Source organism: Micromonospora narathiwatensis, from assembly GCF_900089605.1.
Taxonomy (GTDB): Bacteria; Actinomycetota; Actinomycetes; order Mycobacteriales; family Micromonosporaceae; genus Micromonospora; species Micromonospora narathiwatensis.
Map to the genome: position 1 here is coordinate 1199344 of NZ_LT594324.1, position 57671 is coordinate 1257014.

Consider the following 57671-nt stretch of genomic DNA (forward strand, 5'->3'; position numbering starts at 1 on the left):
ACTCGGCGACGGGACGACTACCGCCCTCTACCCCCACTTTCTGAATCTACGGGACCTGCTCGACACAGCCGAACTGCCGGGCTCACGGGAACCACAGCCACTGAGTCTCGGCGACACGTTCGACCACCTGCAGATGAGCCTGGAGACTACTGACGAGGACACGATCTTTGTTCTCGCCACACGCCAAGGGTGGGGTGACCCACCGCCGTGGGCGCCGCAGGCCGGCAGGAGGATGCGATTGATGGTGCGGCGCTCGGAGGTGGTCAACGCGTGGCACGAGACAGAATCAGGGTTTCGCCAGTTGCTAACCTGGCGGTAGCGCTGCTGACGGCGATCGCCCGGCGGCGCGGCCGTTAATGGAAAGCTCGATCTCGTCGGCGTCCGTGTAGACGTTGAGGTCGCGGCCAGTCGATACCATGCAGGCTTCCTGGCCATCACCGACGGCGCCGCCTGACCCGGGCCCCGGTGGACGAGCCGCCGGTCAGGCTGGCACCATCGCGGGGTGATCGGGTCACCGGCGGTGCCTGGGATGGACATCAGGTTCGTCCGGGTTCGCGAGCTCGTCCCAGACGATCAGGAGATCCTTGACGTCCTGGTGGGAACGCCGGTCGCCGATGCTTTGCGCCTGATGCGCTCGCACAATGTGGACCAGTTGCCCGTCCGGACCTCGCACGGTCACGTGGTCGGGGTGTTCAGCCATCGGTCACTAGCCCGGGGCCTCCCGTATGTCCCGGGGCAGAACCCGCTGGTGGCGCCGGTGGACGATCTGGTTGAGGATCTGCCCTTCGTGGCGTCGTCGGAGCGGATGGAAAAAGTGCTCGAGCCGCTGGCCACCGACAACGCGGTCCTTATCGGCGATGAGGAGCGGCTGCTCGCCGTCGTGACACCCGCCGATCTCAACCGGTTCCTGTGGCGGCGTACCCAGCCGTTCCTGCTGCTGCGGGACATCGAGCTTGGCGTACGCGACCTGATGAGCTCTTGCTGTGCCGCTGACGACCTGGCAGCGTCGATCACCGCAGCGCTGCCCGCGGATGTCGAGGTTGCGAAGCCCCGCCTGGAGAACCTGACCTGGTCCCAGCTCACCACAGTGCTGCTACACGACGCCAACTTTGGCCGGTTCTTTCGGCACCGCTTCGGGCGGAACCGGGGGATCGTGAAGGTCACCCTGGAACCAGTCCGCGAGATCAGGAACAAGGTGTTCCACTTCCGTGGCGAGATCCTGCCCGAGGAGGTGCAGAGCTTGTCCGAGGCCGTGACCTGGGTCCGGCGCCGCGCCATCATGAGCGGTGGCGGCCGGTGAGGTACCTGTACGTGCATCAGCGAGACCTGTTGGAAAAGCTCCGGGACCCGTCGTGCCCGCGGGCCGGTGTGGTCCTCGCACCCCCCGGCGCTGGCATCCGCACCGCTGTCCTCCAGCACGCGGCCGCCGTCGCCCCGACGTCGCTTGTGATGGTGGTGACGCGGACCGTCGTAGAGGCCCGCCAGTGGGCCGTCCGGCTCGCGGACCGGGGCGTGGTGGTGCGACTGCTCGCCGGCGCCCCCGACGCGCTGGAACTGCTGGAGAGCCTCGACCACCCGCGGGATGGCGTTATCGTGACGACCTTCAGCCGGCTGCAGAGCGGACCGAGCCGGCGGGCGCTGGCAAGCGTGCGCCCCGACCTGCTGATATGGGACGACCCGGCCGCCTCGCTGCCGGTCCAGCTCGGTGACCAGGCTCGACAGGTGGTGGTCTTGGCCTCCCCTGGCGACGGGCAGCGTTGGGCACAGTGGCCGGTGCTGCTGGCCGTCGGCACCGAGGTCTTGCCCGATCGCGGCCACCCGACCGTGCGTGAGGTGCCGTTCGAGGTGAGCCGCGAGGAACTGGAACTCCGCACGGAGGCTCGGGCGCTGCTCCGGAGCCTCGGCGTCAAGCCCCCGCAGCCGTGGAGCGACAGCTTGCCGTCGTTGCACGCCTGGTTGCTGGCGCGTGCTACGGAGGCAGGCGAGCACCTGTCCACCCGAGTATGGGCGGTCCTCGACCGGATCGAGAATGTGCCGCCCGACGACGATCGACGGGACGTCCTGCGCCGCACGCTCGCCGGAGTCGCATCGCTGTCCCGGCCCTGCCTCGTCGTCGCTCCCACGCCCGCCGACGCCGTCTATACCGCCGACCAGCTCGCCGGGTCGGCGTTAGCGCCGGTTCCCGTCATCGACGCGACGCTATCCGCAGCGGACAGGCGAGGCGTGCTGGCTGGCCTCGCGCTGGGGCAATGCGTGGTCGCCACTCCTGTCCTGGACGACGTGTGGCACGAGCTGCCGATCGGCTGCGTCCTCGTACTGCTGCCCTTCCCAGATGGGAGCGGCCTGCCGGGCCGGATCGTGGACGCCGTGGAGGACATCCCGGGGCTCGACATCATCCGGCTGCGGGAGGTCCCGTCCCCCGCCGCCGGATGAGGCCCTGCGCGACCCGGCCTGCCGGTCACAGAGCGCATCCACCGGCTAAGGTCGGCACGTGTCGATGCGCTGGCGCCTGCTCGACGAGGAAACCGCTGCCATCCTCATCGCCTGCACGGACGTCGATGGGCTTTTCGTTGACCGCGTGTTCCCGCACGAGCCGCTGTACGAGCGCTACACCCTGTTGGCCTGCGCGCCGTCCGGACTGCTTCTCGGCGCGATCGACGGCACGGGGCCGGCCTGGTTCGGCAACTTCGTCGTCGAGGGCACACACATCCCTGGCCGGGCGGCGAGCGAAAGGTGCGGGGACTCCTGCTGGGAGTGCTACGAGAGCATGAAGGAACTGCTCGACGTCCGGGTCGTCGGCCACCGGCCCGTCGCGGACGGGTCCGGTCTGCTTGACATCGAACTCGAAGGCCATCGTCGCGACGACGACAGCAATGGTGGCGGCAGCGTCGCGCCCGCTGTCTTCGGTTACCGGCTGTTCGTGTGGTCGACGGCGAACGGATCCAGCGAGGAAACACAAGTTGCAGCATCGCCACCAGAACACGGCGGCGCTGCTCCACCATCGCAGAACCTATGACGCGGACCGACGGCTCGGTGCACCTGGTCTCCGCGTTCGCCGACTGGTCCGAGCGCACTACTTTCGGCATGTCCGGGAGCTGGCGGCCCAACTCGCTCTGACGCTCTGTAGCGCGTTGATCGCGGCTGAAAAAGTGAAACGTCGACGCGAGTAGGCCGCTGGCGTACCGACCTGTGCTCGGGAGCGGGGCCGCCGGGATCGGCTTTATCATTCGGGGCGTGCCGACTTACGAGGAACTGACAGAACTGAGCCGTCTGCCGGACCCGTCTACCCTGCTGTTCAGCGCACGGTTGGGCGCGCCAGCGGAGGGCGAGCCGGGCCGCCGCGAAGCGGTCGAGCACTGGTCCTTCCTCGCGGGCCGTGACGGCTACACCGTCACGCCGCTGGACACGCGTTCCGGGCATGGCAGTGCCACGTACTGCGGTGACGTGGATATCGACGGGCTGGTCTACCAGGTGCACCGCGGCCCACGCCGACGGATCGTGCAGGCATGGATGGACAGCGAGGGCGCTTGGCAGGGCAGGTTCGTGCTCGACGACGCGATCTGGGCGGTACCCGTACCGCCGGAGCCGGAAGCGATCGACTGCCCGTGGTGCGCGGACGGCCCGCCGGACACGCTTAGGTTGGCTGGTTCGGGGCCGGTCGACGGCATCTTCTCGGTCTGGGTGGCCGAGCACGCTGATGGCACCGGGCGCGGGATCGTCATCCAGCACGACCCCCATAAGGACGAGCCCGACACCGTGTGCTTCGAGCCCGTCCACAGTGTGGTGGAGGCTGGCCTCCGCAAGTGGGCGCTGTCCGACGACGAGCTGGCCCTGCAGTTCACCGAGGATGCTGCCAGCGAGCTGGAGATCCCCGACGTCGATGGCTGGCTGCGGTTTCGGCTCGCGGTGAAGCCGGCGGCGCGGCGTAAGCTGCGGGCCGGGCTGGGGAGGATACTCCAGCTGTCCAGTTGACGGCCCGCGCGTATGGGTGCGTCCTCTGCGGCATGTCCGTGAAATCGGCGCAAGATGGCGCCACTGGCACCCGGTCCTGCTCCCGCCGTTGCCGATGCGCCAGCGGTTCAGGCGAAGTCGGGATGGTCGAGATCGACCGTCACCGAGTTGCCCAAGTTGTTGGTGAACGTGGCGAGCCTGCCGCGCACCTCCGCCTTCTCGAACGGGTTGGAGTCGGTCAGCGCCGCGATCCAGATCAGGTTCCGGTCCTTGTCCAGCCGGGCGAAGAAGCCTTCGGAGCCGTGAGCTCCTTCGCCGCCGCAGAACCGTCCGGTATGGGGACGTCCGCGCCGTGGTGGATGTCGACGTGGGTCATATTGTCGGGGTCTTCACCCAGCATGGCATCCAGGTCGAGCGGCGGGCCGAGATCGAACCAGTCCAGCCTCGCTCCGCCGCCCAGCTCGACAGCGCGTGCAGAGCCATCCGCCCGGAAGAGGCTGTCCCACCCAGGCGCGAGCCCCTCGGCCCACAGTTGAACGACCTTGGTGACCACCCCTCGCCTCCTCTGTCTTCCACCCAACTGCTCGAACCAGCCCTGCCAGTATGGGCAGCCCTTCTCGTCGCGTTCGCGCTTGCTCGGCATTCGTCTCTCTGCGGCGCACGCCTCGTGGCAGTTGCGGACGCGTGGCTCGCTGGCTCGGATTCAACCCGAAGGCCAGCGACCGTTGCCGACGCGAGCGGTGGTTGGAGATCCTGTTGGCTTACGGGCACGGTTGGAAGGAGATCCGATGGCGATCGGGAGTGAGCAGCGCCGCCAGGAACGCAAACCTCGTATTGAGGTGCTGTTCGCTTCCCGGGAGGTCGAGGCCGCGCTCGATTTGCTGCACCTCACGGACATGGCGTGGCACGACTGCTACGGCCTGCGTGAACTTGAGATACCCCCGCAGGTCCTCGACGACGTGCTGCTGCTAGCGCATGGGAATCTTGCGATGCTCATTCGCGTCGCTCGGGAGGCCGTCCTGGACTTTCGCGACGTCCGGGTAGCCGCCGATCACGAGCGTGCGAAAGCCAGTAACAGTCTCTGAGTTGGGTTCCGCTCCGCCTGGGTGTGCGCAGATTTGGAACCGAGGCGCCCTATCATCGGCATGTGCGGGCGTCTGGGCCAGCCGGGGGAGGCCCTGCGGCCTGTCTCGGATGTTCACGAAGGCGTCGGCCTGACAGTGGCGGCGGCGGCCGGAAGCGTGCGCTCACATCGGCTGCTCGTGACCGTCATATAGGCGTGTTAGCGAGGAGTTCCGCCACCAGGTTGGCCCCGGGTGGCAGCCCGGGGCCGATCCAGTCCAGGTAGGTTGGCTGTCAGCTGAGCGGAATGGTGCCGCGCAAATGCAGCTCGGGTTGGGTATCGGGCTGTGTCGATCCCGACACACACCCAAAGCCAACGCTCCAGGTCAAGCTCGATTTCGAGGTGTTGATCTTCGAGGCGACTCAAACCCCAACGCTGCACACATCGTCGCCATTGCGAGGAGCCAAGGGGGCGGGTGGGCAGGCGCGGAGCCGTCGGGAAGGGCGGGGACCCCGGCGGTTGCTGGGGATGGGCAGAATGCCAAGGGTGGATCTACGGCGAGCACTCGACATCGTTGCCCAGCCTTGGACGTACTCCGACGTAAGCGATGCCCAACTCTGCGCCGACGTGCAGGCGTACGCCGATGACGACCTCGGTGTGCGGCACGTTCCCGCACTCGGCGGCGGGGCGGCGGTGCGGCCGATGGATGTTCTGCTGCGGCTGGCAGCGGCGACGAATCCGCAGTACCAGACAGATCTGTACAAGCCCGCATTGGTACCGGCCGGAATGAGACGACAGTGAACGAAGTGCCTAGTGCTGATGAAGCCGCCGAGGCGGAGGCTGTCGAGCGTTTCCGGAAGGCGTCGACGGAAGGTCACTCGCTGCAGGCGAGGTACTTGAATGACGTATATGCCGTATCTATCGACTCGTACCTTCGCACCGGGGAGCGGGCGCTGCTGGACCAGGCCCTGCAGGCAGCGCGGGCGGGGCTTTTGGCCGCCGAGTGCGATCTGCTGGACCGGTCGTTGGCGCTGTGCAACCTGGCCAACGCGCTAAAACAGTCATATGAACTCACCGATGACCTGACGGACCTTGATCGTGCGGTCAACGCGCTGACCGCCGCTGCGGAAGCCTCACCACGGCAACACTTCGACCACGCGATGATCCAGTCCAGCCTGGGTGATGCCCTACTGTCGCGGTTCGACCGCTTGGGCAACCGCGATGATCTGGATCGTGCCATCGAAGCCGCAGCGGCGGCCACCCGTACAGCTTGGGAGGGCGATCTACTTAGAACGATGTACTTCGAGCGCCTCAGCGCGGCTCACTGCCGACGATGGGCGCGCACCGGTAACGGATCCGGCCTAGACGCTGCGGTGTCAGCGGCCCGGGATAGCGTTCGAACCGCAGCCCGGGGAAGCCACGAGGCCGCGGTGGCTACGTCGAGGCTGAGCATCGCACTGCTGGAGCGATTCAAGCACCGCACGAATCGGTTGGATCTCGACGCTGCGATCAACGCGGCCCGGGAGGCGGTCAGGATGACCGCCGACAGCGAACACCCAGATGCCGTCGTCCTCCAACAGGCCAGTTTCGCGCTGACTGCGCGCCATGCATTGACTGGCGCGAAGGAAGACATCGACGAGGCGATCGAAGCCGCAGCCGCAGCAGTCGATGCAACCCCGGAGGACAGCCGCATACGGACGGAGTGCCAGTCCATCCTTGGTTCGCTGTATCACGAGCGCTTCTCCAGGCATGGCACACGCGCGGATCTCGACCGTGCGGTGGAGTTTCAACAGTTGGTCGTGCAGGCCGTGCCTGCCGACCACGCCACACGCGCTGCCTACCTGTCCAACCTCGGCCTGGCGCTCAAGGACCGCTACCAGTGGCGCGGCGACCTAGCCGACCTCGACTCGGCAATCGTGTTCTTGGCCGAGGCGGTCGATAGGACCCCCCTCGACGATCCCGACCGGGCCGCCTCCCTTACCAACTTGGCATTGGCCCTAGAAGGTCGGTACGAAGCTGCCCATCGCGACGAGGACGCCCGAAATGCGGTCGCGGCGGCGCGGGAGGCCGTTTCGGTAACTCCGCTGGGGCATCCGGCGGCACCGGGCCGGCTGTCCAACCTCAGCGGGGCACTAAACGCCCTTCACCAGGTCACTGGATCGGCCGACACGCTGCGGCAGGCGGTCCAGGTCTGCCAGGAGGCCGTCGACGCGACGCCGGATCCGCATGCGGATTTGCCAGGCCGGCTGTCCAACCTCGGGATGCTGCTGCAACAACTCGCCGACGTGACAGCCGACCCGGAGCTACTGAGACGTTCGTTGGCGGCCAACCTGCGCGCCGTGGAGGCGACCCCGGACAACCATCCCGACGCGGTGGGGCGCCAGCTCAACCTGGCCAGCGCCGAACGGTCCCGCTTCCTACGCACCCGCGACCCGGCTGCGGCGGAAGTCGCGATGCGGCGCTTTGCGGCGGCGGCGCAAAGTCGGTCCGGCCCGCCGTCGGCTCGCATCGATGCCGCCGTTGCATGGGGTGAGCTGGCCGTCGACGGCGCAGCGCCGGAGACGGCGGCCGAAGCACACCGGCTCGCGTTGGCACTTCAGTCCGACCTTGTCTCGTACGGCCTCGCCCGCGACGCCAGGGAGCGGCACCTGGCCGAGCGCGTGGGTCTGGGCTCCGACGGCGGCGCGTGCGAGATTATGGCTGGGCACCCTGGTAGGGCAGTCGAACTGATCGAGCAAGGGCGGGCCGTGCTGTGGTCCCAGCAGCTCGACCTGCGGCAGGATCTGACCGCTCTGCGGGCTGTCGCCCCGGATCTTGCTGACGGCCTAGAAAAGGTAAATGTGGAGCTGCGCGAGCTTGAGCTGGCGTACCGGCACGGGCAGCAGGGCTATGAGGCGATCGTGTCCGGCCAGGCTGCGACGAACAGCGGACCGTCGATGCACAGGGAACGGCCGGTCGACCACGTCCGCTGGACCCGGGACGCGACAAACCTTGCCGCTGACCGGCGGGAGGCGCTTGCCCGCGAGCGGGACGAGATCGTTGGCAAGATCCGCGCAAATCCGGGCTTCGAGGACTTCCAACGGCCACCGCGCCTTGAGACGCTGCTGCCAGCCGCCGATCGCGGGCCCGTCGTGATCGTGAACGTGAGCCGATGGCGGTGCGATGCCCTCCTCGTACACAAAAGTGGCGTAACCGCACGGAAGCTGGACGGTCTCACCCTGAACGAGGCCGCTTCGCGAGCCAACGCCTATCTGGGCGTGCTACAAGCCGCCGAACTCGCCGATCAGGCGTATCTAGCCGTACGCGAGCCAGCCGGCGACGAGTCGCCGCGCGAGGCGGCAAAGCGACACCGCGCGGCGGCGAAGGCTGTCGAGGCCGCCTACCAGAAAGTCGACGAAACCCTCGCCGATCTGCAGGCCTGGATGTGGGACGCCATCGCCGGACCGGTGCTCGACCAGCTCGGCCTGACCGGAACGCCCGACGGCCCGGCGGAATCCTGGCCGCGCGTCTGGTGGTGCCTGACCGGGCCCCTGACCGTCCTTCCCGTGCACACCGCTGGCTACCACGGCCGACCCGGTGGGCGCACCGTGCTCGACCGGGTCGTCTCCTCCTACACACCGACGTTGCGAGCCCTCGCCGACGCCCGATGCGACGACGGCCAACGTGACGATGACACCCACGACCGCCTCCTGCTCGTCGACGTTCCCGACCTGCCGGGGCTGGTGCCCATCGACAACGCCGACGAGCAGAAGGCACTGCTCACCGCCTTTCCCGAGCAACGGCGCACAGTCCTCGACACCTCGATAGCCACGCCAGTTGCTGTGCGAGCCGAGCTGTCCGGGCACCGATGGGTGCACTTCAGCTGCCATGGCGACCAGCACCTCAACGACCCGTCCCGCGGCGGGCTACTGCTGCGCGACGGCATGCTGACCGTAGCCGACATAACCGCAGGCGAGTTCCGCGGCGACTTCGCCGGCCTGTCCGCCTGCAAGACCGCGGTCGGCGGCGTCAACCTGCCCGACGAGGCGATTACCCTGGCGGCGGCGCTGCACTACACGGGCTACCGGCACGTCATCGCGGCCCTGTGGTCGGTGGACAACCAGGCATCCGCCGAGGTGTTCCGCGCGCTCTACCGGACTATCGCCACCGAAGGGAGACTCGATCCGGACATGGCGCCGGCAGCGCTACACGAAGCGCTGCGGTTCGCACGTGACCGGCGGCCCGAGTGGCCGCATCGCTGGACCCCGTTCATCCACACCGGACCGTGACTCACGGAGATGCCTTGATGCCCGTCCCGTTCGCCGAAACCACCGACGACTCGTACGCCGAAAAGTTCGCGGCCAACTGCAAGACACGCGACACCCGACGCGGCGTCGAGCTGATCGGCACCTGCCCGCGCTGCGACCACGAGATCGGCCTCCCGCTGCCCGACCGGGTGTTCCTGAATAGCGGCACCCCATCCGCGTCGAAGTACACGCCGGTGCTCTGCAACTGCAACGGCGACCACGCCGACCGTCCCGTTGGCGAAGAGGGCTGCGGCGCGTACTGGAACCTCAATCTCGCGGAGGAGAAGGCATGACCGTGACGGTCAGCGCCGGACCGCCGGCCCAACCCGCGGACCGGGCCCGGGCCAAGGCCCTACAGGATCTGCAAGCGGACGAGCTGGACCGTATCCGAGCCGGCGCCGTCGCCTGGCGCAACGGCCTCGGCGCCCTGCTGGCCAGCCTCCTCGGCTTCAGCCTGGTCAAGGGCCGCGAGGACGTCACCCAGCTACGCCCGTCCTACGCGATCGCGGTCGGTTCGTTGCTGCTGGCCGCCCTGATCGTCGGCGCGGCCGCCGCCGTGCTCGTCATGCGCGCCGCACACGGGCGGCCGTACTCGGCGGCCCTGCCCGGTAACGACGTGCCCGATCCGGCGGCCGCCGCCCGGCGGATCGAGGCCGACCGCTCGGAGCGTGCCCTCGGCTGGGGCGTGCGGCTGGTGTTCGGCTGCGTCGCCCTGCTGACCTCTGCGGTTGCAGTGACCTGGTACGGCCCGGAGAAGGACAAGCCTCGTATCGAGGTGCAGATGCTCGATAACTCGCGCTGGTGTGGAGAAGTTGTTTTGGTACGGACGGGATGGTTGACCATCAAGACCGCCAAGGGGCAAGTTGCGGTCGACCTCAGCAAGACCGCGACCGTCGCCGCCACCGATGCCTGCCCGAACTGACCATCTGCCGGAGGACCGCCGTTGGAGCGACTGCGGAACGCGTTGCGGATGTGGCTGGGCAGCGGGATTCACCGCGCGGCAGGTGCCAACCGCTGCTCCCAGCGGGCAACCAGTCTGGCTACAGGGCCTATGAGTTCCAGCGGAGGGGTTGTCGTCGACAAGCCATTATTTGTCGCTGACAAGAGTTGCCTACGCCCAGGCCCTCAATCCCACGAGGTTTGTTCACCCGAGTCGCACTCGCTGTGCGCCGTCCCAGCGCACGCATCGTGAAAATGAACGCGGCGCCCGAGATCAGCCCTCGGGCGCCGCAATGCTCCCTACACACCCACACTGCCAGGAGCCACTGTGAAGCCTAGCGGCTTTGAACAGCATCCGGAAGACCTCTGGAGCAGCCTCAACATGAGGCCACGTCGCTCGATAACTGTTAGACACTTCGTGATAGCGGTTGCGGTAACCGGCACGGCTTATCTGGTTCGCCAACGCACGGGAGACGAAATACTTACCCTACTCAGCATGCCCATGGCGCAGGGGTTCTTCTCCTACTGGATCACCGACTGAGCGGAGATCCGACGGGCCAAACACCGAGGACTCTCATGACCGATTGGATAGTTCGGATTGTTTTTGCCAGCACCCCACCTGTGATCAAGGCCTCCAAGACACGAAGGAGCCCGGCAGTACTGGAATGGAAGGTGGTCGATCAACGGACTGACGCGATGTTGGTGGCAACCCAGGTGATTCGTCGCAGAACGGCCGGGTCTGCGCTGTCAAGCGCTGCACAGACACTGGAGTGGATCCGGTCGGCCGCAGACGAAGCAGTCGATCCCGTATCGATCTCAGTCCGACCTGAAGGTGCACCGGAAGAGGTGCCGGAACTTGTGACCATCGCCGAAATAGCCGCACATCTCGGCGTTTCACGGCAACGAGCCCAGCAGTTATCAAAGCAGTCCTGGTTCCCGCGCCCTGTAGCTCGAACGAGGAGTGGGCCGATTTACACCCTTGCCGAAGTGCAGCAGGTGCAGCGCATGCGCGAGACCGTAAAGGGCAGAAACTATGCATTTTTTGCACCAGGCCGTACCGATGATAGCGCTTGACAGAAACATGCGGGGGTCCGCGCGGCGACGTGCGCGGCGACCGTTTCCGGGCCGGGCCGGGCGTGGCGCTCCAGGGAGCGGACGCAGGCGCGCCGGGAGCGGGAGAGCAGAGTGGCGGCCGGAGAATACCTTGATGCCTCTGGGTACCTCTTCGTACGGTGAGCCTCCGCCCGCGATGAGCCGGGCCATCCCGTCCGTCGCTGCGGAAAACTCTCCCAGCGTCGGCTTGGCGTTGCAGGACAGAGGGGCGTGAATGCAGATCGCGGGGAGCGTCGATGTCGATGCGGCGATGAAGGAACTCCGCGAGGCGCGGGCGGTCTTCCACTCGGAGGCGGACTTTCAGCACGCCTTTGCCTGGGCGGTGCACCGCCTCGACAGCACTGTCCAGGTCCGACTTGAGGTGAGGCAGGACGCGCGCGAGTACCTCGACCTGCTCTGTTTCGGTCCCCAGGGCCGGCGGACGGCCATCGAGTTCAAGTACTTTACAGCCCGCTGGGAGGGCGTCGACCCCGACACCGGGGAGGAGTTCCGCCTGCGCACTCATGCCGCCTCCGACGTGGCACGCCGTGACTTCGTATTCGACATTGTCCGGCTGGAGCAGTTCTGTCGCGCCAGCAAGGTGCCGATGGATGGCCTGGCGCTGATGCTCACCAACTATCGCGGTCTGTGGGAGCCGCCGGTCCGGAGCCGACGGACTCGGGACCACGAGTTCCGCATCCACGAGGGCCGACGGCTGACGGGCACGCTTCGCTGGGGCATGGAGGACGACCACCACCTGCCGAACCAGCGCGAGCTGGCCGGCCACTACCCCCTGATCTGGCGGGACTTCGCCCGGCTCGACGGCCGCAACGGCTCCCTTCGCTGGCTGCCCGTGCCCGTAGATGCACCCGGAACCTGACTTATGACCACGGCACGACAGGAAGCGGCCCCAATGCCCCACCGGAAACCGTTCACGGCCAGGTGTCACACCCATCAGTTTCCCGCCGGAGTGATTTCGCCGCGCGCGGTATTGACGTTCACCACCGACGACCTCGTACACGCGCTGTTCACCACCGGCCGCGCACCCGGTGACCGGTTCTCCCACGGCCTGGCCTCGGTTTGGGAGCTGATCCACCGGGCATCGCTCATCCCTGCGTACGTCCGCCGTAGCGATGGGGGAGGGCTGGTTAGGTCCGCCCTGGCGCGGGAGCTGGACCGGTCGGAGAAGGGATCGCTGTCGTACGCCCTTGGACAGGCGATGACCGGCATCTTCTGCCGACACAAGCTGGACGTCGTCTACCTGCTGCACACCGACCGGTACGCCAGCCGGTACGGCGTGACATTCGGTGTCACCAGGAAGCGTCCCGATCTCTTCGGCTGGAGTCACCAGGGGTGGGTGGTCGCCGAGGCCAAAGGACGCTCCAACACGATGGAAGCGAGCCTGGCCACCGACCTGGCGGCGCAGAAGCGCGCTATCAAATCCATTGAGGGGCAACGACCGTGGCTTGCCCTGGGCTGCGTCGCCTCCTTCCCACCCCACCGACACGAACTGGCCGTTGACGCGGTCGACCCGTCCGAGGATGGAGCGGCGTCCGTCGACGTCGACCTTGACCTCGACCGATACCTGCTGGCGTACTATGAGCCGTTCGTGGCGGCCATCGACGCCGGGACACCCGACATCCAGGACCAGCGCTACCTCGCCGCCCGCTTCGACCTCCTCGACCTGCGGATCGGCCTGCGCCGCGACATCGCCGCCCGGGTCCGGGCAGCTGTGCAAGGAAACGTGGCGGGCCTTCACGCATCGATGCTCGATCTGCTGGGCGCAGACTTTCAGACGAACGAGGCGGCGACGGTGTTCTCCGACGGCACGCTGGTTGGCACAAACTGGGAAGAGGCTCTCACCCTCAACGACTGGTACTTCTGACCGGCGCCGGTGGCAGACGGCCCTGCTCCCGCGGCGGCCCGACCAATCGCCGGGACGGAGCTGAGGCGGAGGCCGGCGAGCTGGGCGTAGATCTCGCGCTTGGCGGTGGCTTGTGGCCGACCTCTTATTAGATGCAGTCCGGCGTGCCGCCACGGATGGCGTCCGTCGCCGACGACCGTGTCACGAGACTGAACAGGCTTCGTTGCAGCAGGGTTGGTGGCAGTTGGCAGGGGCTGCCTTTGGCGATGATGTCGTTGGCGATGTGCTCCACTTTCGGCGGGTATCCGCTGGCGATGACCGTGGCGTAGTCATCGGTGCTGCCCACTAGCATGACGCTGCGTCGCCTGCCGCCGTCGTCGATGTTGAGGCGGACAAGCCCGTCGAGCAGTCGGCCCACGGTGATGCGTTGGAAATAGTCGCGGGCCGGGGACGAGGCGAAGCGCTGGTCCCTGCTGGTGAGGACGATTGAGGTAGCGGTGATTGTCAGCAGAGCGATGAGCGCTAACGCCAGGGCTCGGAAGCGCCGTCGCCTGATGGCGACCACGGCGAACGCGAGACTCAGCACGCCTAGCTGCGGTGCGACGTAGTTGAGCGGGACGAAGATCGAGAGCATCGAACCGACTGCGATTGCGGTCCAGCCCGCTCGACGAGCGGTCCAGGAGGACCACCGACGCAAGCCGAAGTAGGTAAACACTGCGCCGAGGAGCGGCAGGATGAGGGGGATGAGCGCGACGGCCAGGACGACCGGGCTGCCCTGCTGGAGCAGCGCGCGCAGGATCGCCGGCTGATCCAGCATGCCGAACGTGAGCACGATGATCAGCGGCGGGGTGAGGGCGCCGATCGTGGGCAGTATGTCGCCCGGCCACGTGGGCTCCACCGGCGTGCTGACGTGGGAGGCCTGCCAGGTATCGCCGGTGCGGGCGAGGACGAGGTGCTCGACGTGGATCCGGTGGTCGCTGCCTGGCACAGCGGTGCCGTACCGGGCGCGCATCTGTTGGCTGAGTCTGCGGGGCACGTGGGGCACGGGGCCACCGTAGGGGGTTGGGGCAAGGTCGATGCCGCTGACAACCAGTTCAGCGGGCCGCGGGTAGCCCGTCGTCCTGCAGTTGGATTCCAGGAGCGGGGCCCCAGATGGCATCCGGGGCCCCGCTCGGTCCAGGTAGAGTGGCTGTCAGCTGAGCGGAATGGTGCCGTGCAAGCGCAGCTCGGGTTGGGTATCGGGCTGTGTCGATCCCGACACACACCCAAAGCCAACACTCCAGGTCAAGCTCGATTTCGAGGTGTTGATCTTCGAGGCGACTCGAACCCCAACGCGTGCTTGTCAGTGCACGTCCTCTCCTCGATATGTCCGCGCGACGGTCGGGTTGCCGAGGCCCCAGCGCGAACGGCCCGCGGCCATGACAGGATGCGCGCTTGGTCGACAGGGCGGCAGAATCCCGGGTGGAACCCGAGGTGTTGCACCAGGCAGCCCGCCGATACCTTATGCGGAGGTACGACGAGCTGGCCAACGTGTACGCGGAGCTGCCCAACCAGGGCCGGGCGATAGACGACTACCACTACACGCCGGAGGCTCGGCGCATCTTCCCTAGATACAACATCGTCGAGGCGATGCTTGGACAGGTCGAACGGCTCGACCCAGACCGGCTACCCAACTTTGCCGACCTCTCGGCCGCGTTGCTTCGCGCGGCCAACGACGCCCAGTCGCTGGTCAAACCACAAGGCAAGGCCGAGGCTGAGGTAATCCGCGACGAGCGCCAGATGTTCGCCGCCGCCATCCGCGGCTGGACTTCGGAATCCGACATCGACATCGAGCCGCTGGGATATCGCCGCGTGTTGACGGCCGAGGAGTCGTCGGACTGGCGGCAACGCCTGCAGGAGCGATGGGGGCTGAACGTCCTTGCCTGGCACCCGATGCTGGCAACTCCTGTGCCAGCCGAGGTTCTGGTGCTGCAGGAGGCGTACATGTGGGATGAGCAGGGTGCCGCCCGAGTTCGCCAGGTGCTACAGGACGCGGGCGGCCGACGGGTCGCTGAGCTGCGTGAATACGGCGCTGACTACCTGGTCGACCTCGATCTGTTCGCGCCTCGATATACCGGTGCCGAGGGCGTATGGAGCGATAACAGCCTTGCCTGGATCGCCTACGCCTCACATGAAGGAACCGTAGCGTTCGGTGGGCTGCTGGCCACCGCCCTTACCGCCCGATGGCCCGATGTCCGCCGATGGCACTGGTCCGGCTGGTAGCCCGACCTCCTGACCTCAACTCCGGGCCAGCCGAAGGAACGTCCTCATCTCCGCACGTCCGGACGCCGACGACCGTCAACGAAGTCACCTTCGGTGACGAGCGCTTCGCGGCAGAAGAGGATGCTGCGCCAGGCAGGCCGATAGCCTGGCGGACATGATGGAGGGGTGGCGTCTGCAGGGTCACCATGATCCCTTAGCCGGCGACCAGGGACAGCTGTTGGCTGTCGTGACCAACGGGACCCGTGCCCTGGTTATGGTCCTTGACGAGCCCGGCGATGCCGGCGAGCACGCGATCGACCCGACGGCGACCGGCAAGCAGGGCGGATATGTGTTGAGCAACGGACAGCACGAGACCTACGACGCCCAGGATACAGTTCCGCTGGAACAAGCCCTCGTGATCGTCGAACACCTCATCGATCACGGTCGGCCGCCTACCGGAGTTGGCTGGCACGTCGACCGGTAAGAACCGCACCCCGCCCGATCAGCGGCATGTCCGTGCGTTTCCCGCTCGTCGTTGCGTCGCGGGGTGGGGCCTGAGTAGTCCCCTCGCGTTGCGTGGCCGTCGGATACTCACTCGATCTAGGGTGCGTATCGAGTTGCGATCAATCTATGGGATTGGCCCCTGGGGTCGAGGCTTGATGCTGTAGATCGTCTTGCATGACGCGGGTGCAACTGTCCGATTCGGAGTGGGAGTTCATCGAGCCTTACCTGCCGATCGGCAGGTTCGGCCCGTACCCCGAGCGGTTGAGACAGCAGTTCGAGGGCGTGATCTGGCGGTTCAGGACGGGCGGGCAGTGGCGGGAGATGCCGAGGGAGTTCGGCGCTTGGTCGACCGTCCACAACCGCTTCCGGCAGTGGAGGGACACGGGTGTCTTCGAGGCCCTGCTGGAGGGCTTGATCGCGGAAGCGGCGAAGCGCGGCGAGGTGGACTTGTCCCTGGTCAGCGTGGACTCCACCACCGCCCGGGCCCATCACGACGCTGCTGGGATGCACCTCGGCCAGGATGTCGCCGCCGCCTTGGAGAAGGCTGCCGCTGAGGAGGAGAAGGCCCGACAAAAGGGGACGATCTGGAAGGGCGAGACGGGCAGAATGGTGGAAACGAACCTGAGCGGGAAGAACGGCGACGTATCCGGCGTCGGCACAAGCTCAGGCTGAAGGCTGCCCTGCTCGGGCGCTCAAGGGGCGGGCAGACCAGCAAGGTCCACCTCGCCGCCGACCGAAAGTGCCGCCCGCTGGTGTTCGTCCTGACCGCGGGGCAGGCCGCGGACAGCCCACAGTTCGTCCCCGTGCTCAAGAAAATACGGGTTCGGGGGCCGGTCGGCCGCCCCCGCACCCGGCCCGACGCGGTCGCCGGGGACAAGGCCTACTCGTCCCGCGGCAACCGCGCCTACCTACGGACACACCACATCATGGCAGTCATCCCGGAGAAGAGGGACCAGGCCGCGAACCGGAAGAAGAAGGGCAGCCAGGGCGGCCGACCCGTCAGCCACGACGCCGACCTCTACAAGGAGCGGAACACCGTTGAGCGCCTGATCAACAAGCTGAAGGACTGGCGAGGCATCGCCACCCGGTACGACAAGACCCCCGAAAGCTACCTCGCCGGTCTCCACCTCCGCGCCTCCATGATCTGGATCAAGGACCTCACGCAGACCACTCCTTGATCACAACCAAATACGCGCCCTAGCGCGACGCGGCTGGCACGATCGCGGGGTGAGCGACGGACTAGCACGTGCGCGCGCCGATCTAGCTGCCGGTCGTCCCTGGAAGGCGCTTGACCGGCTGAACGGCGTCCTTGCGCATCGTCAGGATCACGAGGTGCTCGACCTTCTGGCCACGGTTCACTACGAGATGCGAGACCTGCCCGCCTCAGGTGCTCTTTGGTTCGTCCTTGGCCGCGACGATGAGGCAGCACAACGCTCGATCTCGGCCTGGTCGGAGCAGCACCGGAGTGACATCGCACGTTGGCACAGCATCCCCGGCCCGGTCCGGCGCAAAGTCAGCACCGAGCAGCTAGAAGGCCTGAGGCGAGCGGCCCGGCAAGCGGACAAGGGCGGAACGCGGGACATTGCCCCGGTTGGCGAACCCAGCGCACGGTGGGAGGGGATCGTGTTCGGGGGATGCGCCATCACTGCCGTTGTCTGGTTCCTAGCGATGGTGGGCATCGGGATGTGGACGGTCTTCCGTTGGATATGGGATTGACTGTCTTCGAGGTGCCGCAACATATCCCGAGCCGCTGCCCCTGACACCTGCCGCGTAACGGCACCACTGCTCGCCGTACTCGTCACGTGACGTCGCTCCGGAAGCCAGAGGTGCGCGATCATCGGCAGATCAGGAAGCCGCTAGGAACAGCCCGCCGTCACCCAACGTAACGATTGACTCGTTCGCATCCCGACGTCGTCTGGCTCACTCGCGCTCTCGGACGCCGATCATCGCTATCCGAGGTGCAGTTGCGGTACGTCGTACAGGTCGGTGTTGGGTAGCCGGCGCATGGTGGGCGAGTTGATCTCGATGATCAGCATTTCGGTGAGAAATTGGACGGTGGCGTCCAGTAGGTGACTGGTGTGTGCGGTGGCGCTGTGTTCCTTGAGTCCGGCGGTGAGGTGGATGTGGGGGAGGATCTTCTGGTTGGTGTCGTCCCAGGCGATGGTGCCGCCGCCGAGCGCTTCGACGTTGGTTAGGTCGACGTGCGTCCAGATGGGGGCGTCGGGATTATCGAGACGTTGGCACGTGCCGACGATCTTGGCCGTGGAGAGCCCCGCGATGAACATGGGGATATAGCCCTGTTTGATGTCGTGGGCGCGGCAGGCGTCGGCGAGGGCGGTGAAGAAATCGTCACCATGGTCGAAGACGACACCGATCGTCCGCCCTGGGGTCAGGTCGTGGCTACGCATGTGCCGCGGTTTCCTCCGTCCGATCGCCGGTCAGGGTTGATGTTGGCCAGGGCCAAGAGGCGGGTTCATCGAGGTTGCCCGCGACGGCGAATGCTGGGGCGATGTCCTGTGGCTTGGCCTGGGCGGCCAGGAGCGTGCGAAGCAGGATGCGGGCTTTGTAGGGGTGCAGCCAGCCCGCGGGGATGAGTCCGCGGGTGAGGAGGTCGCGCTCGGAGCCGGGGAAGCCGTAGGTGCGGGTGAGGGTCGGGCCGGCCGGGGTGCGGGAGGTGAGGACGACGGGGATCCGTGCGGCGAGGGTGGTGAGGGGCTGGACGAGGGGTTCGGGTACGTGGCCGACTCCGAATCCTGCGACGACGAAGCCGTCGCAGTGCTGGCCGATGGCGTCGAGGAGGGTGGGGTCGTCGTCGAGGCTGACGGTGTAGAGGCCGACACGGGCGCGTTCGGCCTGGCTCGGGATAGGGGTGGCGAGCCGGTACGGCACGCGGGCCAGCAGCCTTACGTCACCTTCCATCACGTATCCGATAGGGCCGGTGTCCGGCGAGCGAAAGGTGGCACCGTTGGTGGAGTGGGTCTTGGCGACCCAGCGGGCGGCATGAATCTCGTCGGCGAGGACGACGAGGCAACCTTGGTCCAGGGCGGCTGGGGAGGCAGCGGTCTGGATGGCGGCGAGGAGGTTGGCGGGTCCGTCGGCGCCGGCCATGGTGGGGTTACGCATCGCGCCGGTGACGACCACGGGTTCGGGCCGCTTGTGTAGCAGGTCGAGTAGGTACGCGGTCTCCTCGATCGTGTCGGTGCCCTGGGTGACAACGATTCCGGCCGCGCCTGCGGCGAGTTCGCGGGCCGCTGCGGTGGCGAGCGCGGTGATGTCCGTCAGCGTGAGGGATGCCCCGGGGCGGCGGCGGAAGTCCACCACCTTGATGTCGATTCCAGTCGAGGCCAGCCCTGGTACGGCGTTAACCAGGTCGTGTGCGGACAGGGTGGGACTGACGCCTTCGCCGGTGCCGCTGGTCATGGCGATCGTGCCGCCGAGGCCGAACACCACTACCTTCGGCCTCGGTGTTGTCGGGGTCGAGGACACGACAGTTCCTTTCGGCGATCGCGGCGTGGTGCGCAGGAGCCTATTACGGCAGGGTGCCGATGAAGCGGCATGCTTGGTCGACGCCGTCGAGGGAGAGTAGACGGCTGCGGGGCTCGGCGAGGCCGGCGAAGCCATATTGGCCGAGGTCGGCGCAGCGGTTTTGCAGCCAGTGCCAGTCGAGGTTCAGGTAGTCGGCCAGGTGGCGTAGCCGTCCGCCGGGCGTGTCGTTGGCGGTCACGGAGTGAGCCTGCACGTGGCCGAGAGCGTCGCGGTAGGCGGCGATGGTGTTGCGGTGCTCGGTGGCGTCAACATGCCAGACGTCGTCGGCGCGAATCCAGGTGGCCATAATTGCACGCTGCTTGTCCATCACGAGTCCGGGCAGCGTGGTGTACTCCGGGTCGTCCGTTACTGCGGTGTGGATCCCGAAGGATTCCATCAACGCCACGGCGAGCAGCAGCAAAATCCGTTCGGACATCGACGAGGCGGCCACCGCGTGCGAGGGAAGGCAGAACATCCTGATCATCGGTTGAGAAGCGCTTCGGAACTGCATGGCGGTGTCGCGTAGATAGCTCAGCTTGTGGCGGAACAGCAGCCATGTGCTGGCCTCCTCCCCGCGTTGCTCCCGCGTCCAGTAGACGGGCACGTCGGACAGGAGATGGTAGTGGCGGCGGATGTGGTCGGCGCAGAACGCCGATCCGATCCACAGCCGCGACACCGGATCCAAGTCTTCTGCGATGTCGTGGCTGGCAGCCGACGCCGCCATGTCCTTGTAGGACGATGCGGCAGCCTGAGCGGCGTCCAAGCGGGCGTCGTCCAGCAGCAGCGATAGGTCGAGGTTCGCCACCGCCCACAGGACCCCGGCGGTGATCGCGTCGAGCTGGTACACGCGAGGGATGAGCAGCCGGGCGTCCCGCTCAGCTCCGACTAGGTGCCGGTATGCCCGCCGAGAGTCGAGCGCGAAGACACCGACGCGATCCGGCGTGTCGTCGACACGCCCCAGGATGAGCCGCCGCTGAACAGACCGGCGCCATCTCTGCTCTGTGTCCGCGTGGGTGATCGTCGCGAGGACGCGACCGTCGTCGACGGCTGGGTACAACTCGACATCGATCGCCGCGCCAGGAAAGTGCTGTCCTCCCGGCGCCATAACCACTCGACCCCACCTTGTTTCACCGGCAGGTAGCAGACCCCGTCCAAGGGGTGCCGCGAGTTGCAGCAGGTCGCCAGCAGGAGGCAGGTCTGATCGTGGAACGGGCCGGGCAGGCGGCATCCGGGGGCCAAGGGCTCTCACCTGATTGCTGCTGGTGCGCCGCGGGATGAAGAGGTCAAGGTCGATGTCGGTGGCGACTCCGAGGGCGTGCCGAAGGGCGGCCCGCCGTTCGTCGCTGGGCCAGCGATGCTCCCCACGTTCCAGCTTGCCCACCCAGCGATTGTCGACGTAATGGGCGGAGATATCTCGATCCGGGTAAAGCTGGTGCAAGGCGCTGTTGACCGCATCGGCCAACTCGCCGCGGGACATGCACTGCCTAGGCCGGCGAGGTGACGGCAGGCGCTCGCGTGCCGCCGCGAGGCACCTGTTCGGCGTGATCTCTGTCTCGGGATGGCGAGGCACAGCACCTCCTGAGGTACGCGCGGCGAGTGCCGCATCTCACAAGCGGTGTGTGCGCCATCTTGCCACCCACGGTTGGTGGGCCGTGCGCGTGCCGCAGCCCGCCGTAGTCCTTAACTCACTCGGGCGTGTCCGGACGCTGGAATCCGCCGTCGCAAATGTCTTCGACGAAGGATCGCCACCGATGCGGGTCGAACCGCAGCATCAGCCCGTCAGGCTCTTTCGAGTCGCGCGTCAGGACCGCGTCGTCAGCTAAGGCGACCTCGACACAGTTGCCGTCGTCGCTGTGGCTGGACTTGCGCCAGGTGCGCTCTGGCGTAGTCATGCCGGTACTCCTTCCGTAGGTGCCAGATGATCCGCCGCGGCGCGGAGGAGGCGGATGCTCGCGCCGGGTGACAGTGCGGCGGCCTTGAGCCTGCCGTGCAGGCTTAGGTATGGGTCGATCTCGCCCGGGTCGGTGTGGATTAGGTCTTTGGTGAGGGTGTCCACCGCGATCGCGTGCGAGCTTTGCGGATCGCGGTAGCGGTAGATCGAGTAGGCGGATCGAGGAGCACTGTGTCCTCGGATCGACGCGTCGACAGGTAGCACCTGGACAGATACGGATGGATGGTTCGCGCAGACGGCGAGGACGTGCCGAAGTTGATCGGCGACGACTACGGGGTCGGCGGCACATCGCCGGATCGCGATCTCATCAATGACAGCCTCGTAGCGTGGCCCGCCGGCGGCGAGCACTAGGCTCTGGCGACGAGCGCGGGCGGCGACTGCGGCGGCAGGGTCGAACCTGTCGCCGTGTCGGGCAGGGTCGCTGCGTAGCCGCGCGTCGGCGAACGCGGGCGTCTGGAGCAAGCCAGGAATCAGAGCCATGGCGTACTCGATGATCGTCCTGGTGCCGCTTTCCAGGTCGGCGTAGATGGCCTGCCGGATGCCCATTCGTTCGGCGTCGGCCGTCCACCATCCACGAGTCCAACCGTCGGCTGCCGCGTCCATGATGGCTGTTCGCCTATTTGCCCCGACCGCAAGGTAGTCGCAGATCCCGCTGACGAGGTCGATGTCAGGGCCAAGATGGCCGTTCTCCAGCGCGCTGAGCTGCTGCCGTGGGAACCCAACAGCACGGGCGATCGACTCGCTCGTCACGCCATGTTCCTCACGTAGACGGCGGACTTCGCGTCCGAGCCATCGTCGGCGGACGTACGGACTGGGGTGATTCACCGGCAGCCTCCAGGGACCACTCATGCCGGGTCGACGGTTGGTCGGCCGGATGAGGTCAATGTAACCCCGCTAACCAGGCGGGCGGCATCGGCGAAGCTGATGGTCCAAGCATGTTCTCGCTGGTCAACTACTGGTCGGAACGCAAGTCGGTACATGAGGTCGGGCCGAAGGTCGGTATTCCCAGCTCCGCGCCCTTCCGTGATCGTTGACTTGCAGCGAGCTATTCGCCAATGCGAGGCACTTGCGCGAGGAGGGGTGAATGCGCCGGATGAAGTGGTTCCTCCCGGCCGACGCGACCGGACGTTCAATCCCTTCGGTTGCCCTTCCCGTGTGTCTGGTCCTCGCGGGGCTTGACTCGGTGCTCACGGAGCGTCTACCCGCAATCGATAACCGTGGATTTTGTCCGCCAGCTCAGTTCTCGTCGTCGCGCAACCCAGCGACGGTGCCGTCAGTGCAGCGATCCATTTCGCTGTTGGGCAGCCCAAGTCGTGCCCGGCGCTACCCACTGGGCGGACCGGAGCTGCTGCCGTCGGGCCTTGTCCGTCCGGCTTTCCGGTCTGGCTGTGGGCAGCCGCCATGGACATCGACCCGCAACCGATTCCCCTCTACTCCTTGTTAGGAAGGCTCCCGAGATGTCTGAGCAGGACGAGTTGGCCCGCTATGGCTACCGGCAGGAGTTGAGCCGGCAGCTTCGGTTCAGGGATCTGATCGCGTACGGCCTGGTGTACATGGTGCCGATCGCGCCGATGGCGATCTTCGGCAGTGTCTACGCCGGCTCCGGCGGGATGGTCGCCCTGGCGTACGCCATCGGCGTGGTCGCGTTGGTGTTCACCGCGTTCTCGTACGCCCAGATGGTCCGGGCATTCCCCATGTCCGGGAGCGTCTACAACTACGCTGGCCGCGGCATCAGCCCACCGGTCGGCTTTCTCGCCGGCTGGGTGATCCTCCTTGACTACGTCCTGGTGCCAGGCCTGCTCTATCTGGTGGCGTCGGTGGCGATGCACGCGACCGTGCCGTCGATTCCCGTCTGGCTGTGGCTGTTGGGCTTCGTCGCGGTCAACACGGTCGTCAACTCGGTCGGGATCCGTATGACGGCCGTGGTCACCCGGGTGATGCTGGTCGGTGAGCTGATTGTCCTGGCGGTCTTCATCGCCGTCGCCGGCTGGGCCGTCGCCTCCGGGAAGGGGCGCTTCAGTTGGGAGGCGTTCTACAACTCCCACACCTTCGCCTGGTCCGCTGCCGCCGGCGCGGTGTCGATCGCGGTGCTGTCTTTCCTCGGTTTCGACGGCATCAGCATGCTGGCCGAGGAAGCCAGGGGAGGGGCGCGGCAGATCGGCCGCGCGATGGCGGCGGTGCTCGTGCTGGCGGGGGTGTTGTTCATCGCGCAGACGTGGCTTGCCGTGATGCTCGTCCCCGACCCCGCCTCGCTGCTGGCCGATGGTGATCCGAACGGCACCGCGTTCTACGACGCCGCCCGGGTGGCCGGTGGGGGCTGGCTGGCGACGCTGTGTGCGGTGGCGACGGCGGTGGCGTGGGGGTTGCCGAACTCGATGGTCGCTCAGGTCGCCACCAGCCGGCTGTTGTACGCGATGGCCCGCGACCGGCAACTGCCCGCGTTTCTGGCGAAGGTGTCGATCCGCCGGAACGTGCCGATCAACGCCACCTTGCTCACCGGCGCCGTGTCCCTGGCCCTCGGCCTGTACATGGCCACCCGGTCCGACGGGATCACCCTGCTGTCGTCGCTGATCAACTTCGGGGCGATGGTCGCCTTCCTCGTCCTGCACGTCTCCGTGGTGGTGCACCATCTCATCCGCCGCCGTAGCCGCAATCTCTGGGCGCATCTGGTGATGCCGGCGGTCGGGTTCGCGATCCTCGCCTACGTGGTGGTGAACGCCAACATCGCCGCCCAGCGCCTCGGCCTGGCCTGGCTTGCCCTCGGCGTGATCGTCCTCGCCGGCCTGTACCTGTCCGGCCGCCGGCCCGCGCTGTCGGGCCTCGCACCGGTGCAGCCGTCCGGCCGTGACTTGGAGCGGGTGTGACGACCATGGACAAGATCACCTATCAGCCGGTGCGGGATGAGTTGGCGTACACCTTCGGCGGTCGGCTGCCGGTCGCGCACCTGCGCTCCGGCGACGTGCTGGAGGTCGACACGGAGGATTGCTTCGGCGGCCGGGTCCGAACGGCAGCGGATCTGCCGTCGCGGGTGTGCCGCATGCCGTACCTGAATCCGGTGTCGGGGCCGTTCTTCGTCGAGGACGCCGAGCCCGGTGACACCCTCGCTATCCACCTCGCCTCGATCGTCCCCGCGCGTGACTGGGGTGTGTCGTCGACGTTTCCGCACTTCGGCGCCCTCACATCAACCGCCCACACGGCGACGCTACAGCCGCCATTAGAGGAGCGGGTGTGGGTGTACGGCATCGACCGGCAGGCCGGCACCGTGCGGTTCCAGGCCACCGAAACCCACCACGGCATCAACCTGCCCCTCGACCCGATGATCGGCACGATCGGGGTCGCCCCGGGCGGGTTCGAGGCCCGCTCGACGATCGTCCCGGACGTCCACGGCGGGAACCTCGACACCCCGCGACTGCGTGCCGGCACCACCCTGTACCTGGGGGTGAACGTGCACGGAGCGCTGTTCGCCGTCGGTGACGGCCACGCCCGCCAGGGCGAGGGGGAGGCCTGCGGTGTCGGAGTGGAGATCGCTACCACCACGATCCTCGCCGTCGAGGTGATCAAGGGCGTGTCGACGGTGTGGCCGCGTCTGGAGACCGACGTCACGGTCATGTCGATCGGTTGCGCTCGCCCTCTGGAGGACGCCTACCGGATCGCGCACCACAACATGGTCGGCTGGGTGGGGTCCCTGACGGGGATGGGGCTCCTGGACGCCTATCAGTTGGTGTCGCAGGTGGGGCGGGCACCAATCGGCAACGTGTGCGACCCGAACTACACGGTCCTCGCTGCGGTCGACAAGGCCCTGCTCCCCGCGCCCGAACCGGCCTACCACGGCGCGCACACACGGCTGCGGCAGCACACCGCCGGGCTGCGGTAGGGGAGGAGACTCGTGATGGCGCCACTTTCCCCGTTGCCGCTGCGCGACGAGTTGTTCCTGCTCGGCCACAACGACGACACCGGCCAGCCCCACATCCACCACCAGGCCCTCGCCCTCGGCCTGGCCGGCGCGGTCCTGATCGACCTGGACCTGGCCGGACGCATCGACCTCGGCGACGACACCTGCCCAGCCGACGAGCGGTGGCTGCGCCCCCACGTCGACCGGCCCGCCGGTGACCTGATCGCCGACACCGCGCTGACCTCGATCCGCTACGCCCGCACCCTGCCGTCGCTGAAAGGCTTCGTGCGCGGATTCTCGATCGACCTGTACGAGCGCACCCGGGCCGGTCTCGTCGCCGGCGGCATCCTGCGGCACGCCACCCGCCGCCGCCTCGCCGGACTCATGCGCGCCGACAGCTATCTGCCGGTGGACAGCAAATGGTCGGTGGTGGCCCGTGCCCGGCTGCGGTCTATCGCCACCGGCTACCAGCAGCCGGACAACCACACCGCCGCCCTCGCCGGACTCGTCGCCGTGCTCGGCCTCACCGAGTATCTCTACCTCGGCGACGACACCACCACGCTCACCGCGCATCTGAAGGCGATCGCCGACCAGCACCTGCACCCGGTCCGCGACATCACCGCCGCCGTCGACGCCACCGTCGGTGACCTTGCTACCGCCACCTACCGATGAGTGCCACACGACATCGCATCCTGCGGCCAGCCCACCACCCGCCTGATGTTCGGCAGGCGCGGTGACCCGCTTCCGCTATCCGATAACGAGACGAGGGGCCGAACCGATGGAGACTGCTGTGCGAATCCGGGCTGCCCGCTGGGCAGACAAGGACGACGTCGCCGCGCTGATTGCCGAAGCCCTGCACCCCAACCCACTCGCCGCATGGCTGGTGCCCGACGGGGAGCAACGCCGGCAGGTGCTTGCCGATGTCGTCGGGATCTGGGTGGAACATGCCCTGTTCTTCGGCGACGTTCACCTGACCGACGACCTGACCGCCGCCGTTGTCGGCTTCCACCGCTACCGGCCCATCCCACCACCGGTCAACTACCGTATCCGGCTCGCCGACACCGCCGGAGCGCACGCGGACCGGTTCGACCTGCTGGACAGCATGCTGTCCACGAGACAACCCACCGAGTGGAGTAGGCCGACGGCGAGGTGCCCGTGGTTCGGGTCCTTTTCCGTCGGCCCCTCCCCGAACCGGACAGGCGAGATTTCCCCGCATCCGGCTCTCCAGTGGTCATTTTCGGGTGGTGGCTGTGGCCCGTCCCGCATGGATGTCCTGGTGGCATGTTTCGCAGACCACGAGGGTTTTGCGTCTACGTTTAGCCATCAGGTGTACCCACGAGGGCCGTTCCGGCCGTCCTGGCTTGTCGAGATCAGCGAGTTTGCGGATGTGGTGGACTTGCAGTCCGATCCGCCCTTCGCAGAGCTCGCACTGTCCGGCGAGGAGCCGGTGGATCAGCTCGTTGCGTCGAACGGTGGCCATGATCGGCTTGAGATCGGCGATGACGGCAGTGCGCTGTCGCTTGAGAGGTATCCCGCCGAAGCGGGCGACCAGCGGCTTCCTGCCTCGGTCTCGCTGCACGGTGACCTGAAAGCAGGTCCGGGGTCCGTCGGGGGTGTCGATGCTGGCCTTGTACTTACGGGCCATCTTCCTGACGGAGGACTTGTGCTTCGCGGCCAGGGTCTTGAGCATCGATGCCTCCAAGACCCAGCGCAGCCGGCCCAGGCGGAACACGTCCTGGGCGAGGAGGTAGTACAGGGCTACTGCAAGATCGAGATATGACCGGTCTGCCGGCTTCGGGGTAGTCACGCCGGTTGCGGCTGTTACATGAGGTAGAGCGCGGTCTTCGGCTGATCATTCAGGTGTCTAGGCCAAATGATCGAACTCGAGGACCGCGCTCGTGGAGCCATCATCGTTGATCGGCGGGCTGTCCGCACGCCTGCACCGCGTGTCGGATGATCCGCATCGTCATGCCGCCGGCCTGTTGCAGGCTCTGGCCCGGGTACCCGACCCGCGTGACCCACGTGGCCGGGTCCATTCGTTGCCCAGCCTGCTCACGGTCGCGGTGAGCGCGGTGGCTGCCGGGCAACGTTCGGTGTCGGCCATCGGTGAGTGGGCGGCCGACCTGCCGGTATCGACACTGGACCGGTTGCAGGTCGCTCGGGATCGGTTCACCAACGCCTATCTGGTGCCGAACGCGTCCACGATCGGGCGGGTCCTGGCGCGTGTCGACGCCGATGCTCTGGACACGGCGATCGGCCGGTGGCTGATCAACCGGACAGCCGTCACGCCGGCAGTGGGCCGTCGGGCCATCGCTGTGGACGGCAAGACGTTACGCGGCAGCGGCCGCCCCGGCGGTCAGGTCCACCTGCTCGCCGCGTTGGACCAGCACACCGGCGCGGTGCTCGCCCAGACCGGCGTCGACGGCAAGACCAACGAAATCACCCGGTTCCAGCCGCTGCTGGACGACCTCGACCTGACCGGTGCCGTCATCACCGCGGATGCCCTGCACACCCAACGTGAGCACGCCCGCTGGCTGACCGAGACCAAACACGCCGCGTACCTGTTCACCGCGAAGAAGAACCAGCCGCGACTGTACCGGCAGCTCAAGGCCTTGCCCTGGGCCAAAATCCCGGTCCTGGACGAAACCAGCAGCCACGGTCACGGCCGCCGCGACATCCGAGCGCTGCAAGCAGTCACCTGCCTCGGTCCCCTCGCGATCGACTTCCCGCACGCCAGCCAGGCCCTACGAATTCGCCGGCGCCGGTACAACCAGGCCACAGGACGGTGGTCCACCGTCACCGTCTACGCCATCACCAGCCTCGGCGCAGCCGAGGCCCGGCCTGCCGACCTGGCCGACTGGCTACGAGGACACTGGCTGATCGAGGCCCTGCACTACCTGCGTGACGTCACCTTCGGCGAGGACGCCAGCCAGGTCCGCACCGGCAACGCCCCACAAGCTATGGCCGCCCTCCGCAACACCGTGATCAGCCTGCTCCGGATGGCCGGCGTCACCAACGTCGCCAAAGCCCTACGCCACAACAGCCGAAACCCGGACCGGCCACTACAACTCCTCGGAATCACCTGAACCGCTCAAATCCCTACCTTGCAGAAGCCCTGGACTGGGGGCGGGGCGGGATTCGCCATCGGCGTCGACAAGGGCCGATTCTCCACTCATCATTGGCGCAGTGACCGGAGTGCTACCAGCAGCCGGGCGGCCAGCTCGGCCGACACTTCGCCGGGATACCGCCGGAGGTCGCGAGTGGAGATGGACTCGTCGGCGGCTAAGCGCACATTTGGCGGGCTGCTGAGTCCCATCGTCGCGTTTTGCCGGGGTAGGTCGCGGACCCGCCCCACCGTGAGCATCATCGCCGGCTCGGCACCGACCGCTGGCGCATACTGACCTACGTCCGGCACATTCAAGGCCATCAGGGTCGCCAGCATGCCGGTCAGCCGCTCAACGAGGTCGTCGTCATCGAGCACAGCCCCCAAGGAGTCATGGGGCAGGGGACGCCACGCGGAGCGCTGCCCGAGCCGGTCCACGACAAGGCCGGCTGGCCCGTCGGCGTACCGGACCGCGGTGGCCCAGGCGGCCCGGTCGTCGGAGTCGATCCGCAGCTCCTGGCCGGCGGTGAAGAGGCCCGAACGGCGGCCGGCGGCGGCTAACTCAACGCCGAGGGCGGTGATCCGGCGGACGGGCACACGGGCAGCGTCGCCGATCGGCATGAGATGCAGCTCTAGGGCGCTGCGCTCGATCGCACCACTGTGGCCGCTGCGGTCGGTGCGCCATACGATGTCGACCGTCTGCGGCAGGGGACGCCAGGCGGGACCGTCCGTCGGCTGCTCAGCCACCGCAGCAGTGGGCAGGCCCGGGTGGAGGTAGACGTTTCCGTCCATGGCGCCGGCTGCCAGCCCGCCGTAGGAGACGATGTTCTGCTGCTTAGGCGCTGGCGAGGGTGCGCCGGTCGACGTCGATCCGGCCGGTACCCGATCGGCGAGTGCAGCGGCGAATGCGGCGGCGCCGACCATGGCGTTCGCTTGGTGGCCGCCGGCGTCGGTGACGTACTTGTTGCCGTCCGCCCGGTCACTGATGCCGCGGATAGTGAGCGTCGGCAACGAGCGGTTCATCTGGCCAGCCCGCGCGGCGCCCGCACTCTCCATCTCGATGGCGGCCGAGTCGGCGTAGTGGCGGTCCAGCTGCTCACGGAGAGGATGCGTTGCCGAGTTGAGTACCACCTCACCGGCGGCGATAGGGCGGAAGTACAACTTGGGATCCGCTGCAGCGGGCAGGCTGGTCCGCCACATGCCGGTTCGGTCCAGTTGGTGGGCGATCTGCTCAAGCGCGTGCGGGGGGAACCATGCCTCGGGAGTGGCGTGGAAGCCTTGGTTGTCGGCGCGTCCGCCGTGGTAGGCGTACACCTTGCGGCCGAAGATGACATCGCCTAGCGCGAGATCGTCGTGTAGTGCCCCGGCGATGCCGACGAAGAACAGCGCCTGCGGATGGAACGTCGCGATCGCCCGCTCGGCCACCACCGCGGCGTTGGTGTTGCCGGCGCCGGTGAGGCCGACAGCTACCCGGCAGGACGATTGCCGTAGCCGGCCAACCTCGAACAAGGTGCCGGCCGGGTGCGGTGCCTCGGTGACGTCGGTCAGGTGCGCGACGACCGCCTTGTACTCCACGTCGAGGGCCGTCAGGATAACGACCCGCACCTCCGCGTCCGGCAAGCTCATGTATGAACGCTCCGATCGTACGAGTAGATGGCGGGATCAAGCGTACGGCGGCGGGATGGCACCAACCCCGTGAGGCGAGTGGGATGACGTGTGCTGGATCAAGGAGTAGGCGCCGAGAACGGGCTCGCCCGCGGAGTCATCGGGGCTGAGTTGCACCTCTTCGGCGGGAGCGTACCGGTATGTTGCTCTCCGCTTGGCGGCGAGCGCAGATGTCGTGGGACGAGTAGCTCCGCGAGTCGCCCAGCCTTCTATGAACGCCCGGCGCGGGGCCTGCCGTTCACCGGCCGGGCGCTGAGGTTGACGACTGGCAAGGCTGGTGCGACAGTGCCGATCCCCGTGGCGGCGCGCTGCTGCAGGGTCCTGGCGGACAGTGCAACCGGACTCCCGGCGGGGCGGCCGCGCCTGCAGCAGCCGCAATGTTAGCTAGTGGTAAGGGCGGACCTCACTCGCGTGGAAGCGAAGAAACGATCGGGCTGTGCCGTTCTACGTCTGGTCGAGCCGGTGCCGGACCTTGCGGGCTTCCGCGAGGTCCCGTTCGGTGGTCGCGGTGGCCGGCAGGCCGGCCAGGATGTCGATCGCCTCGTCTGCCAGGTCCTGAGCCTCGGCCACGACACCGGAGCCCGCGGCGGCGATCAGAGATTGGGCCAGCTCCTGGGCGTGAGCGGCTGGATTGGCGACTGCCAGGCGTCGGCGGATACGGACCGATTCTTCGTATGCGTGCTGGGCCTCGTCACCTCGTCCCGCATCGGCCAGCCGGTTGCCGAGGTTCAGTAACACCCGGGCGATGTGCCGGTCCTGGCCGAGGCGGCGGTAGATCGCCGCGGATTCCTCGGTCGACGCCAGCGCTTCGGTGTGGCGGCCCAGCCGGGCGAGCACGTTGCCGTGGTTGTTCAGCACCCCGGCGAGGCTCGGCAGAAACGCGGTCTCATTGCGCTGCACAAGCCTGCGCCGCAGCGAGACCGCTTCCTCGAGGGCGGCGCAGGCGTCCGCCACGCGGTCGACTTCGGCGAGCCGGCTGCCGAGGTTGTTCAAGGCGGTCGCCAAATCGGGCAGGTGCCGTGCCGGGTCGACCGCCGCCAGGTCCCGATAGATCACTGCGGCTTCCTCGACGGCGGCCAGCGCGCCGTCGAGGTCGCCGAGATGCACCCGCAGCAGACCAAGGTTGGTCAATGACGAGGCGACGTCCGGAAGCAGCCGCCGATCGCCTTCGGCCAGCTCCCGCCGGATGCCAAGAGACTCGCTGGCAGGCCCCGTGGCGGCCTCGTGCTCACCCAGTTCGCTGAGCAGCAAACCGTATGTGTTCAGCGCGAGCGCCAGCTTCGCCCGCTGACCCGGGTCGGCCTCGGCGAAGCGGCGCCGTAGCGCCACTGCCTCCTCGGCGGCCTCGCGGGCAAGGTGCTGGCGCCCGAGCTCGGACTGCGTCACACAGATGTTGTTCAAAGCGGCGGCGAGCAACGGCAGCCACCTGTCGGCGTCCCCGGCCTCGGCGGCCCGCCGATATTCGCCAGCTGCCGCCATGGTCGCCTCGAGCGCCTCCAGGTGCCGGCCGGCGTTTGCCAAGCGCCATCCGTGCAGTCCGTGGTATTGGCCCCGGCGGCCGGGATCGTCGGTGGCGGCCAGCCGGTGGACCGTCAACCTGGTGTTCACCGCCGCCGCGCCGATATCGAAGTCAACATGCCGTTCGGCGGGCAAAAACTGCTCGGCTGCCCTCAACGCGTTCATATCGACGTCCGGAAGCTCGCTGACTGCGGTCATGGCCGCGCTACCCGCAGTGACCAGCAACCGGGGATTGCGGCGCAAGTTCGGGTAGAGATGTCCCACACCGACGTGCGGCCAGCGTTCAGCGGCGGCCGCCATGAACGTGACCGCTCGGGCCGGACTCAACCCGGGTACGGAACCGAGCGCGTTGAGGATCTCCCCGGTGAAGTCAGCGCTCCACGAGGCTGCGGGGTAGTCCGAGGTATGGCCGGGCAGGGTGAGGGCGATGAAGTCCTCGGCGAGCCGGTCTGGATACAGCGGTTCGAGGAAGGTCTGAGCGTCTGGTGCCGGGTAGCAGACGGCGTGGTCGGCGAGCAGGCCGTCGGCGCCGGCGGACAGCTTGAGCCGGGTAACGAGATCCTTACCGACCTCCGGTGGCACGGCGCCGCTGAGCGCGGCGAGAAAGACCATACGGCGCATCGTTTCCGGTGCCGTGCCGATCGTCGGCGTACCGCGCTTGTGCTCGTGGAGTTGGTGCCAGTTGAGCTGCTCGCGGTCGATGAGGTAGACGGTCATCCCGGCTAGGTCGGTGGGCGCGGTTCGCCCGCTGACCGCCGCGTCCACCGCGACCAGCGCTGCCATGTGCACTGCGAGGGTAAGTCCCATCTTCGGGCCGGTGAGCGGTCCTGGGGGCGTGATGGTTTCGGCGTCGGTGACCTCGTAGCGGGCGGCGAAGCTGTCGCGGGCCGTCTCGAAGATGAACGTCCGGCCGCTCGGCTCGTCCGGCAGGGGAGACAGCGCGGTGCTGGCGTGGTCTGCCATGTGGTTGGCCAGGGTTGCCCGAATCGCCGGCCACTGCTCGGCGCTGCGCGCGATCAGCAGGATCCGGGCGGGCACGTCCCGCCGGTGCAGCAGGGAGTTGCTGAACAGCCAGGTGAGGTGGCTCAGCGGCCAGCGGTCGGCGTAGTCGACCACGAGCAGCACGCCGGCGTGCTGGGCCGGGTCGAGGTCCTCGCGGCTGGGAGCGGGCAGGACCGTGCCCAAGCCGTGCAGGGCCTGCACCACCAGCCAACCGTCCGTCCGGGCCTCCTCGGCGAAGCGAGCCGCGAGTCGGGTCTTGCCCTGTCCGCCCGGGCCGTACAGCCAATGGGCGGACAACCGGGTGGGGGAGCGGCGCCACCGGTGCAGCGTCTCCCGCTCAGCGGCGCGTCCGCAGAACGGCACCACCTCGTGCCGGGCGTTCAGCATCCGGCTCGGTGACTGCCGTAGCCAGGCCGGGTCGGCCACCGCGGTTTCCGAGGGCCAGCGCTGCAGCAGGTAGACCGGGGTGCCGTCACCGAAGATGTGCAGGTCGGCGCCGATCACGCCGTACGCCGCTCCAGCGACCGCCGCGATGCTCTGCCGGGGTACGGGCTGCTGCTCAGTCATCCTCGTCCCTGAGGGTTCAGACCCGGGCAGGAGTCCAGCGTGGTGCGGCAGACGGCCAACTCCCGGTCCGTGTATGCCAGGAACAGCACCCGCTCGGGTGCCGGCCCCGCCGATCGGGCAAGGTAGTCGACCGCAGCCAGTAGCAGCGTACGGGCGATGGCTTCCAGATCGCCGCCCGCGCTGCCCGCACCGATCAGCGGAAACAGGACGCTGGCCGCCGGCTCGAGTCGGGTGCCGTCGTGCCGCACCGGGTTTGCTGCCGCGGTCAACCCCCGGACCACCGCTCCGTCGAGGTCGCGGATCGGCCGATAACCCTCGCCCGGCTCACCTTCGACCGCAGCCATGTGGATCACAAACTTGACGCCGTGACTACGAGTGAGCTCACCCGCGGAAGTGACAATGGCGATACCGGGGGTGACCGGCCGGCGGTCTCTCACCGCCAGCGCCAGATCATCCGCGACCAGGTCGGCCAAGACCCGGCCGGTGCTGTCCCGGGCGGCCCCTTCGTAGCGGATGATGCCAGAGGTCGAGAAGTCGTGGATGCGGGCCATCATCATGTCGGTGTTCTCCGAGTTGACCCAGGCGTCGATATCGTGGACGCGCCGGATATCGCCGGTCACGATCCCGATCAAACGTCTGCCCTGCCCAGCGCTGTTCCGCACCCGGTACCAGTGGGTCTCCTGGCGCTCCAGTGGGACCGGCTTCGCCGCGGCCTTTTCGGTCTTTCCGGCCTTTCGGGCTGCCGCGGCCTCGCGCTGATCGCGTTCCGCCGCGCGGTTACCAGCGCGCAGGGCGGCAGTCCACACCAAGATCACAAACGCGCCGGCGCCGCCGAGTGTCACACCGAACAAGGTGCCGTCCGACGTGGTCGCCGGGAACGCCGAGAAGGTGACGAGAGTGGCGGTCAGGGCGGCGCAGAGCCAGACGAAGACGAAGAGGGTGTGCCGGATGCCGGTGGCGGACGGGCGTGTCGCCCACCAGAAGCCCACCAAGCACAGTGCCAGGAAAATGCCGGCGGCGATGTTGACGACCAATGAGGACCCCCACTTCAGGCCACGGCGCTTCAATGTATCCGTCCGGTCACGCGGTGAGAAGAGATGAACCGGGCGGTGAGTATGGGTCCGGCCAGGTGATGCCTGTTGAGGAGGGCCTCGATTGCTGGTGATGGCGTGGGTAGCGGGACGGGGTGGGACCCTAACGCCGTCCGTGGTCCGGCCCCCCGTTTACCCCCGGAAAACCCTAGACTGCGGTTGACAAACAGTGACGAAAGGCGGTCATCGCTGGGTCGCTGCCAGTGCAGCTCAGTGCCCATTTTTGACAGCCAACGACAAGGCTGGGGTGGCTACCGTCGGTAACAAGGGGTTTTGACGACCAATGACAAGCGCTGACGAGGGGTCGACAAGAGGCTTTTCTGGATTCAAATCCCCTCCTTCGCCACCACGACTGCCTCGGCAACTACCGCGCCGTTACGCTGGCCGGTACGTAGTGGAGGAGCGAGACGAGGGTCTGGAGCCTGGGCGCCTCGCGGGGCTGCGCGGACGCCTGCCGTACCGCCTGCCGGGCGCACTCAGCTGACTCCTTTGATCCGGACCGGTGAGGTTCCAGCGAAGATGACGACGGTCTCACAAGCTGCGCACTACATCGGCTCGTGGATGAAGTCGACCCCGAACACCTGCCCTGCCTTGTCATACTCGGAGACGGTCGGGTCCGTTGAGTAGACAGCGAGCACGGAAGCCGGATCGGCCGCGACGTCCCTACGCGGCCAGATGGAGAACGATGTCGGTGGGCGCGTACCCGGCCGGGGTGGACCGGGCGGTCTAGGTGTCTTCAGGTAGCTGAGTTCGCGCCGGACTCCGAGTGCCGCCCGCATCATGTGCTTCTGGAATGCAGTGTTCTTGCACTCTACGGCCATCCGGACAAGGTCGTGGGGAGGGTAGCCCGACTTGATGCCAGCCGGGAGGATCACGATGTCGAGTTCATGGCAGTCGCCCCGCTGCGGGGGCAACTCACCTCGGCGGAGGTGGTGGCTCAACGTCAGAATCTCGATGTCGGTCCAGACCTCCAACAGCGGCTGGCCCCGTTGACGCAGCTCAAAGTGCGCGAACGAACGATCGATGGGTCCGCCTGATGAGCGAAGTCGCATTTTGTCTGAGCCGACGAGGATGACCTCGTATCGCTCGTGAGTCCGTAGGTTCTCCAGGATCACGCTGAGGACCCACGCTTCGTAGAGCTTCCCGGGGGTCATGCTGAGTGTGAGACCGCCTGCGGCGGATGTGGCGGAGGCATGCCGGTAGCGAGCCATGACCGCGTCGATGTGGCAGTGGCGCCAGAACGAGGCCGGCGGGGCGGCTGAGGTCGACAGGCCTTAAACCGGGCGGTGACGCCTGGCTGGCGCAGCGTGAGCATTGGGACTGCGGAGTCCGCGTGACCGAGTGTGAAGGTTGTACCCGTCGCGGTTTGGTGACGGTACGCTGTAGGGGTGACTGAGATGCCGATTCCCGAGGGTGAGCGGCTCGCTGAGGTGGCTCGGGACGCCGCGCGTTCGGGGCAGGTTGTCTATCTGACCGATCGTGGTGAGCGGTTGGCGGCTATCGTCCCGGCCCGTCTGGCGGCGCTGCTGGAACGCGGCGGTGTGGCCGGCGGCCGGCGAGTGTTAGGCGCTCGCGGGGCCGGTCGAAGCGGGCAGCGTGACATCTCCGAACGGATCGAAGAGATCCTTCGTAGTGAGGTGGGACGATAGCACTCGTCGTCGATGCCGGCCCGCTGTATGCCTATGTCGATGCCGATGACCAGCATCATGAGGCGTGCGCGGACCTGCTGGAAACCCATCCCGGCCCGTTGATCGTTCCTACGTTGGTGATCACGGAGGTCGTCTACCTCCTGGCAACTCGCCTTGGGGCTCAGGCTGAACTGCGATTTCTCGGTGACCTGGCCTCAGGCGCGTTCGACATCGAGCCTGTGCATCCGACTGACTGGCTCCGCATAGCTGATCTTGTCGAACGATACGCCGATCTCCCCCTCGGTGCTGTCGATGCATCGGTGGTCGCCTGCGCAGAGCGGCTCGGCATCGATGAGGTTGCCACCGTTGACCGGCGGCACTTCACCATCATCAAGGCAAACCGGCAACTGCTACTGCTGCCCTGAATTGCCGGTCAGCCACTCCGACTGGCTACAGCGGCAAGGCGGAAGGCGATGCGAAGCACGAAGCGCTGCGACGACTCCTTTACTCGGCTGGTTTATGCTTCCAGTGACCTGGGCAAACGTCGTCGAGCATGCCGCTGGGCCACCGGACTACTGGGGTCAAGGGGTCGTCGGTTCAAATCCGGCCGTCCCGACCGGTTGACCTGGGGAGATGAAGATCTTCCCAGGTAACGGCGGTAGCATCCGGTAACGGATGATCTTCGACTGCGGTAACCGTGCCGCGGATTGGCCGTCGTTCCCCTCGCGTTCACCGGCTCTGGCCTGCGGCTTCGCGCTGCTGGCGGATGGGCCGGCATGTTGCTTCCTTGATTTTGCCTCAAGTGCTGCGGGTGCCGGAGGCTATGGCTCGGGTAGCTCGACGGCGCTTCTGCTGTGGCAGGTTCGTTGGCCGGCCCGGCGTCGTGGGCGGGGTGAGGTGACGGCCGGGTAGGTTCCAAATCTCGCGGGTGTCGGGTCGTGGTATGAACAGGCGTGTCGATCACCGTTGATGATGATCTGTTGAATCGTGCGGGTGAGTTGAAGCGGCAGCTGGTGTCGTTTTCGCAGCAGCCACGTTACGACCGGGCGTTCGACGACGTGCTCGCGAGCCGGTATGACGGTCGGGTTGCGCTCGATGAGCACACCATGATGATCTTGTGGGATTACTTCGTCCTGGAGCATCGGCTGCGTAACGGCCGGACGGTAGTGGAGCAGTTCGTCGCCGCGCACCCGGAGTTGCCTGAGCCGGAGCGCCAGATGCTGCTCGGGTGGCGGGATGTGGTGCAGGGGCCGTTCGAGGTGCAGGGGCGCGACGGGGCAGCGCTGGTGGTGGTGAACCTCGTTGATGAGCTGACCTATTGCGTGCGTTCGAACATGGGTCCGTCGGTGTTCCGGCGTACGCCGCGTCGGTCGTTTCTGCTCGCTCGGCTGGTGGCGGTGGGCGAGGAGTGGATGATCAGTGGCCCGATGAACGTGTGGCGGGCGCAGGAGCGGGACGTCGCGTACGAGATGGCGTTGGAGATGTCGCTGCGCGCGCCGGAGGCGGTGTACCGGAACCCGGAGAAGCTGGCCCAGGCATGGGAGCTGCAACGTCAGGACCGGGACCGGTTCGTGCGGTTCTTCGGCAGCGATCTGGTGGTGGTGGCCGGCGATCAGGTAGCGGATCGGATGGCCGATTACCATGCTTTCTGCCGTGCCGAGGTGCCTGGCACTCCGTCCTCAATCTCGGCCGTTGACGGGCCGGTGTTGGAGTTGCCGCCGGATGTCGTGGATGCGGAGACGGTGGCGATGATCTACGACGAGGTCGACGGGTTGGGCTTCTACGCCGAGTTCGGGCTGGTGGAGGCGGCGTTCGCGGATCCGGACCTGTTGCGGCGCCGCCGCTACCGGGAGCACACGATGGCGTACCTGCAGGATGACAGCGTCGCCCCGCTGGTGCTGCGGCGGCTGGCCGAGCTTGATCCCGAGCGGGCCAGTGTGGTATTCCGGCGGCTGTTGAAGAAACCGCGTTTCGACTGGGCCCGCGACGGCGAGGAGCTTCTGCGCGCGTACAAGCCGGAGCATTTCCGGCGGGCGCCGCGGCCGCGGGTCAGCCCGGTCAGCGAGCGGCTGGCCGCTTACGCCCGTCGGCGCTGAGGCACCGTCAGGTGCTGGGCCAGGTCCATTCGGGTCTCGGCCGCGCTGGGAACGGCGTGAGGACGGGGTAGCGCCGGTAGGCGGCATGGATCCAAGCGGTGACCGTGTCCGGCGGGAACGCCGGGTCGGCGAAGGCGACCTCGCCCGCGCCGTGCGGGCCGTGGCAGGTGGCGACGATGCCGCGTGCCTCGGTCGTGTAGTCGATGGACGTGACGGTGACCGGGGTGCCCAGCAGGGCCGCCGTGGTGGGCAGATGGGTCTCGTCCTCGATCACGGTGAGGAACGCGCTGTGGTGTTCGTCGGCGCCGTAGGCGTCGACGACGATCGTCTCGATTGCGTTGTCCAGGTCCAGGTCATCCGGCACGCCCCACAGGTTAGGGCGGTGGGTTCCCGAGGTCCGGGCAGCGGTCTGCTGAGATGGACCGGTGACCGGTGATGGGCTGACGGTGTTGGTGGACCGACTGCGCTGGGATCGCCGGCGCGATCCCTACCGGGGGCGACGTGAGTACTCGCAGGCCGCCCGCCAGGTGGCCGAGGAGTGTGATCGATTGGTCGCGGTGGGGCGGGCGGATCTCGCGGTGCCGGTGTTGCGCAAGGCCGTCGACCGCATCACGCGGGCGCTGATGTATATCTTCGCAGCCACGCTCGTGGCAGCGGTGGCTCACGCGTGGGTGGTGCGAGGGACACTCGCCGTCTGGCTGCGCCGGGCAGAGACCACGACCCGCGGGAGAATGTGACTTCCGATCTGTCGGTGATCGGTCTTTCGGCGGTCGCGGGGTGCAGCACACTGACTCCATGAACCGTCCTGCTACGTTCCTCGCCGATCCGCCGCAAAGCCCGGCGGTGACTGCCGCGTATGAGGGCGATCTCGCCTCCGACGGCTATGTCAACAACCTCACTCGTGTCTGGTGCTGGCGTCCCACGTGCTGGCATCCTTCCAGGCCCTGCGTGCTGATCTCCTGGCCGATTCAGGCCTGTCGCCGAGGGAAGTAGCCGTGATGGTCGCCGCCACCGCCGCTGCCCGCAGCGATGCTTACTGTGCACTCGCCTGGGGCTCCCGGCTGGCCGAACTCAGTGACGAGGCGACCGCCGCAAGGGTGCTGCAACGCGTTGACAGCGACCTGTCCGAACGGGAGGCCGCGCTGGCCGGTTGGTCTCGTCAGGTCGTCCAGGATCCGAATGCCACGACCGAGGCCGACGTGGAGCGCCTACGCGACGCGGGTCTCAATGACCAGGAGATCTTCGAGGCGACGACCTGGATCGCGTTTAGGCTGGCGTTCTCCACCATCAACGACGCGCTGGGGGCACGGCCCGATCCGCAGCTTGCCGAGAAGGCGCCTCGGCTCGTCCGGGAAGCCGTCACCTATGGCCGCCAAGTTCAGGCGCACCCAACCTTGACTCCCGCCGACAGCGGCGCCGCCCGACGCTCGCGCTGACAGGCCGGGTAGCGGCGGCGCATTGCTGCGCCGCCGCCCCCTTAGAACCGGACGTGCACGATTTCCATGCATCCGGCTCAAGCAAGCCCTGTGGCTCGCTGGCGTGCAGTTGGCTGGCCTGCCGTTTTGCCGGTGTTCCGGCGGTGGCAGTGGGTGTGGAGCAGACGGAGTTGCGGATCGTGCGGGGTGTTGTCCTGTCGTAGGCTGATGGTGTTGTGATCCATAGCTTTTCGCAGGCCGCTATACCATTGTTCCCATTCTCGTGGGGTTTGTGGTGGGCGGTCGGCGTGCAGGAGGAGTTGCCCGCAGTAGGTGCACCGGCCCTGCTGGCTGTCGAGCAGCCGTTGGGTGGTGCGGTCGACTGGGGGTTGCAGCGTCGGGCGTCGCCGTCGGCTGGTCCAGTAGTCGGTCAGCGCCGAGTCATCGGGTGACGCGGTGCCGGGGACCATCTGGTGCCGCACGATCCTGGTCCAGGCGAATTTCTGCAGGTAGGCGCCGCTGTCGCGGTCACCGAAGACCCACCGATCTCGCCGGGACTTGTTGAACATGCCGAAGTAGCGGGCGATGACCCAGCTTGTCGGCTTGTTCGGGTGGGTGTGCCTGGCCCATTTGTAGACCAGTTTCCACAGGTAGTGGTCCAGCGAGTTGAAGATTTCGCTGGACACCACCGTCCGGTAGTAGGCCGCCCAGCCCCGGATGATCGGGTTGAGGCGGGCGATCACCGCGGCGGCGTTGCTGCCGCGCAGTGCACGCACTTCGGTGCGTAGCCGTTTCCGGATCCGTCTGATCGCCGTTTTGCTCGGTTTGATCAGCAGTAGGCCGTGGTGGCGGCGGACGGTGAACCCGAGGAAGTCGTAGCCCTCATCGAGGTCGACCACGCGGGTCTTGTCCTCGTTGAAGGCCAGTCCTCGGGGCGTCAGCCATGCGGCCAGCCGCGCTTTGACCTGCATCGCTTCGTCCTTGGTGCGGCACATCGCGACGAAATCATCGGCGTATCTGATCAGCACCGGGCTGTCCGGGACGCTGGCCGCACCGTCGGATCCGATGGTGCGGTAGCGAACCCCGGCGGCGTGTTCCATCCCGTGCAGCGCGACGTTCAACAGCAGTGGGCTGACCACCCCGCCTTGAGGAGTTCCCTCCTCGGTCGGGGTGAACCGGCCCTGTTCAACTACCCCGGCGCTCAGCCAGTCCTTGACCTGTTCCCTGGCGGGGAACCCGCCGAGCTGGGTGAGCAGATGGTGGTGGTCGATGCGGTCGAACGCCGCTTTCAGGTCCGCGTCCAGCACCCAACGCCGGGCCGGGTTCTTGCCCTTGACGGTGTTGAAGATGGCCTGGATGGCGTCCTGACAGCTGCGTCCGGGCCGAAATCCGTAGGACCTCGGCTCGAACCGGGCTTCCCATTCTGGCTCCAACGCGGCCGCGACCCGGGCTTGCAGCACCCGGTCGACGAGCACGGGGATACCGAGCGGTCGGCGGCGGCCGTCCGCTTTCGGGATATACACCCGTTTGACGGGGCGGGCCTGCCAGGGCCGTAGCCGGCGGTGAATACCGTCCGCCAGTGCGGCCTTGTCCTGGCTGTGAAGGACGGTCCTGCCGTCCACGCCCGCTGTCAAACGTCCAGCGTTGATCTCCGTCACCCGGCGAACACTCAACAACGTGTTCGACCGGGAACGCAGCATCAACTTCTGCAGGTTCCGGACCCGCTTGTGGTCCCCCGCCTGCGATGCCGTGAAGATCCGTTGGCGCAGACGCCGTACGCGATCCTCGCAGGCACGCCAATCCACCGCGTGCCAGTCGAGGACGTCCTCCGGTCCGTTCACCACCCCCACAGGAGTGGCACCCAACTTGCCCTTCGGTTCCAGCCTCGTCGTCATCGTCTCTTTCACGGGCTCACCTGACCCGCGTCAGCCTGCTTTCGCAGCCGGGCACCCGGCCCGGTATCCGGCCAGTTATCCACGACACCGCCCAGAAGGAGACGGCCACGTCGTCGCGGTTTCCTGCCGCCTTTCGGCCACCGGCGTTCGCTTCTCAGGTCATCCTGTTCCCGCCCGGGGAGCTGGGCCTTCCTCACGGTCGGCTTACCGCCCGCCGTCACCGGCGGCGGACCCCGTCGGGGTTTCCACGTTCCACACTCACGAGATACGACCGGGTTGGGTGCCCTCTCTACCCCGGGGACCGGCGGTGCTTCCCTGACCAGATGCCGTGCCCGGCCAGCGCCTGCCGCCTCACGACGGCCCGTCCCAACACCCCGCCCGAACATCCCACCGCGCAGGGCCACTATTCACGAGGCATCAACGAAGGTTCACGCGATTCACCCGTCCGGTCTGCCCCTCACCCGTGGCCCCCTCGATGGGACGAGGACCCTTCGGCTTTCCCCTCGGGCTTCGCACCCCGCCGTTACCAGCAGCGCACGCCAAGGGCAGGGCCAGGCAGCAAGCACGCGCCTGGGACTACACAACCGACATCACGCCGGTCCTCCTAACTGCGAGTCCACTCGCAAAGTGCGACATCGTGTCGCAACGGCATGTGAGTGCGTGTCGGGGGACGCCGGCCGGCCCCGAATCCGGACCCGAAGGGGTCGCGACTCGCACCGGACGGAGACACCGGACAAGGTGAACCAATGCTGAATCAGGTGGCCGACGGCGTCTGGGTCCGGCAGAGCGAGTGGGTCTGGAGCAACGACGTCGTGGTGTGCGGGGAGGATGGCGTCCGGTAGGGCGTTCCACCTTGGCCCCGGCCGGGACGCTGGAAGGTTTACGTCTGCCTGACGAGGAGGTCCGCTGTCTTCGCCCCTAGCGGAACCGCCAGGTCACCAGTCCTGGCAGAAGAAGTGCGTTGACCGTCTACCCCCACTGTGGCGGCTTCCAGGAATCAGTCAGGGCGCGGAGGCGTCGCCGGTGGCTCGCAATCCAGTCCCCGGGCAGGACGATGGGAACGCGCACCGTGACCATGGAGTACGACTCGTCTTCCACGACCACTTCCGGGCAGTCCCGATCGCCGGTGAGCCGGATGAAGACGGAAGGCCCTCTGTCCATCGCCATCCATGCGATGTCCTGACCCGCGTCGAGGCTGTCGAGCGCGTTGCCCCAGGCCTGCAACTTCGAGGCGCTCAGGATCAGCTTTGTGCGGCCACTCACAAAGGGAGTCTCAACGACGATCTCTGCAGCAAGGCCGGCCGACCACGTCGGTTCCGGGCCAAGGACCTTGATGCGTACGCTGTTCCCCTCATCGTCAGCGAGAACGACAAGATCCATCGGAGCGACGTCGACCACTGCTCTCCCTCGGACGGGTACCTGGCAATCCTCGCCCGCCCACGCTGGCCGGCGCCACTGCTCGCGGCGCAGTCGACCGGGTACGGCAAGTCGGTTCCTGCGGATGGGGCCGTGTTCATCGCCGCCGGGGAGCTGCGCGAGCTGTCGGTGGACCCACGTGCCGGCACTGCGCGGATCGGAGCCGGGCTGCGGTGGGGTGAGGTGCTCACCGCAGCAGCCGGAGCACGGACTCGCACCGCTGTGCGGCTCCTCCGGCCACGTCGGGGTGATGGGCTACCTGACCGGCGGCGGCCTCCCGCTGGCCTGCCGCACGTACGGCTTCGCCGCCGACTACGTCCGGGCCTCTCGACGTTGTCACGGCCGATGGCGTGCTCCGCACCGTCTCGCCTACCCGGGAGCCCGACCTGTCCTGGGCGGTGCGGGGTGGCAGGAGCAACTTCGTGGTCGTGGTCGCGGCCGAGATCGAGCTGCTGCCGCTGTCGAACGGCGGTGATCGAGGCCGCCGAAAGTCGCCGGGCGCGGGCCGCCCCGATACCGGCTGGGTGCTGGATCCTCAGGACGGTGCGTCGGCCGTGCGTCGCGGCTGGGGATCGCGTAGTGAGGTTGGGGAGAGGAACGGCTGGAATGGGCGGTCGTCGACGATCTCCGGCAACCGGCGGGCCACCCCGGCGAGGAGGTCGGCGACCTGGACTCGCGGATCGTCCCGGGAGTCGACCATCACCAGCCCGACCAGGGGTGAGATCCCGGCCGGCGACGGGTCGGTCTCGTCCGGCGGCGAGGAGCTGGCGTGGTCGGTGAGTACCTGCTGGAGGCGGCTCAACCGGCCGGCCGTGAGGGCACTCTGCTCGTCGTGGGTCACCAGCACCTGGCGCCTTCCGCCGCCGCTCCAGAACAACACGGTCTCGGCCAGCGCCGGCAGCATCGGCTCCAGCGGTGGCGGGATCGACCGGTCGTCGGCGAACAGCCTGGCCAGTACGGCCTGCACCCGGGTGCGGCTGAGCCCGTCGAGGATGTCGGTGGCGGGCGCGTCGAGCCCGGCTCGTAGCAGCGCATCCCGCACCTGGAAGAACCGTTCCAGGGCCAGGGGATCCGGCCGATGCCGCCGTTTGGTCCGGACCAGCTCGACAAAGGCGGAGAGAAAGACGCGCCAGTCGCGATCGGCCAGGTGCCTGGTCCGGTACAGGGTGAGGGCGGCCGGACGCTGGTCCTGGGTCAGGCGGGTACCGGCCGCGTACGACGGCTCGGCCAGCAGCAGGTCGACGATTCGGGTGACGAGGAAGTACTCCTTGTCGACCAGATGGACATGCGCCCGGCCGCGCAGTTCCGCCAGGAACCACTCCAGGGCCTCGCCCGCTGCCGGGTTGCGGAGGAACTGCCCGGACTTGAACTCGTTCGGCGAGAATCGGAACCCGGACCGCAGCGCCGTGATCAGCTGGACCGCCTCGCCGATGCGCAGGTCGACACTCGCGTGGGTGATCACCGGGGTGGCGCGATGGAGCAGGTTGGTGCCGGAGAAACCGGACTCGTCACACGCGATCTCCACGACGGCGCCGGCCACCGTATCCGTCGGTGGCAGCCCGCCCTGAAGCGGCAGCCTCATACCGATTCCTTAGCGTGCCCGGTGCCAAGCGTCGCCCATCAACGTACCGCACGACCTGCTCAGCACCCCGACGCTCGGCGCCGTCCTGATCGGGCGGGGCGCTGGCGAGAACTCGCACCCGGACCTGACGGCACGCGGTCAGTGGGGTCAATCCGGCCGTTCTCCCGGCTACCGGGTCACCAGGTAGGCGGTCAGCCCGGCCAGGGCCAGCCCGATCAACACGGTCTGGGCCAGCAGCACCGTGACGAGGGTGGCGCTGCGCTGTCGGACCCAGCGCCCGGTCGCCTCGTACGCGGCCAAGAGCGCCTCGGTCTGCCGCCGCTGCTCGTCACAGACGGCCTGGGCGACGTTGCCGGCCATCGCCTCGACCGTGGTGGTGAGCTGCCGCAGTCGGGCGTCCAGTTCGGTGGCCGCGGTGTCCGCCTGCTCGTCACGCCGCTCCACGGCGAGGTCGGTGCGCCGACGCCAGCTCAGGTCCTCGTTCCTCGACCGTTCGAGCTCGGCGCGCAGTTCGGTGACGGCGGTGACGACGCCGTCGTTGATGATGCTCCGCACCTGCTTGTACGACTGCTCCAACGGTTCGGTGATGGCCTGCTGCAAGATCGCGTGAAACTCCGACACGCCGTCGACCGCGTCGTTGTTCATGGAAGTGGCCATGGTCCCCTACCTGCCGTGTCTGATCGTGTCGTATGCCCGGGCGCAGTCGAGCACCGCGAGGCTGGCGCCGAACGCCTCCAGCGGGTCGGTGGCGGCGGCCACGGCCCGGATCAGTTCGGCCCGCCGCTCCCGGTAGCGCGCATCGAGGCGGGCCGGGAACTCGCCGGCCACCCGGACATGCTCGTCCAGTGCGTCGCGTTCCCGGTCCCGCCGCTTCCGCCTCCGCCGGCCGGTGTCGGTGGCGGCGACGATGGCCTGCTCGGTGTCGGTGAGCGAGGTTTCGAGCCGACGTCGCCGGACCTCGTAGCCGGACGTCGTCTCGGCGATCTCCCGTCGGATCGCCGAGATCCGCTCCCACACGCCACGGTCGAACACGCCGGCGATCTCGCCCGAGGCGTTCCGGTACGCCGTGACGAGATCAGCCGTCAGCCGACGGTGGTACCTGCCGGACATGCGCCCGAAGAGGCCTGCGCGTTTGGCGGAGGCCCGGTCACGGATCGCGGCGAAGCGCGTTTCGATGATCGGACCGATCCGGGCCGGTACGGTGTCCCGGATCGGTCCGGTCGCGCTGGCGAGGACGGTGGCGGGCAGCGAGTCCCGGAGCCGTCGCTCCTCCTGCCGCCAGGCTGACCAGTGGCGGCGAAACGCGTCGTTGAGGTCCCGCTCCGCCTTGGTGATGTCGGGTGGCTCGCGGCGGGAACCGGTGTCGGGCAGCGGCGGCGCCGTGAACGCCACCGGCCCGACGGCCGCCACCCGGTGCTCGGCCTCGGCCAGGTCGGCCAGCTCGGCGGTCACCTGTTCGAGGATCGCGACCAGCCGTTGCCGGCGCTTCTTCTGCCGCCGCACGTCGAGATCGGCGGACTCGACGGCCTGATCCAGCTCCCGGCTGCGCGTCGCCCGCACGGACTCGGCCACCGCCTTCGCCTCGAACGCTCGCCGCAGCCGGTTGATCGGTCGTACGGACTGGGCGAGGTCCTGCCGCAACTGGTGCAGCGCCTCGTCGCGCAGCTCGATGGCGGGGTGCCCGGCGTCGTCCGCGACGAGTGTGGACCAGCTCTTGCCGAACTCCAGCGGATAGAGCCAAGACAGGTCGGACCGTTCCAGCTTTGGCCAGTTGGCCACGTCGAAGGCGGCCCGGATATCGCTGCGCAGGGCCGGCAGCGTGCGCTCCTCGGGAGGAACCGTGTCCAGCCACTCACTCGTGTCAAGGTTCGAGTACGCGTAGGTCAACACGACCCGGAACTTGCTGAGCTGGCGTGGCCAGTGGCGCAGCGCCTCGATGCCGAGGGCCGCCGGACGAAGCGGCGGCAGGTGGTTGACCAGCGCGACCAGGATCACGACGTCCGAGGCGGTGACCCAGGTGTCCAGCAGCAGACGGGCGTGCCGGTCCTCCTGCGCGTTGACCGCGTTCACCCCTGGCAGGTCAAGCACGTCGATGGCGGTCCCGTCGCGGTCCCGGAAGCAGGAGATCGGTAGACCGATCTCCACCACCCGGTCCAACGGCCACCGGCCGCGCTCGACCGCGTCGCGTACCTCGGCGATCCGCTTTCGCATCTCGTCCTCGGTCAGCTCCTGCGCCTCCTCGGGGTCCACCCGCCAGGTCCAACGGTCGGTCGCCGCGGCTCGGTAGCGGGTGGCCGTGGGGGTGGCGGACATGCCGGCGGGGCGGCCCGCCCGCAGGGTGTCGCCGATCTCCTCCATCCGGTCCGGATCCACACCGAGCAGGGTGAGCAGCAGGGTCGTCTTGCCGACCTGGGTCTCACCGTAGAGCGACGCCGTCACCCGGGGCCGTGCCGACGGCAGCTCCCGTCGGATCGCGGGGGCGAGGTCGGCCAGGAAGCGGTCGTACGTCTCGGTGGCCCAGCGCAGGCGGTTCTGGTACAGCTCGGTGGCGATCTCAGCCCAGCGTGCCGAGGTGTCCATGAAACGCCTCCAGCAGGTCGAGCCGCCGGGCCTGGACCGACTGGAGAGTGGCACGCAGCCACTCCCGGCGGGCCAGCGCCTCGTCCAGGCCGTACGTGCGGCGCAGCTTGCCCGCCAGGATCTCCCGGGCCAGACCCATCAGCTCGTCGTACGCGGCGACCCGGTTGTCGAGCTCCATCCGATAGATCTCGCTGATCGCCGTCTCGGCCGCGCTGAGCTTCGCCCGAAGACCCCGGTTGATCATGTCGATGGTGACCACCGCCGTCGCCGCGGCGACGCTGCCGACCACGACGGACGTCACGGCCCGCCCGACCGCGGCCCCAGCACCGCCGCGGGCGGCGGTCGCCAGGGCGCGGATGGTGGAGATGTCGGCCAGCCCCGCGCTGCCCGCAGCCGCGGCGGACTGGCCCGCGACCGGCCGCGTCAGCCCGGCGATGCTGGCCCATGCCCGGACGATGCCCTGCTGGGCGCGATCCCACTCGCGCAACCGGCCGGCCAGGTCCTCCATCGTCCTGGTGACGGCGTCGTCGGAGGCGGGTGCCAGGGTTCCCGGGACCAGGCCGACGAATTCCGGCACGACGCTGCCCATCCGGGCCCAGTCGAGGGCCAACGCGGGCAGCAGGCGCACCGCCGTCTCCAGTTCCGGACCCGGCCGCCGGTCCACGTCCTCGACCGGGGCGGGCTGGGTCAGCCGCTCCACCTCCGCGAGCGCGTCCACCGCCCGGCGTTGCAGGGCGGTCAGCGGAATCACGGCTCCCTCGGTCCGGTCGCCATGCTCGCCGGCGGGCGCGTCCGGAAGACTCCAGGTCAGCTCCGTTTCCAGCCCGGCCGCCTTGTACTGCCGCTGAACCACCGCGGCCAGGACACGCGGCAGCACCTCGGCCACCGGAGAGTCGTCGCCACCGCCCGTCCATGCCTCGAGTATCAGTGCCTCCTGCGCGCTGTGGATCGTCGTCGGGCGGAGCGAGATCCGTCGCACGGTGCGCCCCCAGAACCGCCCCCATTTCTCGTTGCGGTCCTGGTGCAGCTTCAACGCCCGCCGCAGTGCCGTATCCCTGACCTTGACCAGTTCCTCTCGCAGCCCGTGCTCGAACCGGTCGCGCATGGTCGCGACCGCGGTGTCGAAGCTACGCAGCAGGTTGCGCATCTCGCGCTCGCTGTCGGAGCCGGTGGTGTCCAGGTACGTCTCGAAGGACCGCTCGACCCGATGGACCAGGTTCCCGAGGTCGCCCGCGACCACCCGCTCCAGTTCCCGGATTCGCACGTCACCGGCACCGGCGGTGTAGCCGAGGTCGACGAGCGCCGCACGCAGCTCCGCGTAACACGGTGCCCCGGGGTCTCCCGGCCAGACGCAGAAGATGCCCTCGGCCGGCCGCCGGTAGCGGCCCGCCGCGGTGGCCCGCAGCTTCTCTTGCGCGGTGGGGTCACCGGCGATCGGGTCGCAGTGGGTGATGGCGACCAACGGCAGCGTCCCGGCCAGGTAGCGGTCGCGAAGGTCGACCAGCGCCGCGCTCGGCGCGTCCGTGGCCAGGTCCTGCTGGTGGGTGACCAACAGGGTACGGGCCGCACCGACCAGGGCCTGCCGCATCAGCTCCTGCCAGAGCTGGTTCATCTCGTCCTGTGGCTCGTAGCCGGGCAGCAACAGCAGCCCGCTCGACCGGGGCGGTGCCTGCGGGAACAGTAGCCGGGGCACCCGCAGTTCCAGGACGAGTACGTCGCCGTCGTCCTGGCGCATCGCCGCGGCCCACTGGTCCGGGCCGACCGGCGTCTCCTCCCACCGGGCACCGGCGGCATCGGTGACCAGGGAGGTCAGGTAGCCCTCCGGGGCGTCGACGTCGTCCTCGACCAGGAAGATCGGCATCCGCTCGCCCTGACCGCGGGTGCCCCGTAGCCACTGGCTGTCGAGCCCGTAGAGGGCCCGTACGAGCGTCGTCTTGCCGGTGCCCTGGGTGCCGGCGACCGCGATCATGTGTCGCCGGGCGAGCAGCTCCGCGATCAGGGTCCGCCGCAGGACGCCGCGGCAGGTCGCCTTGGCCTCCTCGCCGTCCTCGCCGAGCACCGTCAACGCGCCGGAGAACCGCAGCAGGGCCAGGTTCAGCGCGGTGAGCCGGCCGACGTGGGACGAGGCGTCCCCGCGTTCCGCGCCACCCTCGTCAACGACTTCGTGCACATTCTCGGACACATGGCCTCCCGCGACCGCGATGGCTGCGGCGGATGCTGGACAGGGCAGCCCATCACGGTGCGTATGGGCTTGCTGTGCACATCGTCGAGCAGACGCCGGAGCGCCGGACACTGTCCCTCCAGTCCCTTCTCGACACCGATCAGTCGACGGAGGTCACCGAACGTGACAGATTCCTGCCGGTGGGCTTACGGGACCCGCTCGGCGTACGAGGAGATCCTGACCGGCTCGCCATCCACGTCGGACAGGCAGTTCCTCTACAAAGGTGAGACATGACTCGATCCGACAAGTTCAGGATCCGCTATCAGCCGTCCATGGCTGCCGCTCTCGCCCAGATCATGCGCTCCGGCGGCCACGCGCCATCGGCGAGCGCGGCGATCGACCTGCTGGTGGAGGGCGGTGTCACCGACCACCGGATCGGCGGCGTCGCCGCGGACGAGTTGCGGGAGAAGCTGGCCCGCGTGCGGGACTGGATCGACTGGGCGGCGGACCGTTCGGCGGACAACGCCGTACTGGTCGACACGACGCTGATCGCGACCGTCGCCGCGCTGACCCTCGGCGAGCGGCCGGAGCGGAGCCTCACCGCGCCGACACTGCTCGACCTGGCCACCTTCGCGCGCGCCGTGGTCTTCTACGACCGGGTGTTCGTCCTGCCCGGCGCCCGCGCGGCCGCCGAGGCGATCAACGCCGCGCTCGGGGAACCGGTCGTCGTGCCACTGACCGTGACGTACGAACTCGATGAGAACGACGCCCTGTACGGCCTCGGCGCGGTGCTGGGCAACCTGTTCGAAAGCGCCCGGATGGAGCTGTCCGCGGTACGGTCCGCCCTGCCCAGCACCGCGCTCGCCGCCGACCTGCGGGCACTGGCCGAGGGCTGGGGCGTGCTCCTGGGCAGGCGGGTGTCCAGGGCGGAGGTGCTGCTGGACGAGATGGCGGAGTGGCACCACTGGGACAGCAACGGCCCCGGGCTGCTTCTCCGGCTGGTCGCGGCCGAGGGGTCGGGTGGCGGCGGCCACCACGACGCGGTGGAGCTGTTTTCGCGACACCCACGGCTGGCCCGGCGTCTCTACGGTTCCGAGGAGCTGACCACCCTGCTCAGCGAGTGCAACCACCGTGCCTACTTCCACCTACGGCTGTCGTACCTGCTCAGGCTGCCGTACCTGGGCAGTGCCTCCCGGTTGCCGTTCCGCAGCCACCTCTACCAGCACGCGGCGTTCGCCCACCATCGGCTTCTGCTGCTCGCCGAGGCCGAACGCCTCGCCGACCGCGGCAGGTTCCACGTGCCCGAACGGCTCGACCTACCGATGCCGGTGCTCGCCTCGATCGCCCTGCGGCAGGCGTCCACCCCGGCGGACATCCTGTCCCAGATCGCCCAGTTGCGGGCCCGGTCGACCGCGCTGCGTCGGCACCGCGCCGAGTACGAGCGGGCCCTGCGCGACGGCGACAACAAGCTGCTCGGCCGGCTGCGCAAGGCGGTCGCCGGCGACTCCGACGGGCTCGTCCGTACCCTCGCCGGGCCGGTCACCCTCGCCGCGGCCGGTACGCTGGCCGCCGCCGCCTCGCCCACGACGGGGCTGACCCTCGCCCTGATCGGTGTGCTCACCGGGATCGGGAACCTGACGACGGAGCACCGGGAGGCGGTGGTTTCGCGCCTGCTGCGCCCCGCCAGTTGGTTTCTCACCAGCACCGCGGACACGGCGCGCGGCATCGGGTCCAACCGCGGGGACATCGTACGGCTGTGGCGGCTGGACGACGACGAGGCCGACTGGCTCGGCACCCGGCTGGCGGCGCTCGACCACATCGGGCCGGCGTGATCGAGCGCCACCGACCGGGGTCCTCAGCTCACCGCCCGCCGAACGAGCGCGCCGATCCTCGCCTCGTCGTCGGCGGTCAGCTCGGTCAGGGCGAACGAGGTCGGCCAGACGGCGCCCTCGTCGAGGTTGGCCCCGTCACTGAAGCCGAGCGTGGCGTACCGCGTCTTGAACTTGGCCGCGCTCTGGAAGAAGCAGACCACCTTGCCGTTGCGGGCGTACGCGGGCATCCCGTACCACAGCTTGGACGTGAGGACCGGCGCGTTGGCCTTGATCACGGCGTGCAACCGCTCGGCGATCACCCGGTCGGACTCCGACATCTCGGCGATCTTCGCGAGCACGTCGCTCTCCGGGTCGGTCTTGGCGCCCCGCCGGGCGCCCGTCTTCAGCTCCTTGGCGCGCTCCCTCATCGCGTCGCGCTCCTCGTCGGTGAACCCGTCGCGGTTCGTGGCGGTGCTCTTCGTCGTGGTCGACATGACAACCTTCTCTCTCTGTGACGTGCGGCTACGGGCGGTACTGGTCACCACTTGCCCGCCTGCTGGCGGGTCGGCGCGTTCAGCCGGTTGAAGGCGTTGGTGATCGCGATGTTGAGCAACAGCGCGGCCAACTCCTGCTGGTCGAAGTGGGTGGCGGCCACGTCCCACACCTCGTCCGGCACCGGGTCCGGTCGGTCGGCGAGCCGAGTCACGGCCTCGGTCAGGGCCAGCGCGGCGCGCTCCTCGTCGCTGAACCACGGCGTCTCCCGCCACGCGGCGAGGGCGTCCACCTGGTCCGCGGTGGCGCCGTGCTGGCGGGCCTGGTGCGCGCCCCCGGCCACGCACGGGCCGCAGCCGTTGATCTGGCTGGCCCGCAGGTGGCTCAGCGCCAGCAGCCTGCCGTCCACCCCGGCGCCCGCGATGGCCCTGTTGACTGCCGTCAGGGCCGCCATCGCCTCGGGGATCAGCACCGCCGGGTTCGGCATGCGCTCGGTAGACATCGCTTCTCCTTCGTCGCCGGTGTCTCTGACAGGAGTCATCCGACCACCGGCGTGCCGGGGGCCGCGCGGTCCGTGGGACACCGTGGGACACCAGGAACCCGGTCTGGCAGCGCAGACGCGGTGCCGATCCGTTTCGGCGGAGCGGGACGGGTACGGTGTCGCACGTGTCCAGCCCCCAGGAACGACTGGTGGCTCAGCTCGCCCGGATCAAGGAACTGAGCGGGCTCAGCCTGCGAGCCCTTGCCCGTCAGGCGGGTCTGAGCAGCTCGTCGCTGTCGCGGTACCTCACCGGTCAGCTCGTACCGCCATGGGAGGCCGTCGCGGCGCTGTGCCGGGCCGTTGGCCGGGACCCCCGGCCACTGCGGGCGGTGTGGGCCGAGGCGGCCAGGGCCGGCGCGGCGCCCGCCCCGCGCCGCAACGACCTGCCGGCCGACCTGTTCGACTTCACCGGCCGGGATGCGGAGTCTGCGCTGGTCGAAGAGCTGCTGCGCACGGCCGGCGCGGCCGCGGTCGACGGCATGGCGGGCGTGGGCAAGACCAGCCTCGCCGTGCGCGTCGCCCATCGGCTCGCCCCGACATATCCGGACGGCGGGCTCTACCTCGACCTGCACGGCTTCACCCCGGGTCAGGAGCCGCTGGAGCCGCATACCGCGCTGGGCCGGCTGCTGGGCGCGTTGGACGTCACGCACCCCCCGGCCGGCACCGCCGACCGCGCGGCGCTCTGGCGGTCCGAGCTGTCCCGCCGGCGGGCGCTCGTCGTGCTCGACAACGCGGTCGACGCGGATCAGGTGCGCCCGCTGCTTCCCGGCGCGGGAAGGTCCGCGGTCCTGGTCACCAGCCGGCACCGGCTGGTCAGCCTGGACGGGGTGCCACCGGTGTCCCTGGTGCCACTGGCCGACGCCGACGCGGCGTACCTGTTCGGCCGGGCGGCCGGGCTCGCGCTCACCGACGAGAATGCGGTCGGCCAGGTGCTACGGCAGTGCGGTGGGCTCCCGCTGGCGCTCCGGATGGCGGGCGCGCGGCTTCGTCACCGCCCAGGCTGGACGGTGGCGGTGCTGGCCGAGCGGTTGTGCGCCACCCCCGGCCGCTTCGACTCCGCGTTCGGCATGTCGCTCCGGCAGCTCGACGCGGTGCAGCGCCGCGTGTTCCGGCTGCTGGGCGTCCTGCCGGGGGCCGACTTCGACGTGGCGGTCGCGGGCGCGCTCACCGACCTGCCACCCGACCGGGTCGGCGCGGCGCTGGAGGAGTTGGTCGACGCGCACCTGCTCCAGGAGCCCTCGCCCGGGCGGTACCGGATGCACGATCTGATCCGGCAGTACGCGGCGGACATCGCCGCCGACGAGGAGCCACAGGCCGAACCCGCCCTGCGTCGGGTCCTGAGCCACTGTCTGGCGCAGGCCGTCGCCCACGATCGGACACTGCCCGCGCCGCACCGCCCGTACCCCTCGCCGGGAGATCCGGCGAAGGCCATGGCCTGGTTCGACCTCGAGTACGTCAACCTGGTGGCCTGCTTCGACGCCGCCGTACGGCTCGGCGTGGACGAGGTGGTGGCCGAACTACCGCAGGCCATGCGGGTCTGGTTCTTCCGGCATCGCGGAACCGACGACCAGGTACGCCTGCTCGAAGCCGCCGCGGCCGCCGCGGCACGTCTCGGCCGCGACCAGCAGCGGGCCGCGCTGCTCGCGGACCTCGGCTACGCCCGTGCCGCCGCCGGACGCCTCGCCGAGGCGCTCTCCGCCTACGAACTGGCCGAGCGGTCCGGGCCGGACGACGACCTCGCGGCCGGGCTGGCCCTGCGCGTCGGTTTCGCGCGCCGGGATCTCGGCGACCTGGAAGCGGCGCAGGCGCGGTTCCGGCGCGCCCGCGAGCTGTTCGAGAGGATCGGAAACCACGCCGGGCAGGCACAGGCGCTGGCCTTCGACGGATGGGTGACACTTCACCTCGGGCGGCACGGCGAAGCCGTCGAACTAGCCCGGGCCTCCGTCGCCCTGACCGACGGGCCGGCACGGATCACCGGGCTGGTCACCCTCGGTCTCGCGCTGGCATCGCACGACCCGGCGGAGTCGCTGCGAGCGCTGCATGACGCGTTGCGGCTCTCCGAACGGAACAATCTTCAACACAACCAGGCGTGGTGCCACAACTATCTCGGTGTCGCGCTGCGGATCATGGGTTCACCCGAGAAGGCGCTCGAACACCACCGGCGCGCCTTCGAGCTGCTGGAACCGCTGGCCGAGGTGCAGTTGGAGATCGACTGCCTGCACACCTACGCCGAGACGTGCCGCGCGACGGGCCGCCATGACGAGGCGCTGGCGCTGCTCGACCGGACCATCGCGCTCGCGCGTGAGCTGGGCCGGCCGTACGACGAGAAGCTCGCCCAGGCGGCGCGGGAGAACGTGCTCGCCGCCTGCTGAACCATCGCCCCCCCGGCCGGGCGGTGCGCCGACAGCGGGACAGGTGGGTGCGATGGTCTGTCGACTCAGCCGGCCTGCGGCACCCGGAGCGGAGGCCGGCTGACCTCCAGGTCGGCGTACACGGCCTCGACAAGGGCGTGCCGGCGGGTGACGGTTGGCACGTCGGCCAGACGGCCGTTCCAGTACATGGCCATCACGACCTCGGCGTCCGGGTCCACCACGAGGCTGGAGGTGTTGCCGCCGGCGTGGCCGTAGGCGCGGAACGAGCAGGAGCGACCGAGTAGCTGCGGCAGGGTCATGAACCCCAGCCCGTATGCGAAATCGGTGTCCGACAGGACGCTGCGCGCCGTGCCGGGCCAGTGTGTCGCCGTCAGCGCCTCGATGGTCGCCCGCCGGGCGACCTCGGTGCCGTCGGCGGCGCGGCCGGTCAGCAGCGCCTCGCCGACCTCCCGCAGGTCGCGCATGCTGCCCCAGACGCCGGTCCCGGGCAGGGGGAGCTGAGCTGCCATGACCATCTTCTCCAGTCCGACGGCCTCCTCGGGCGGCGCTGTCGGCGCGACCGGCAGCGCGGCGTCGCCGTCCCGGACGAGCCCGAGGGTCGCCGAGATGCCGAGCAGCGAGAACATGGACCGGTAGCTGTCTCCCGGGGTGGTCCCGTCAATGGTGGTGAGCAGCCGGTCCAGGACGAACCAGTTCGTGATCGGGTTGTAGCTCATCGAGCTGCCGGGTCGCTGCTGGACCTCGGCGGCGCAGATGACCATCCAGATCAGAGCCTGCGCCTGATCCCAGTCCGGCATGTCCTGGCCGTCGGTGTCGAGGGTGACGAGGGGGTCCGGCACACCGGTGGTGTGGCTCAGCAGATCCCGGACCCGCACGGCCTCCTTGCCGCCCTCGCCGTACTCGGGCAGGTGCTCGGCGACCCGATCGTCGAGGTCGAGTCGGCCGTTCTCCCAGGCACGGGCGAACGCCAGTGCGCCCAGCGGCTTCGACGAACACGTCCAGGGCACCGAAGTCTCGGGGGTGATCGGCGAACCCAACCCGTTGTCGCCGACGGCGATCTCGTGATGGACGCCCGCGTGCGAGATCGACAGTTGGACGCCGGTCTCGACGCCGTCGGCGATCTCCTTTTCGAACAGGACGCGGAGGTGAGGGAACGAGTCGAGCGCGTCGACGGACACGACAATTCCTTCCATACGGGAGGCGGCGGCTGACGTGGTAGGGATCCATGCAGCCGGATGCCCAGTCTAAGCGCAGGCACCCCGGCCGTGGGTGTACACAGTGGTCCGACGATCAATCATGCTCGGGGTGTAGTCGGATTCTCGACAATCATCGACGTCATTTTCGATCTCGCCGCGCCGCGATTCACTACGGGTCGTAGACCTGGCTGCGGTCGATTCGGCCGATGGTGAAGTACCGCGCCGAGGGATAGGTGGAGATCAGCTCGCTGAGGGGCGGGCGCGTACCGGCTGACCCGGCGCCTCCGGTGGGGTCAACCGGCGGCGCGTGGTCGTACGCTCCGCACCGTCACCGGTACCCCGCCCCGGGGCCACATGGTGGCCACGCCGGTGGGCTGGACCGGCGGCCCGACCAGCGACAGGTCCGTGCGGCGGGCAAGTTCCGCGATCAGCGCCCGTAGCTCCAGTTCGGCGAATGCCCAGCCGATGCATTTGCGGTAGCCGCCACCGAACGGCACGAAGCTGAACGGCGCTGGCTCCCGGTAGTCGGGAGCGGTGCTGTCCCACCTTTCCGGACGGAATGCCAGCGGGTCGGGCCAGTGCTGGGGAAGCCGGTGGGTCACGTACTGGGAGTAGAGGACCTTGCTGCCGGCGGTGATCAGCTCCCCGGCGAACTCGAAGTCCTCGACCGCGGTGCGCCCGGTCAGCACGCCGGGCGTGTAGAGACGCAGGATCTCCGACACCGTCCAGCCCACGTAGGTCATCTCACCCAGCAGGTCGGCGGTCAGCGGCTCGTCCCCGGCGACCCGGGCCACCTCGGCGCGGATCCGGTCGTACACCTCGGGATGGCTGAGCAGCGCGTAGACCGCCCAGCCGGCGGCGGAGCTGCTCGAGTCGTACCCGGAGGCGATCAAGCTGATCACCTGGTCACGGATCTCCAGGTCGGCGAGCTGGTCCCCGTCGTCGGCACAGGCGGCGAGCAGGGCGTCGAGGACGTCGCCCCGGTCCTCCGGCTCCGCGCGCCGCTTGGCGATCTCCGCCCGGACGAGCTGGTCGACCCGACCCCGGGCCGCCATGGCCCGACGGTAGGCGGTGCCGGGCAGGTCGTGGTCGAAGCGGAGAAACGGCGAACGGTTGATGTACCGCAGCGCCGTCTCCAGTTCCCGGCCGATCTGGTCGGTGTGGGCCTGGAGCCGGTCACCGAAGAGCGACCGGATCGCGATCCGTCGGATGCACGACCGCACCGCGTCGAAGGCGTCGACCGTCCCGGCCGCCGGCCAGCTCTCGATCATGCGATGGATCTCGCCGACCATGACCGGTACGTAGCCCTCGATCCGTCGCCGGACGAACGCGGGCCGCACCAGGGCGCGCCGTCGCCGGTGGTCCTCCCCGTCGCTCACCACCATGGCCCGCGCGCCGACCACCGGGATCAGCAGGCTGAGCACGTCCCGGGAGAGGAACCGTGGACGGGCCGGGGAGTCGGTCAGCAGCAACTGGTTGGCCTCGGGGCCGAAGAGCATCACGTAGCGCTGCGACCCGAAGCCGAACGCGCACACCGGCCCATAGCGGGAGTGCAGGTCGAGCAGGGCGTCGTAGGGACGCCCCAGCAGGCCGCGGACGTACCGCAGATGCCCCGGCCCGGTCGGCCCCGGAAGACGTCGCCGCCGGTGCTCGGTCGACCCGGTCACGCGTCATGCCCCCCTCTGCGTTACCCGCCTGTTCCCGCTACGCCGACCGGACCATCGAGGTGACGACCGCTTCAAGCGAAGCGAAAGTGGCAAATGTTTCCCGCACGAGAAGATCGGCGGGAAACTGCGCGCCGAACGTCTCCTCGATGTCGATCACCAGATCGATCGCGGACAGCGAGTCGAGCCCCAGGTCGGGCAACGGGAGCGTCGTCCAGTCCACATCGTCGGGGACCTTGCGCAAATGGTTGACGATCACGGCGCGCAGCCTGTCGTGGATTGCCTCCGCCGTCGCCTGCACGTCGCTCATGAGTCCCCGTTTTCATATCGGTCGCCGGTCGGGAAATCGGCCGCGCTGCCTGATCTCTGCTGTCCCGGCTCACGAACTCGCGGCTACAGTAACGCACGTGAGCGAGCCTCTGGAAGACCCGCGACCGGCGACCGACCATTCACCGGAGTCGACTTTGCGGCACCTCGCGACCGAACTGTCGACGCCGCTCCTCGTGCACGACCGGGCCGTGCTGCGCCGACGCGCCGGGGAACTGCGGCGGGTGCTGCCGGCCGACGC

52 protein-coding genes and 1 pseudogene (2 of these 53 only partly in view) are annotated in these 57671 nt (G+C 68.4%); 29 read left to right on the forward strand and 24 right to left on the reverse strand.

Annotated elements, in window-relative coordinates; all coding sequences use genetic code 11:
* The 5 genes from GA0070621_RS05375 to GA0070621_RS05395 form a co-directional block, all read left to right on the forward strand.
* Window positions 1-319 carry the 3' end of a hypothetical protein gene (locus GA0070621_RS05375; RefSeq protein ID WP_091192046.1) on the forward strand. The gene continues 704 nt to the left of window position 1, outside the view, so 319 of the gene's 1023 nt are visible here — the last part of the coding sequence; the start codon falls outside the window, past its left edge; the stop codon is at window positions 317-319.
* 210 nt (window positions 320-529) lie between these two features.
* The gene (locus GA0070621_RS05380) at window positions 530-1300 is read left to right on the forward strand and encodes a CBS domain-containing protein (protein ID WP_091192048.1); all 771 of its coding nucleotides are present in this window, start codon (window positions 530-532) and stop codon (window positions 1298-1300) included.
* Complete coding sequence (locus GA0070621_RS05385) at window positions 1297-2433, forward strand: DEAD/DEAH box helicase (protein WP_091192049.1); 1137 nt, start codon at window positions 1297-1299, stop codon at window positions 2431-2433. The genes GA0070621_RS05380 and GA0070621_RS05385 overlap by 4 nt, the downstream gene beginning before the upstream one ends.
* A 58-nt stretch (window positions 2434-2491) precedes the next feature.
* Window positions 2492-3016 carry a hypothetical protein gene (locus GA0070621_RS05390; RefSeq protein ID WP_091192050.1) on the forward strand — a complete coding sequence of 175 codons (525 nt, stop codon included), beginning with the start codon at window positions 2492-2494 and terminating at the stop codon, window positions 3014-3016.
* Between the two features lie 218 nt (window positions 3017-3234).
* The gene (locus tag GA0070621_RS05395) at window positions 3235-3972 is read left to right on the forward strand and encodes a hypothetical protein (protein WP_157739851.1); all 738 of its coding nucleotides are present in this window, start codon (window positions 3235-3237) and stop codon (window positions 3970-3972) included.
* Window positions 3973-4207: 235 nt separating this feature from the next.
* On the opposite strand, the gene GA0070621_RS05400 is transcribed toward GA0070621_RS05395, so the two are convergent.
* Entirely contained in the window at window positions 4208-4504 is a 297-nt protein-coding gene (locus GA0070621_RS05400) for a hypothetical protein (protein ID WP_157739852.1), read from the reverse strand.
* A gap of 235 nt (window positions 4505-4739) precedes the next feature.
* Here GA0070621_RS05400 and GA0070621_RS05405 point away from each other — a divergent pair, with 235 nt between their 5' ends.
* The 8 genes from GA0070621_RS05405 (at window position 4740) to GA0070621_RS05430 (ending at window position 13216) form a co-directional block, all read left to right on the forward strand.
* Entirely contained in the window at window positions 4740-5036 is a 297-nt protein-coding gene (locus GA0070621_RS05405) for a hypothetical protein (RefSeq protein WP_091192054.1), read from the forward strand.
* Window positions 5037-5560: 524 nt separating this feature from the next.
* Window positions 5561-5815, forward strand: a complete 255-nt coding sequence (locus GA0070621_RS29410; protein ID WP_157739853.1) for a hypothetical protein — start codon at window positions 5561-5563, stop codon at window positions 5813-5815.
* Complete coding sequence (locus GA0070621_RS05410) at window positions 5812-9282, forward strand: CHAT domain-containing tetratricopeptide repeat protein (RefSeq protein WP_157739854.1); 3471 nt, start codon at window positions 5812-5814, stop codon at window positions 9280-9282. Before GA0070621_RS29410 ends, GA0070621_RS05410 begins: the two co-directional genes overlap by 4 nt.
* A 17-nt stretch (window positions 9283-9299) precedes the next feature.
* Window positions 9300-9593: a hypothetical protein gene (locus tag GA0070621_RS05415; RefSeq protein ID WP_091192058.1), complete on the forward strand. Its 294-nt coding sequence runs from the start codon at window positions 9300-9302 to the stop codon at window positions 9591-9593.
* Window positions 9590-10222 carry a hypothetical protein gene (locus tag GA0070621_RS05420; protein ID WP_091192059.1) on the forward strand — a complete coding sequence of 211 codons (633 nt, stop codon included), beginning with the start codon at window positions 9590-9592 and terminating at the stop codon, window positions 10220-10222. The genes GA0070621_RS05415 and GA0070621_RS05420 overlap by 4 nt, the downstream gene beginning before the upstream one ends.
* A gap of 593 nt (window positions 10223-10815) precedes the next feature.
* Window positions 10816-11313: a beta/alpha barrel domain-containing protein gene (locus GA0070621_RS29415; protein WP_157739855.1), complete on the forward strand. Its 498-nt coding sequence runs from the start codon at window positions 10816-10818 to the stop codon at window positions 11311-11313.
* Window positions 11314-11566: 253 nt separating this feature from the next.
* A complete protein-coding gene (locus tag GA0070621_RS05425; protein ID WP_091192061.1) occupies window positions 11567-12211 on the forward strand; it encodes a hypothetical protein in 645 nt (214 codons plus the stop codon).
* Between the two features lie 3 nt (window positions 12212-12214).
* Complete coding sequence (locus tag GA0070621_RS05430) at window positions 12215-13216, forward strand: hypothetical protein (RefSeq protein ID WP_157739856.1); 1002 nt, start codon at window positions 12215-12217, stop codon at window positions 13214-13216.
* Window positions 13217-13343: 127 nt separating this feature from the next.
* Here GA0070621_RS05430 and GA0070621_RS05435 read toward each other — a convergent pair whose 3' ends face one another.
* The gene (locus GA0070621_RS05435; RefSeq protein ID WP_091192064.1) at window positions 13344-14240 is read right to left on the reverse strand and encodes a hypothetical protein; all 897 of its coding nucleotides are present in this window, start codon (window positions 14238-14240) and stop codon (window positions 13344-13346) included.
* A gap of 485 nt (window positions 14241-14725) precedes the next feature.
* Here GA0070621_RS05435 and GA0070621_RS05440 point away from each other — a divergent pair, with 485 nt between their 5' ends.
* From GA0070621_RS05440 to GA0070621_RS05455, 4 genes and pseudogenes are all read left to right on the forward strand, one after another.
* The gene (locus GA0070621_RS05440) at window positions 14726-15457 is read left to right on the forward strand and encodes a hypothetical protein (protein ID WP_157739857.1); all 732 of its coding nucleotides are present in this window, start codon (window positions 14726-14728) and stop codon (window positions 15455-15457) included.
* Between the two features lie 154 nt (window positions 15458-15611).
* Window positions 15612-15920, forward strand: coding sequence for an Imm1 family immunity protein (locus tag GA0070621_RS05445; protein ID WP_091192068.1), 309 nt, complete (start codon window positions 15612-15614; stop codon window positions 15918-15920).
* Window positions 15921-16114: 194 nt separating this feature from the next.
* Window positions 16115-17118 (forward strand): annotated as a pseudogene (locus tag GA0070621_RS05450) (IS5 family transposase).
* Between the two features lie 49 nt (window positions 17119-17167).
* A complete protein-coding gene (locus tag GA0070621_RS05455) occupies window positions 17168-17656 on the forward strand; it encodes a DUF6584 family protein (RefSeq protein WP_157739858.1) in 489 nt (162 codons plus the stop codon).
* A gap of 233 nt (window positions 17657-17889) precedes the next feature.
* Here the strand turns inward: GA0070621_RS05455 and GA0070621_RS05460 are convergent, their stop codons facing one another.
* From GA0070621_RS05460 to GA0070621_RS05480, 5 genes are all read right to left on the reverse strand, one after another.
* Entirely contained in the window at window positions 17890-18348 is a 459-nt protein-coding gene (locus GA0070621_RS05460; RefSeq protein ID WP_091192072.1) for a PPC domain-containing DNA-binding protein, read from the reverse strand.
* On the reverse strand, window positions 18341-19426 hold the full coding sequence (locus GA0070621_RS05465; protein WP_167666621.1) for an asparaginase: 1086 nt from the start codon (window positions 19424-19426) through the stop codon (window positions 18341-18343). The genes GA0070621_RS05460 and GA0070621_RS05465 overlap by 8 nt, the downstream gene beginning before the upstream one ends.
* 43 nt (window positions 19427-19469) lie before the next feature.
* A complete protein-coding gene (locus GA0070621_RS05470; protein WP_157739859.1) occupies window positions 19470-20942 on the reverse strand; it encodes a helix-turn-helix domain-containing protein in 1473 nt (490 codons plus the stop codon).
* Between the two features lie 208 nt (window positions 20943-21150).
* Complete coding sequence (locus GA0070621_RS05475; protein ID WP_091192078.1) at window positions 21151-21357, reverse strand: DUF397 domain-containing protein; 207 nt, start codon at window positions 21355-21357, stop codon at window positions 21151-21153.
* On the reverse strand, window positions 21354-22265 hold the full coding sequence (locus GA0070621_RS05480; protein ID WP_269455433.1) for a helix-turn-helix domain-containing protein: 912 nt from the start codon (window positions 22263-22265) through the stop codon (window positions 21354-21356). The genes GA0070621_RS05475 and GA0070621_RS05480 overlap by 4 nt, the downstream gene beginning before the upstream one ends.
* 608 nt (window positions 22266-22873) lie before the next feature.
* Between GA0070621_RS05480 and GA0070621_RS05485 the strand changes: the two genes are divergently transcribed.
* The 3 genes from GA0070621_RS05485 to GA0070621_RS05495 are packed head-to-tail and all read left to right on the forward strand — an operon-like array spanning window position 22874 to window position 25980.
* Window positions 22874-24280: an APC family permease gene (locus tag GA0070621_RS05485; RefSeq protein WP_091192082.1), complete on the forward strand. Its 1407-nt coding sequence runs from the start codon at window positions 22874-22876 to the stop codon at window positions 24278-24280.
* On the forward strand, window positions 24277-25290 hold the full coding sequence (locus tag GA0070621_RS05490; RefSeq protein WP_091192084.1) for an acetamidase/formamidase family protein: 1014 nt from the start codon (window positions 24277-24279) through the stop codon (window positions 25288-25290). The genes GA0070621_RS05485 and GA0070621_RS05490 overlap by 4 nt, the downstream gene beginning before the upstream one ends.
* A gap of 12 nt (window positions 25291-25302) precedes the next feature.
* Window positions 25303-25980, forward strand: coding sequence for a GOLPH3/VPS74 family protein (locus GA0070621_RS05495; protein WP_407940332.1), 678 nt, complete (start codon window positions 25303-25305; stop codon window positions 25978-25980).
* A gap of 559 nt (window positions 25981-26539) precedes the next feature.
* On the opposite strand, the gene GA0070621_RS30705 is transcribed toward GA0070621_RS05495, so the two are convergent.
* Window positions 26540-27115: an HNH endonuclease gene (locus tag GA0070621_RS30705; RefSeq protein ID WP_091202039.1), complete on the reverse strand. Its 576-nt coding sequence runs from the start codon at window positions 27113-27115 to the stop codon at window positions 26540-26542.
* 139 nt (window positions 27116-27254) lie between these two features.
* Here GA0070621_RS30705 and GA0070621_RS05510 point away from each other — a divergent pair, with 139 nt between their 5' ends.
* On the forward strand, window positions 27255-28394 hold the full coding sequence (locus GA0070621_RS05510; RefSeq protein ID WP_269455359.1) for an ISAs1 family transposase: 1140 nt from the start codon (window positions 27255-27257) through the stop codon (window positions 28392-28394).
* Window positions 28395-28483: 89 nt separating this feature from the next.
* On the opposite strand, the gene GA0070621_RS05515 is transcribed toward GA0070621_RS05510, so the two are convergent.
* The 4 genes from GA0070621_RS05515 to GA0070621_RS05530 all read right to left on the reverse strand — a co-directional run bounded on the left by GA0070621_RS05515 (window position 28484) and on the right by GA0070621_RS05530 (window position 35369).
* The gene (locus GA0070621_RS05515; RefSeq protein WP_091192088.1) at window positions 28484-30037 is read right to left on the reverse strand and encodes a 5'-methylthioadenosine/S-adenosylhomocysteine nucleosidase; all 1554 of its coding nucleotides are present in this window, start codon (window positions 30035-30037) and stop codon (window positions 28484-28486) included.
* Between the two features lie 483 nt (window positions 30038-30520).
* Window positions 30521-33163: a tetratricopeptide repeat protein gene (locus GA0070621_RS05520; RefSeq protein WP_091192090.1), complete on the reverse strand. Its 2643-nt coding sequence runs from the start codon at window positions 33161-33163 to the stop codon at window positions 30521-30523.
* Complete coding sequence (locus tag GA0070621_RS05525) at window positions 33160-34197, reverse strand: macro domain-containing protein (protein ID WP_091192092.1); 1038 nt, start codon at window positions 34195-34197, stop codon at window positions 33160-33162. The genes GA0070621_RS05520 and GA0070621_RS05525 overlap by 4 nt, the downstream gene beginning before the upstream one ends.
* A gap of 602 nt (window positions 34198-34799) precedes the next feature.
* Complete coding sequence (locus GA0070621_RS05530) at window positions 34800-35369, reverse strand: hypothetical protein (RefSeq protein WP_167666624.1); 570 nt, start codon at window positions 35367-35369, stop codon at window positions 34800-34802.
* A 273-nt stretch (window positions 35370-35642) separates the two neighbouring features.
* Between GA0070621_RS05530 and GA0070621_RS05535 the strand changes: the two genes are divergently transcribed.
* The 3 genes from GA0070621_RS05535 to GA0070621_RS05545 all read left to right on the forward strand — a co-directional run bounded on the left by GA0070621_RS05535 (window position 35643) and on the right by GA0070621_RS05545 (window position 37978).
* Window positions 35643-35903 carry a hypothetical protein gene (locus GA0070621_RS05535; protein WP_091192095.1) on the forward strand — a complete coding sequence of 87 codons (261 nt, stop codon included), beginning with the start codon at window positions 35643-35645 and terminating at the stop codon, window positions 35901-35903.
* Entirely contained in the window at window positions 35900-36307 is a 408-nt protein-coding gene (locus GA0070621_RS05540) for a type II toxin-antitoxin system VapC family toxin (RefSeq protein WP_091192097.1), read from the forward strand. Before GA0070621_RS05535 ends, GA0070621_RS05540 begins: the two co-directional genes overlap by 4 nt.
* Window positions 36308-36835: 528 nt before the next feature.
* Window positions 36836-37978 (forward strand): hypothetical protein, encoded by a 1143-nt coding sequence (locus GA0070621_RS05545; protein WP_091192098.1) that lies wholly within the window; start codon window positions 36836-36838, stop codon window positions 37976-37978.
* Between the two features lie 7 nt (window positions 37979-37985).
* Here the strand turns inward: GA0070621_RS05545 and GA0070621_RS05550 are convergent, their stop codons facing one another.
* A complete protein-coding gene (locus tag GA0070621_RS05550; RefSeq protein ID WP_091192100.1) occupies window positions 37986-38342 on the reverse strand; it encodes a hypothetical protein in 357 nt (118 codons plus the stop codon).
* A gap of 61 nt (window positions 38343-38403) precedes the next feature.
* On the opposite strand from GA0070621_RS05550, the gene GA0070621_RS05555 reads away from it, so the two are divergent.
* Window positions 38404-38715 (forward strand): hypothetical protein, encoded by a 312-nt coding sequence (locus tag GA0070621_RS05555; RefSeq protein WP_091192101.1) that lies wholly within the window; start codon window positions 38404-38406, stop codon window positions 38713-38715.
* A 171-nt stretch (window positions 38716-38886) separates the two neighbouring features.
* On the forward strand, window positions 38887-39414 hold the full coding sequence (locus tag GA0070621_RS05560; RefSeq protein ID WP_167666625.1) for a carboxymuconolactone decarboxylase family protein: 528 nt from the start codon (window positions 38887-38889) through the stop codon (window positions 39412-39414).
* Window positions 39415-39491: 77 nt separating this feature from the next.
* On the opposite strand, the gene ltrA is transcribed toward GA0070621_RS05560, so the two are convergent.
* The 6 genes from ltrA to GA0070621_RS05595 form a co-directional block, all read right to left on the reverse strand.
* Window positions 39492-41300 (reverse strand): group II intron reverse transcriptase/maturase, encoded by a 1809-nt coding sequence (gene ltrA / locus GA0070621_RS05565; RefSeq protein WP_231920987.1) that lies wholly within the window; start codon window positions 41298-41300, stop codon window positions 39492-39494.
* Between the two features lie 957 nt (window positions 41301-42257).
* Complete coding sequence (locus GA0070621_RS05570) at window positions 42258-42686, reverse strand: DUF5959 family protein (protein WP_091192103.1); 429 nt, start codon at window positions 42684-42686, stop codon at window positions 42258-42260.
* 553 nt (window positions 42687-43239) lie between these two features.
* Window positions 43240-44286, reverse strand: coding sequence for a hypothetical protein (locus tag GA0070621_RS05580; protein ID WP_091192104.1), 1047 nt, complete (start codon window positions 44284-44286; stop codon window positions 43240-43242).
* Window positions 44287-44454: 168 nt separating this feature from the next.
* Window positions 44455-44943, reverse strand: a complete 489-nt coding sequence (locus tag GA0070621_RS05585; protein WP_157739860.1) for a hypothetical protein — start codon at window positions 44941-44943, stop codon at window positions 44455-44457.
* A gap of 6 nt (window positions 44944-44949) precedes the next feature.
* Entirely contained in the window at window positions 44950-46866 is a 1917-nt protein-coding gene (locus tag GA0070621_RS05590; RefSeq protein ID WP_091192107.1) for a hypothetical protein, read from the reverse strand.
* Complete coding sequence (locus tag GA0070621_RS05595; RefSeq protein WP_157739861.1) at window positions 46841-49048, reverse strand: hypothetical protein; 2208 nt, start codon at window positions 49046-49048, stop codon at window positions 46841-46843. The genes GA0070621_RS05590 and GA0070621_RS05595 overlap by 26 nt, the downstream gene beginning before the upstream one ends.
* Window positions 49049-49317: 269 nt before the next feature.
* Here GA0070621_RS05595 and GA0070621_RS05600 point away from each other — a divergent pair, with 269 nt between their 5' ends.
* Entirely contained in the window at window positions 49318-50859 is a 1542-nt protein-coding gene (locus GA0070621_RS05600) for a hypothetical protein (protein WP_157739862.1), read from the forward strand.
* A gap of 23 nt (window positions 50860-50882) precedes the next feature.
* Here the strand turns inward: GA0070621_RS05600 and GA0070621_RS05605 are convergent, their stop codons facing one another.
* On the reverse strand, window positions 50883-51332 hold the full coding sequence (locus GA0070621_RS05605) for an iron chaperone (protein WP_091192111.1): 450 nt from the start codon (window positions 51330-51332) through the stop codon (window positions 50883-50885).
* A 44-nt stretch (window positions 51333-51376) separates the two neighbouring features.
* Entirely contained in the window at window positions 51377-51832 is a 456-nt protein-coding gene (locus GA0070621_RS05610; RefSeq protein WP_091192113.1) for a carboxymuconolactone decarboxylase family protein, read from the reverse strand.
* A gap of 164 nt (window positions 51833-51996) precedes the next feature.
* On the opposite strand from GA0070621_RS05610, the gene GA0070621_RS05615 reads away from it, so the two are divergent.
* Entirely contained in the window at window positions 51997-54243 is a 2247-nt protein-coding gene (locus GA0070621_RS05615; RefSeq protein ID WP_167666626.1) for an ATP-binding protein, read from the forward strand.
* 65 nt (window positions 54244-54308) lie between these two features.
* Here the strand turns inward: GA0070621_RS05615 and GA0070621_RS05620 are convergent, their stop codons facing one another.
* From GA0070621_RS05620 to GA0070621_RS05630, 3 genes are all read right to left on the reverse strand, one after another.
* Window positions 54309-55421 carry a serine hydrolase domain-containing protein gene (locus GA0070621_RS05620; RefSeq protein ID WP_157739863.1) on the reverse strand — a complete coding sequence of 371 codons (1113 nt, stop codon included), beginning with the start codon at window positions 55419-55421 and terminating at the stop codon, window positions 54309-54311.
* A gap of 311 nt (window positions 55422-55732) precedes the next feature.
* A complete protein-coding gene (locus GA0070621_RS05625) occupies window positions 55733-57106 on the reverse strand; it encodes a cytochrome P450 (protein WP_091192117.1) in 1374 nt (457 codons plus the stop codon).
* 37 nt (window positions 57107-57143) lie between these two features.
* Window positions 57144-57413 carry an acyl carrier protein gene (locus GA0070621_RS05630; protein ID WP_091192119.1) on the reverse strand — a complete coding sequence of 90 codons (270 nt, stop codon included), beginning with the start codon at window positions 57411-57413 and terminating at the stop codon, window positions 57144-57146.
* Window positions 57414-57510: 97 nt separating this feature from the next.
* Between GA0070621_RS05630 and GA0070621_RS05635 the strand changes: the two genes are divergently transcribed.
* Window positions 57511-57671: the 5' end (the start) of a type III PLP-dependent enzyme domain-containing protein gene (locus GA0070621_RS05635; RefSeq protein WP_167666627.1), read on the forward strand. It continues 1129 nt past the right edge of the window; 161 of the gene's 1290 nt are visible here — the first part of the coding sequence; its start codon is at window positions 57511-57513; its stop codon lies off the right edge, out of view.

Coding starts and splice junctions, on each gene's coding strand:
- GA0070621_RS05515 (WP_091192088.1), bottom strand. CDS start 30,037: ATGAGCTTGCCGGACGCGGAGGTGCGGGTCGTTATCCTGACGGCCCTC.
- GA0070621_RS05415 (WP_091192058.1), top strand. CDS start 9,300: ATGCCCGTCCCGTTCGCCGAAACCACCGACGACTCGTACGCCGAAAAG.
- GA0070621_RS05480 (WP_269455433.1), bottom strand. CDS start 22,265: ATGAGTGGTCCCTGGAGGCTGCCGGTGAATCACCCCAGTCCGTACGTC.
- GA0070621_RS05590 (WP_091192107.1), bottom strand. CDS start 46,866: ATGGACACCTCGGCACGCTGGGCTGAGATCGCCACCGAGCTGTACCAG.
- GA0070621_RS05630 (WP_091192119.1), bottom strand. CDS start 57,413: ATGAGCGACGTGCAGGCGACGGCGGAGGCAATCCACGACAGGCTGCGC.
- GA0070621_RS05425 (WP_091192061.1), top strand. CDS start 11,567: ATGCAGATCGCGGGGAGCGTCGATGTCGATGCGGCGATGAAGGAACTC.
- GA0070621_RS05610 (WP_091192113.1), bottom strand. CDS start 51,832: ATGTCTACCGAGCGCATGCCGAACCCGGCGGTGCTGATCCCCGAGGCG.
- GA0070621_RS05520 (WP_091192090.1), bottom strand. CDS start 33,163: ATGACTGAGCAGCAGCCCGTACCCCGGCAGAGCATCGCGGCGGTCGCT.
- GA0070621_RS05485 (WP_091192082.1), top strand. CDS start 22,874: ATGTCTGAGCAGGACGAGTTGGCCCGCTATGGCTACCGGCAGGAGTTG.
- GA0070621_RS05460 (WP_091192072.1), bottom strand. CDS start 18,348: ATGCGTAGCCACGACCTGACCCCAGGGCGGACGATCGGTGTCGTCTTC.
- GA0070621_RS05475 (WP_091192078.1), bottom strand. CDS start 21,357: ATGACTACGCCAGAGCGCACCTGGCGCAAGTCCAGCCACAGCGACGAC.
- GA0070621_RS29415 (WP_157739855.1), top strand. CDS start 10,816: ATGACCGATTGGATAGTTCGGATTGTTTTTGCCAGCACCCCACCTGTG.
- GA0070621_RS05405 (WP_091192054.1), top strand. CDS start 4,740: ATGGCGATCGGGAGTGAGCAGCGCCGCCAGGAACGCAAACCTCGTATT.
- GA0070621_RS05430 (WP_157739856.1), top strand. CDS start 12,215: ATGACCACGGCACGACAGGAAGCGGCCCCAATGCCCCACCGGAAACCG.
- GA0070621_RS05380 (WP_091192048.1), top strand. CDS start 530: ATGGACATCAGGTTCGTCCGGGTTCGCGAGCTCGTCCCAGACGATCAG.
- GA0070621_RS05605 (WP_091192111.1), bottom strand. CDS start 51,332: ATGTCGACCACGACGAAGAGCACCGCCACGAACCGCGACGGGTTCACC.
- GA0070621_RS05585 (WP_157739860.1), bottom strand. CDS start 44,943: ATGGCCACTTCCATGAACAACGACGCGGTCGACGGCGTGTCGGAGTTT.
- GA0070621_RS05600 (WP_157739862.1), top strand. CDS start 49,318: ATGACTCGATCCGACAAGTTCAGGATCCGCTATCAGCCGTCCATGGCT.
- GA0070621_RS05445 (WP_091192068.1), top strand. CDS start 15,612: ATGATGGAGGGGTGGCGTCTGCAGGGTCACCATGATCCCTTAGCCGGC.
- GA0070621_RS05420 (WP_091192059.1), top strand. CDS start 9,590: ATGACCGTGACGGTCAGCGCCGGACCGCCGGCCCAACCCGCGGACCGG.
- GA0070621_RS05470 (WP_157739859.1), bottom strand. CDS start 20,942: ATGTCCCGCGGCGAGTTGGCCGATGCGGTCAACAGCGCCTTGCACCAG.
- GA0070621_RS05580 (WP_091192104.1), bottom strand. CDS start 44,286: ATGAGGCTGCCGCTTCAGGGCGGGCTGCCACCGACGGATACGGTGGCC.